Source organism: Streptomyces sp. NPDC048606, from assembly GCF_040650855.1.
In the GTDB taxonomy this organism is placed as follows: Bacteria; Actinomycetota; Actinomycetes; order Streptomycetales; family Streptomycetaceae; genus Streptomyces.
On sequence record NZ_JBEZIB010000014.1, the window covers coordinates 1 to 55,646 of the forward strand.

The 55,646-nt window shown below is 74.6% G+C and carries 49 protein-coding genes (1 of these 49 running past the window's edge); 24 read left to right on the top strand and 25 right to left on the bottom strand.

The window, feature by feature from the left end; genetic code table 11:
• From AB0D01_RS17270 to ptsP, 3 genes are all read left to right on the top strand, one after another.
• Positions 1 to 279, top strand: a 279-nt coding sequence (locus AB0D01_RS17270) for a hypothetical protein (RefSeq protein ID WP_363056020.1), incomplete at its 5' end; no start/stop codon positions are given.
• 290 nt (positions 280 to 569) lie between these two features.
• A complete protein-coding gene (locus AB0D01_RS17275) occupies positions 570 to 1,019 on the top strand; it encodes a PTS glucose transporter subunit IIA (RefSeq protein ID WP_363056021.1) in 450 nt (149 codons plus the stop codon).
• 75 nt (positions 1,020 to 1,094) lie between these two features.
• A complete protein-coding gene (gene ptsP / locus AB0D01_RS17280) occupies positions 1,095 to 2,765 on the top strand; it encodes a phosphoenolpyruvate--protein phosphotransferase (RefSeq protein ID WP_363056022.1) in 1,671 nt (556 codons plus the stop codon).
• An 85-nt stretch (positions 2,766 to 2,850) separates the two neighbouring features.
• On the opposite strand, the gene AB0D01_RS17285 is transcribed toward ptsP, so the two are convergent.
• The gene (locus AB0D01_RS17285) at positions 2,851 to 3,807 is read right to left on the bottom strand and encodes a hypothetical protein (RefSeq protein WP_363056023.1); all 957 of its coding nucleotides are present in this window, start codon (positions 3,805 to 3,807) and stop codon (positions 2,851 to 2,853) included.
• A 67-nt stretch (positions 3,808 to 3,874) separates the two neighbouring features.
• Complete coding sequence (locus tag AB0D01_RS17290; RefSeq protein WP_363056024.1) at positions 3,875 to 5,851, bottom strand: acetoacetate--CoA ligase; 1,977 nt, start codon at positions 5,849 to 5,851, stop codon at positions 3,875 to 3,877.
• Positions 5,852 to 6,062: 211 nt separating this feature from the next.
• On the opposite strand from AB0D01_RS17290, the gene AB0D01_RS17295 reads away from it, so the two are divergent.
• Positions 6,063 to 8,492, top strand: a complete 2,430-nt coding sequence (locus tag AB0D01_RS17295) for a glycoside hydrolase family 31 protein (protein WP_363056025.1) — start codon at positions 6,063 to 6,065, stop codon at positions 8,490 to 8,492.
• Between the two features lie 130 nt (positions 8,493 to 8,622).
• Complete coding sequence (locus tag AB0D01_RS17300) at positions 8,623 to 9,165, top strand: hypothetical protein (protein WP_363056026.1); 543 nt, start codon at positions 8,623 to 8,625, stop codon at positions 9,163 to 9,165.
• Between the two features lie 13 nt (positions 9,166 to 9,178).
• Here the strand turns inward: AB0D01_RS17300 and AB0D01_RS17305 are convergent, their stop codons facing one another.
• Positions 9,179 to 9,688 (bottom strand): NUDIX domain-containing protein, encoded by a 510-nt coding sequence (locus AB0D01_RS17305; RefSeq protein WP_363056027.1) that lies wholly within the window; start codon positions 9,686 to 9,688, stop codon positions 9,179 to 9,181.
• A gap of 23 nt (positions 9,689 to 9,711) precedes the next feature.
• Here AB0D01_RS17305 and AB0D01_RS17310 point away from each other — a divergent pair, with 23 nt between their 5' ends.
• The 3 genes from AB0D01_RS17310 to AB0D01_RS17320 all read left to right on the top strand — a co-directional run bounded on the left by AB0D01_RS17310 (position 9,712) and on the right by AB0D01_RS17320 (position 12,229).
• On the top strand, positions 9,712 to 10,488 hold the full coding sequence (locus AB0D01_RS17310) for a M15 family metallopeptidase (protein ID WP_363056028.1): 777 nt from the start codon (positions 9,712 to 9,714) through the stop codon (positions 10,486 to 10,488).
• A gap of 80 nt (positions 10,489 to 10,568) precedes the next feature.
• Positions 10,569 to 11,042 carry a zinc ribbon domain-containing protein gene (locus AB0D01_RS17315; protein ID WP_363056029.1) on the top strand — a complete coding sequence of 158 codons (474 nt, stop codon included), beginning with the start codon at positions 10,569 to 10,571 and terminating at the stop codon, positions 11,040 to 11,042.
• A complete protein-coding gene (locus tag AB0D01_RS17320; protein ID WP_363056030.1) occupies positions 11,039 to 12,229 on the top strand; it encodes a lipid-transfer protein in 1,191 nt (396 codons plus the stop codon). The genes AB0D01_RS17315 and AB0D01_RS17320 overlap by 4 nt, the downstream gene beginning before the upstream one ends.
• A gap of 332 nt (positions 12,230 to 12,561) precedes the next feature.
• Here AB0D01_RS17320 and AB0D01_RS17325 read toward each other — a convergent pair whose 3' ends face one another.
• The 4 genes from AB0D01_RS17325 to AB0D01_RS17340 are packed head-to-tail and all read right to left on the bottom strand — an operon-like array spanning position 12,562 to position 16,903.
• The gene (locus AB0D01_RS17325) at positions 12,562 to 13,188 is read right to left on the bottom strand and encodes an ATP/GTP-binding protein (RefSeq protein WP_363056031.1); all 627 of its coding nucleotides are present in this window, start codon (positions 13,186 to 13,188) and stop codon (positions 12,562 to 12,564) included.
• The gene (locus AB0D01_RS17330; protein WP_363056032.1) at positions 13,169 to 13,621 is read right to left on the bottom strand and encodes a DUF742 domain-containing protein; all 453 of its coding nucleotides are present in this window, start codon (positions 13,619 to 13,621) and stop codon (positions 13,169 to 13,171) included. Before AB0D01_RS17330 ends, AB0D01_RS17325 begins: the two co-directional genes overlap by 20 nt.
• 10 nt (positions 13,622 to 13,631) lie before the next feature.
• Complete coding sequence (locus AB0D01_RS17335) at positions 13,632 to 14,069, bottom strand: roadblock/LC7 domain-containing protein (RefSeq protein ID WP_363056033.1); 438 nt, start codon at positions 14,067 to 14,069, stop codon at positions 13,632 to 13,634.
• On the bottom strand, positions 14,066 to 16,903 hold the full coding sequence (locus tag AB0D01_RS17340; RefSeq protein WP_363056034.1) for a nitrate- and nitrite sensing domain-containing protein: 2,838 nt from the start codon (positions 16,901 to 16,903) through the stop codon (positions 14,066 to 14,068). The genes AB0D01_RS17335 and AB0D01_RS17340 overlap by 4 nt, the downstream gene beginning before the upstream one ends.
• 366 nt (positions 16,904 to 17,269) lie before the next feature.
• Here AB0D01_RS17340 and AB0D01_RS17345 point away from each other — a divergent pair, with 366 nt between their 5' ends.
• Positions 17,270 to 17,656: a hypothetical protein gene (locus AB0D01_RS17345; RefSeq protein WP_363056035.1), complete on the top strand. Its 387-nt coding sequence runs from the start codon at positions 17,270 to 17,272 to the stop codon at positions 17,654 to 17,656.
• Positions 17,657 to 17,720: 64 nt separating this feature from the next.
• On the opposite strand, the gene AB0D01_RS17350 is transcribed toward AB0D01_RS17345, so the two are convergent.
• The 3 genes from AB0D01_RS17350 to AB0D01_RS17360 all read right to left on the bottom strand — a co-directional run bounded on the left by AB0D01_RS17350 (position 17,721) and on the right by AB0D01_RS17360 (position 25,038).
• Positions 17,721 to 22,361, bottom strand: a complete 4,641-nt coding sequence (locus tag AB0D01_RS17350; RefSeq protein WP_363056036.1) for a hypothetical protein — start codon at positions 22,359 to 22,361, stop codon at positions 17,721 to 17,723.
• A 66-nt stretch (positions 22,362 to 22,427) separates the two neighbouring features.
• Positions 22,428 to 23,327 carry a hypothetical protein gene (locus tag AB0D01_RS17355; protein WP_363056037.1) on the bottom strand — a complete coding sequence of 300 codons (900 nt, stop codon included), beginning with the start codon at positions 23,325 to 23,327 and terminating at the stop codon, positions 22,428 to 22,430.
• A 160-nt stretch (positions 23,328 to 23,487) separates the two neighbouring features.
• Positions 23,488 to 25,038, bottom strand: a complete 1,551-nt coding sequence (locus AB0D01_RS17360) for a hypothetical protein (protein ID WP_363056038.1) — start codon at positions 25,036 to 25,038, stop codon at positions 23,488 to 23,490.
• Between the two features lie 85 nt (positions 25,039 to 25,123).
• Here AB0D01_RS17360 and AB0D01_RS17365 point away from each other — a divergent pair, with 85 nt between their 5' ends.
• The 3 genes from AB0D01_RS17365 (at position 25,124) to AB0D01_RS17375 (ending at position 27,458) form a co-directional block, all read left to right on the top strand.
• The gene (locus tag AB0D01_RS17365; protein WP_363056039.1) at positions 25,124 to 25,912 is read left to right on the top strand and encodes a 5-oxoprolinase subunit PxpA; all 789 of its coding nucleotides are present in this window, start codon (positions 25,124 to 25,126) and stop codon (positions 25,910 to 25,912) included.
• Between the two features lie 65 nt (positions 25,913 to 25,977).
• Entirely contained in the window at positions 25,978 to 26,595 is a 618-nt protein-coding gene (locus tag AB0D01_RS17370) for an allophanate hydrolase subunit 1 (protein ID WP_363056245.1), read from the top strand.
• The gene (locus AB0D01_RS17375; RefSeq protein ID WP_363056040.1) at positions 26,592 to 27,458 is read left to right on the top strand and encodes a biotin-dependent carboxyltransferase family protein; all 867 of its coding nucleotides are present in this window, start codon (positions 26,592 to 26,594) and stop codon (positions 27,456 to 27,458) included. Before AB0D01_RS17370 ends, AB0D01_RS17375 begins: the two co-directional genes overlap by 4 nt.
• Positions 27,459 to 27,550: 92 nt before the next feature.
• Here AB0D01_RS17375 and AB0D01_RS17380 read toward each other — a convergent pair whose 3' ends face one another.
• Both AB0D01_RS17380 and AB0D01_RS17385 read right to left on the bottom strand, forming a co-directional pair.
• On the bottom strand, positions 27,551 to 28,948 hold the full coding sequence (locus AB0D01_RS17380; protein WP_363056041.1) for a HEAT repeat domain-containing protein: 1,398 nt from the start codon (positions 28,946 to 28,948) through the stop codon (positions 27,551 to 27,553).
• 344 nt (positions 28,949 to 29,292) lie between these two features.
• Positions 29,293 to 29,712 (bottom strand): ankyrin repeat domain-containing protein, encoded by a 420-nt coding sequence (locus tag AB0D01_RS17385; protein ID WP_363056042.1) that lies wholly within the window; start codon positions 29,710 to 29,712, stop codon positions 29,293 to 29,295.
• Between the two features lie 346 nt (positions 29,713 to 30,058).
• Here AB0D01_RS17385 and AB0D01_RS17390 point away from each other — a divergent pair, with 346 nt between their 5' ends.
• Both AB0D01_RS17390 and AB0D01_RS17395 read left to right on the top strand, forming a co-directional pair.
• Positions 30,059 to 30,253, top strand: a complete 195-nt coding sequence (locus tag AB0D01_RS17390) for a hypothetical protein (RefSeq protein WP_007262923.1) — start codon at positions 30,059 to 30,061, stop codon at positions 30,251 to 30,253.
• 84 nt (positions 30,254 to 30,337) lie between these two features.
• A complete protein-coding gene (locus AB0D01_RS17395; protein ID WP_363056043.1) occupies positions 30,338 to 31,990 on the top strand; it encodes a hypothetical protein in 1,653 nt (550 codons plus the stop codon).
• 9 nt (positions 31,991 to 31,999) lie between these two features.
• Here the strand turns inward: AB0D01_RS17395 and AB0D01_RS17400 are convergent, their stop codons facing one another.
• Positions 32,000 to 33,502, bottom strand: coding sequence for a PLP-dependent aminotransferase family protein (locus tag AB0D01_RS17400; protein WP_363056044.1), 1,503 nt, complete (start codon positions 33,500 to 33,502; stop codon positions 32,000 to 32,002).
• Between the two features lie 239 nt (positions 33,503 to 33,741).
• Here AB0D01_RS17400 and AB0D01_RS17405 point away from each other — a divergent pair, with 239 nt between their 5' ends.
• From AB0D01_RS17405 to AB0D01_RS17415, 3 genes are all read left to right on the top strand, one after another.
• Positions 33,742 to 34,512, top strand: a complete 771-nt coding sequence (locus AB0D01_RS17405) for a glycerophosphodiester phosphodiesterase (protein ID WP_363056045.1) — start codon at positions 33,742 to 33,744, stop codon at positions 34,510 to 34,512.
• Positions 34,513 to 34,579: 67 nt separating this feature from the next.
• The gene (locus AB0D01_RS17410; RefSeq protein WP_363056046.1) at positions 34,580 to 35,953 is read left to right on the top strand and encodes an MFS transporter; all 1,374 of its coding nucleotides are present in this window, start codon (positions 34,580 to 34,582) and stop codon (positions 35,951 to 35,953) included.
• A gap of 326 nt (positions 35,954 to 36,279) precedes the next feature.
• The gene (locus AB0D01_RS17415) at positions 36,280 to 36,654 is read left to right on the top strand and encodes an RNA polymerase-binding protein RbpA (protein WP_007262928.1); all 375 of its coding nucleotides are present in this window, start codon (positions 36,280 to 36,282) and stop codon (positions 36,652 to 36,654) included.
• Positions 36,655 to 36,760: 106 nt separating this feature from the next.
• Here the strand turns inward: AB0D01_RS17415 and fxsA are convergent, their stop codons facing one another.
• The 4 genes from fxsA to AB0D01_RS17435 form a co-directional block, all read right to left on the bottom strand.
• A complete protein-coding gene (fxsA, locus tag AB0D01_RS17420) occupies positions 36,761 to 37,354 on the bottom strand; it encodes an FxsA family membrane protein (protein WP_363056047.1) in 594 nt (197 codons plus the stop codon).
• A 79-nt stretch (positions 37,355 to 37,433) separates the two neighbouring features.
• Complete coding sequence (locus AB0D01_RS17425; protein WP_363056048.1) at positions 37,434 to 38,201, bottom strand: polyprenol monophosphomannose synthase; 768 nt, start codon at positions 38,199 to 38,201, stop codon at positions 37,434 to 37,436.
• Between the two features lie 343 nt (positions 38,202 to 38,544).
• Positions 38,545 to 40,182 (bottom strand): amidohydrolase, encoded by a 1,638-nt coding sequence (locus tag AB0D01_RS17430; RefSeq protein WP_363056049.1) that lies wholly within the window; start codon positions 40,180 to 40,182, stop codon positions 38,545 to 38,547.
• A gap of 83 nt (positions 40,183 to 40,265) precedes the next feature.
• Positions 40,266 to 40,706: an Lrp/AsnC family transcriptional regulator gene (locus tag AB0D01_RS17435; protein WP_030011705.1), complete on the bottom strand. Its 441-nt coding sequence runs from the start codon at positions 40,704 to 40,706 to the stop codon at positions 40,266 to 40,268.
• Between the two features lie 218 nt (positions 40,707 to 40,924).
• Here AB0D01_RS17435 and AB0D01_RS17440 point away from each other — a divergent pair, with 218 nt between their 5' ends.
• The gene (locus tag AB0D01_RS17440) at positions 40,925 to 41,362 is read left to right on the top strand and encodes a hypothetical protein (RefSeq protein WP_363056050.1); all 438 of its coding nucleotides are present in this window, start codon (positions 40,925 to 40,927) and stop codon (positions 41,360 to 41,362) included.
• 43 nt (positions 41,363 to 41,405) lie between these two features.
• On the opposite strand, the gene AB0D01_RS17445 is transcribed toward AB0D01_RS17440, so the two are convergent.
• Positions 41,406 to 42,503 (bottom strand): phosphotransferase family protein, encoded by a 1,098-nt coding sequence (locus tag AB0D01_RS17445; protein ID WP_363056051.1) that lies wholly within the window; start codon positions 42,501 to 42,503, stop codon positions 41,406 to 41,408.
• A gap of 79 nt (positions 42,504 to 42,582) precedes the next feature.
• Positions 42,583 to 43,716: a hypothetical protein gene (locus tag AB0D01_RS17450; protein ID WP_363056052.1), complete on the bottom strand. Its 1,134-nt coding sequence runs from the start codon at positions 43,714 to 43,716 to the stop codon at positions 42,583 to 42,585.
• Between the two features lie 276 nt (positions 43,717 to 43,992).
• Between AB0D01_RS17450 and AB0D01_RS17455 the strand changes: the two genes are divergently transcribed.
• Positions 43,993 to 44,259, top strand: a complete 267-nt coding sequence (locus AB0D01_RS17455) for a hypothetical protein (protein ID WP_363056053.1) — start codon at positions 43,993 to 43,995, stop codon at positions 44,257 to 44,259.
• Positions 44,260 to 44,320: 61 nt separating this feature from the next.
• Here the strand turns inward: AB0D01_RS17455 and AB0D01_RS17460 are convergent, their stop codons facing one another.
• Together AB0D01_RS17460 and AB0D01_RS17465 are read right to left on the bottom strand one after the other, a co-directional pair.
• On the bottom strand, positions 44,321 to 45,493 hold the full coding sequence (locus tag AB0D01_RS17460) for an acyl-CoA dehydrogenase (RefSeq protein WP_363056054.1): 1,173 nt from the start codon (positions 45,491 to 45,493) through the stop codon (positions 44,321 to 44,323).
• Between the two features lie 147 nt (positions 45,494 to 45,640).
• Positions 45,641 to 46,339: a TetR/AcrR family transcriptional regulator gene (locus tag AB0D01_RS17465; RefSeq protein WP_363056055.1), complete on the bottom strand. Its 699-nt coding sequence runs from the start codon at positions 46,337 to 46,339 to the stop codon at positions 45,641 to 45,643.
• 124 nt (positions 46,340 to 46,463) lie between these two features.
• Between AB0D01_RS17465 and AB0D01_RS17470 the strand changes: the two genes are divergently transcribed.
• Positions 46,464 to 47,117 carry a DUF6230 family protein gene (locus AB0D01_RS17470; protein ID WP_363056056.1) on the top strand — a complete coding sequence of 218 codons (654 nt, stop codon included), beginning with the start codon at positions 46,464 to 46,466 and terminating at the stop codon, positions 47,115 to 47,117.
• Complete coding sequence (locus AB0D01_RS17475; protein WP_363056057.1) at positions 47,108 to 48,118, top strand: DUF6114 domain-containing protein; 1,011 nt, start codon at positions 47,108 to 47,110, stop codon at positions 48,116 to 48,118. The genes AB0D01_RS17470 and AB0D01_RS17475 overlap by 10 nt, the downstream gene beginning before the upstream one ends.
• Positions 48,119 to 48,169: 51 nt before the next feature.
• Here the strand turns inward: AB0D01_RS17475 and AB0D01_RS17480 are convergent, their stop codons facing one another.
• A complete protein-coding gene (locus AB0D01_RS17480; RefSeq protein ID WP_363056058.1) occupies positions 48,170 to 48,322 on the bottom strand; it encodes an SCO1431 family membrane protein in 153 nt (50 codons plus the stop codon).
• 185 nt (positions 48,323 to 48,507) lie between these two features.
• Positions 48,508 to 48,936 (bottom strand): SPW repeat protein, encoded by a 429-nt coding sequence (locus AB0D01_RS17485; RefSeq protein ID WP_363056059.1) that lies wholly within the window; start codon positions 48,934 to 48,936, stop codon positions 48,508 to 48,510.
• A 275-nt stretch (positions 48,937 to 49,211) separates the two neighbouring features.
• Here AB0D01_RS17485 and AB0D01_RS17490 point away from each other — a divergent pair, with 275 nt between their 5' ends.
• On the top strand, positions 49,212 to 49,871 hold the full coding sequence (locus tag AB0D01_RS17490) for a DUF4360 domain-containing protein (RefSeq protein ID WP_363056060.1): 660 nt from the start codon (positions 49,212 to 49,214) through the stop codon (positions 49,869 to 49,871).
• Positions 49,872 to 49,952: 81 nt separating this feature from the next.
• Here AB0D01_RS17490 and AB0D01_RS17495 read toward each other — a convergent pair whose 3' ends face one another.
• A complete protein-coding gene (locus tag AB0D01_RS17495; protein ID WP_363056061.1) occupies positions 49,953 to 51,326 on the bottom strand; it encodes a peptidase C39 family protein in 1,374 nt (457 codons plus the stop codon).
• A 217-nt stretch (positions 51,327 to 51,543) separates the two neighbouring features.
• On the opposite strand from AB0D01_RS17495, the gene AB0D01_RS17500 reads away from it, so the two are divergent.
• Positions 51,544 to 52,179, top strand: a complete 636-nt coding sequence (locus AB0D01_RS17500) for a hypothetical protein (RefSeq protein WP_363056062.1) — start codon at positions 51,544 to 51,546, stop codon at positions 52,177 to 52,179.
• 375 nt (positions 52,180 to 52,554) lie between these two features.
• Positions 52,555 to 54,513, top strand: a complete 1,959-nt coding sequence (locus AB0D01_RS17505) for an AAA family ATPase (RefSeq protein WP_363056063.1) — start codon at positions 52,555 to 52,557, stop codon at positions 54,511 to 54,513.
• A gap of 75 nt (positions 54,514 to 54,588) precedes the next feature.
• On the opposite strand, the gene AB0D01_RS17510 is transcribed toward AB0D01_RS17505, so the two are convergent.
• Positions 54,589 to 55,646: the 3' portion of a hemolysin family protein gene (locus AB0D01_RS17510; protein ID WP_363056064.1), read on the bottom strand. It continues 16 nt past the right edge of the window; only the last 1,058 of its 1,074 coding nucleotides appear in the window; the start codon falls outside the window, past its right edge; the stop codon is at positions 54,589 to 54,591.

Here is a 55,646-nt window from a genome sequence, read left to right on the forward strand (position 1 = left end):
CTGGCGTTGATTTTTGGCACGCTGTTGAGTTCTCAAGGAACGGACGCTTCCTTTGTACTCACCCTCTCGGGCTTTCCTCCGGGCTTTCGTTCTGTTCTTGCGTTTCCGACTCTATCAGACTCTTTCGGGCCCGATTTTCCTCGGCGCTTTCCAGGTTCTGCGCTTTCGCGCTTTCCCTTTCCGGCGGTTCCCACTCTATCAGCGTTCTTTCGTCTCTCCGACCACTCGCCGTTTACCGAAAGGGCATACGGAATGAGCGGCAACCGGAGATCCGGATGATCACTGCTTGAGAAGGAGTCCCGTCCACCGACTGTTCGCGAGTTGTTCACGCGGCACGTCCTGGCGGGAGTCACGACAGTACAGCGCCGGTGGTGCGCAGGCAAATCGATTCACGCGTATGGTCTAGTCCACCGGTCTAGTCCACTAGTCTCCGTGCCAAAGGGCCAGCCCGGATCGGGACCAACATCGGGCGAACCCGAACATCCAGTGACATATCCTTCTGACGAGTACGCCGTTCGCGACACGTAGTGACGGCGACACGATGAAGCCCCACCCCCTGGGAGGCCCCCATGACCAGCGTCTCGTCCCCACTTGCCGGGCGTGCCATCGGACTCGCGGCTGTGCCGGATCCGGTGTTCTCCGGCGCGATGGTGGGACCGGGCACCGCCATTGATCCCGTGCGCGAGCCCTCGGAGGCGGTGGCCCCCGTCGACGGTGTGGTCGTCTCCCTGCACCCCCACGCGTACGTCGTCGTCGACGGCGAGGGCCACGGTGTGCTCACGCACCTCGGGATCGACACCGTCCAGCTCAACGGCGAGGGCTTCGAGCTCCTCGTGAACAAGGGCGACACCGTGACCCGCGGTCAGGCCGTCATCCGCTGGAACCCGCAGGCCGTCGAGGAAGCCGGCAAGTCGCCGATCTGCCCCGTCGTGGCACTGGAGGCCACCGCCGATTCCCTCGGCGACGTGAACGAGGACGGCGACGTCAAGGCCGGGGACGTTCTCTTCAGCTGGCGCTGACACGTCCGCCCCGTACGGGCGGGTCGGACATCCACCGCGGCGGCTGGGCCCGCCGCTCAATCGGAGACGGGTGAAATGGAGACAACGCTGCGAGGCGTCGGCGTGAGCCACGGTGTGGCGATCGGCGAGGTGCGGCACATGGGTACGGCGGTCCTGGAGCCGCCGGCCAAGCAGATCACCGCGGACGAGGCGGAGCGCGAACAGGGGCGCGCCCGTCAGGCCGTCGAGGCGGTGTCGGCCGACCTGATCGCGCGCGGCCAGCTGGCCGGTGGCGAGGCTCAGCACGTGCTGGAGGCCCAGGCGATGATCGCCACGGACCCCGAGCTGATGGCTGACGTGGACCGGCGCATCGCCGTCGGCAGCACCGCCGAGCGCGGTGTCTACGACGCCTTCGCCTCCTACCGCGACCTGCTCGCGGGGGCCGGCGAGTACATGGCGGGCCGTGTGGCGGACCTGGACGACGTGCGCAACCGCATCGTCGCCCGGCTGCTGGGCGTGCCGATGCCGGGTGTTCCGGACAGTGACGAGCCGTACGTGCTGATCGCGCGGGACCTGGCCCCCGCCGACACGGCGCTGCTCGACCCCGCGCTCGTGCTCGGGTTCGTCACGGAAGAGGGCGGTCCGACCAGCCACAGCGCGATCCTCGCGCGGGCGCTGGGCGTGCCGGCCATCGTGGCGCTGCCGGGTGCCGGCGAGATCGCCGAGGGCACGGTCATCGCGGTCGACGGCAGCACCGGCGACCTGTTCGTCGAGCCGACCGCGGAGAAGCGGGCCGAGCTGGAGGCCGCGGCCGCCGAGCGGAAGGCGGCGCTGGCCTCCTCCTCCGGTCCGGGCGCGACCTCCGACGGTCACAAGGTGCCGCTGCTGGCGAACGTCGGCGGTCCCGCCGACGTGCCGGCGGCCGTGGAGGCCGGGGCCGAGGGCGTGGGCCTCTTCCGGACCGAGTTCCTCTTCCTGGACGACAGCAAGAAGGCGCCGTCCGAGGAGAAGCAGATCGAGTCGTACCGCAAGGTGCTGGAGGCGTTCCCCGAGGGGCGCGTCGTGGTGCGCGTGCTGGACGCGGGCGCCGACAAGCCGCTCGACTTCCTGACCCCGGGCGACGAGCCGAACCCAGCTCTTGGCGTCCGTGGTCTGCGCACCCTGCTGGACCACCCGGAGGTGCTGCGCACGCAGCTCACCGCGCTGGCCAAGGCCGCCGAGGGGCTGCCGGTCTACCTCGAGGTCATGGCGCCGATGGTGGCCGACCGGATCGACGCGAAGGCCTTCGCCGACGCCTGTCGTGAGGCGGGGCTGCGGGCGAAGTTCGGCGCGATGGTGGAGATCCCCTCCGCCGCGCTGCGGGCGCGCTCGATCCTGCAGGAGGTGGAGTTCCTCTCGCTGGGGACCAACGACCTCGCGCAGTACGCCTTCGCCGCCGACCGTCAGGTGGGCGCCGTGTCCCGGCTCCAGGACCCGTGGCAGCCGGCGCTGCTCGACCTGATCGCCATGTCGGCCGAGGCCGCCAAGGCGGAGGGCAAGAGCTGCGGTGTCTGTGGCGAGGCCGCTTCGGACCCGCTGCTGGCGTGTGTGCTGACGGGTCTGGGTGTCACCTCCCTGTCGATGGGTGCCGCCTCGATCCCGTACGTGCGGGCGACGCTCGCCAAGTACACGCTGGCGCAGTGTGAGCGGGCGGCTGCCGCCGCCCGTGCCGCCGACACGGCGGAAGAGGCCCGTGTGGCCGCGCAGGCGGTGCTGTCCGGCGAGTAGCCGGGCGGCGTGATCGCCGATCGAGGGGCCTTCGCCGGTGGCGGGGGCCCCTCGGTCGTTTCCCGTGCCCGGTGCCGGGGTGCGCTTACCTCCCGTGGTGGGGGTCAGGGAGGTCCACCTCGTAGCCGGGGGCGTGGGTGACGCCGGGTTCCGGGGGGACGGGTTCGCCGGTGTCGGCGTCCGTGCAGTAGGCGTCGAACACGGCCGCCGCGGTGAGCGGGAGCAGGCGGCCCCTGTCGAGGCGCCAGCCGTGGACGCGGTCCTCGAATCCCTCGGTGGTGCTGCGCAGCACCAGTCCCCCGGGGCCGCCCAGGGCGAGGCCGGCGGCGAGGACGGCGGTGAAGTCGAGGGCCTCGCGGCCGTCGACGTGCGGGGGCGCGGAGGGGGTGCCCGGGGTGTCGGGGACCTGGGCGTGCAGGACCGCGACGAGTTGTTCCTCCGTGGCCGGGACGCTGCACACCAGGTGGTGGTGGCCGGGGCCGGCTCCGGCGAGGAGGCGGCGGAGCAGTTCGGCGGCCCGTTCGAGGCAGGCGCGGCCGATGTCGTGGCCGCAGTCGGCGCAGGGGCCGGCGGTGGCGAGCAGGGTGGTCGCGTACTCCCGGGTGGCCTGGCGGACGGCTTCGTCGACGAGGAGCGTGAGCAGCTCGGCGATGGGTTGGCCGGTGTAGGGCAGGGCGGCGGCGGACGCGGCGAGTTCGGCGGTGAAGCGGGTGCGGGTGCCCGCGCTGTCGGGGTCGAGGCCGTGGTCGGCGCAGTAGTCGGCGTATTCGTCGGGGTCGAAGAGGGCGACGGTGGTGTGGAGGCCCTGGGCCGCGAGGGAGCGGAGCAGGGCGTCCATGTGGTCGAGGTAGTCGGTGTAGTCGTCGTGGTGGTCGAAGTCGAAGCTGCGGTAGTCCCGCATGGCCGCGAAGTCCCCGGCGTCGGCGAGGAGGCCGACGGTGCCGGCGACCTCGCGGCGCAGCTCACGGCGCCGCGAGGCGGTGCGCTTGGTGCGGCGCGGCGAGGCGGGTGGTGTGTCCGGCGTACCGGGCGTGCCCTTCATGGTTCCCCCTGAGTGGTGCGAGCATCGAAACGGCTTGCTCACTCAGAGTAATCACGGGCACTGACAGTCACTTCCGAGTGCGGGCGAGCTCCTCGTAGAAGGCGAGCAGTTCGGGGCGGTCGACGGAGCCGGGGTTGACGGCCCTGTCCATCGGGGTGCCCTGGAGGAGGCGCTTGACGGGGACCTCGATGCGCTTGCCGGTGAGGGTGTGCGGGACGGCCGGGATCTCGATGATCTCGTCGGGCACGTGGCGCGGGGAGAGCTGCTCGCGGATGGTGGCGTTGATCTTCTTGCGGAGCTCGTCGTCGAGGGCGGTCCCGGGGGCGAGGTGGACGAACAGCGGCATCCAGTAGCCGCCGTTCGGCTCCTCCAGGCCGATGACGAGGGATTCCTTGATCTCGGGGAGGCGTTCGACGGCCTCGTAGATGTCGGCGGAGCCCATGCGGACGCCCTGCCGGTTGAGGGTGGAGTCGGAGCGGCCGTGGATGACGACGGAGCCGTGGTCGGTGATCGTGATCCAGTCCCCGTGGCGCCAGGCGCCGGGGAACATCTCGAAGTAGCTCTCGCGGTAGCGGTCGCCGTCCGGGTCGTTCCAGAAGTGGATCGGCATGGAGGGCAGCGGGGCGGCGACGATCAGTTCGCCGACCTCCCCGGTCAGGGGCTTGCCGGCGGGGTCCCAGGCCTGGAGGTCGGTGGCGAGGGAGGGGGCCTGGAGTTCGCCGATGTGCACGGGCAGCGTGGGGACGCCGCCGGCGAAGCAGCTGCACACGTCGGTGCCGCCGCTGACGGAGGCGATCCACAGGTCCGCGGCGACCTCGTCGTGGAGCCAGCGGAAGCCGTCGGGCGGGAGCGGGGAGCCGGTGGTGGCCACGCACTTCACGGCGGAGAGGTCGAAGTCGCGGGCCGGGTGGACCTCGGCCTTCTTGCAGGCCATGACGTACGCGGCGGAGGTGCCGTAGAGGGTGGCGCCGGTGCGCTCGGCGATCCGCCACTGGGCGCCGGTGTCGGGGAAGCCGGGGCTGCCGTCGTAGAGGACGACGGTCGTGCCGGTGAGCAGGCCGGAGACGAGGAAGTTCCACATCATCCAGCCGGTGGAGGTGTACCAGAAGAAGCGGTCCTCCGGGCCCAGGTCGCAGTGCAGGCCGAGCTGCTTGAGGTGCTCCAGGAGGATGCCGCCCTGCGACTGGACGATCGCCTTGGGGACGCCGGTCGTGCCGGAGGAGTAGAGGATCCACAGCGGGTGGTCGAAGGGGACGGGCTCGAAGACCGGCTCGGTGTCGTTCGAGGTCAGCTCGGACCAGGGGCGGGTGCCCTCGGGGGCGGGGGTGCCCAGGAGCGGGATGTGCACGACGGCCTTGAGCGAGGGCAGCTCGGCGCGCAGCTCGGCGACGGTCTCGCGGCGGTCGTGCTCCTTGCCGCCGTAGCGGTAGCCGTCGACGGTGAAGAGGACCACCGGCTCGACCTGCTGGAAGCGGTCGAGGACGCTGCGGGCGCCGAAGTCGGGGGCGCAGGAGGTCCAGACGCCGCCGACGGCCGCGGTGGCGAGGAGGGCGACGACGGCCTCGGGGATGTTGGGGAGGTAGCCGCTGACGCGGTCGCCCGGGCGCACGCCGAGGGCGCGCAGTTCGGCGGCGAGGGAGCCGACCTGACGGCGCAGCTCGGACCAGGTCACGGGGGTGGGCTCGTGGGTCTCGTCGACGGCCAGGAGGGCGGGCTCGTCGGCGCGGGCGCCGTCCTCGCCGGCGCGCAGGGCGTGCTCGGCGTAGTTGAGGGTGGAGCCGGTGAACCAGCGGGCGCCCGGCATGGCGCGGTCGGCGAGGACGCTCTCGTAGGGGGTGGTGAAGCGTACGTCGAACCATTCGGCGAGGGCCTGCCAGAAGACGTCGAGCTCGTCGACGGACCAGCGGTGCAGGGCCGGGTAGCCGCCGTCGGCGGGGGCGTCGAAGCGTTCGGCCGCCCAGGCCTGGAAGGCGGTGATACGGGCCGCGGCGATCCTGTCGGGGCTCGGGGACCAGAGGGGTTCCGGCTGGATGGCTGAGGTCATGGGTCGGCTCCCGGTCGAAATCTGTGGCTCGCGCTTGGTGTGCGTACGGTGCCACCCCGGCGTCGTGTGCGCGTGGCGGCTCACAGGGACGATGCCATGTGATCGACATCCGCACCAGAGCCGTCCCGGGTGGTCGCGATTGATCGTTTTCCGGGTGAACGGCAGTTGAACGCACCGCGCGCGGGCGGGGCCCGGTGGCAGGGTGATCGGCATGGACGGTCGTGAACTGGTGCGTGCGGTGAAAGAGATCGGTACGGCGCGCGGGCGGCGCGCCTGGCGCTCGGCCTGGCGGCATCGGCGGGCGGACGCACGGGGGCTCGCGCCCCGGGGTGCGGAGCGGGCACGGGTGCCGGGCCTGTTGGAGGGGACGCGGGAGCTGCCGGGCGGGGGGCTGCTGCGCTTCGCGCGGTCGGAGCTGCTGGTACGGGTCACCGTGGGCGGCGCCGTGTTCTGGGGCTGGGACGGGGCGCGGCCGGAGCCCTCGTACGCGGTGGTGGGCGGGGGGCCGGAGCCGGATCCGCGGGCGGTGCTGGAGCCGGACACCGGGGGTGGCTGGCGGGTGGTGTCGGAGCGGGTGACGGTGGCGGTGTCGCGGCACGGGGTGGTGGAGGTGCGGACCCCGGGCGGTGCGGTGTTGCGGCGGGAGCTGCCGCCGCGGTGGTGGGATCCGGTCGGGGCGGACGCGGGGGCGGACGCGGGGGCCGGCGCGGACGGGGTCGACGCTCCGCCCTCGGACGGGGACGGGGCGGGGGGCGCGCCGGCGCCCGGGGGGTCGCGGTGGGCGCAGCGGGCGGAGGTGGCCCCGGACGCGCGGTTCTTCGGGCTGGGCGGGCGGGCCTCGGGGCCCCGGCTGCGGGACGGGGAGTACCGGCTGTGGAACACCGACCCGAAGGGCGGGTTCGGGCCGGGCGCCGATCCGCTGTACATCACGATGCCGGTGCAGTTGGTGGTCGCGGACGCGGGGACGCACCTGGCGTTCCACGACAACACCTGGGACGGGCGCGTCCTGGTCCGCGAGGGCGAGGAGGGGGCCGGATCGGGCGCCGACCGGCCGGGGTCGAGCGAGCTGCGGATGGAGGGCGGGCCCGCGCGCTGCTGGGTGTTGACGGGGACGCCGGCGCGGGTGCTCGGGGGCTGGGCGGGGCTGACGGGGGCGCCCGCGGTGCCGCCGGAGTGGGCGCTCGGCTACCAGCACGCGCGGTGGGGGTTCGGGAGCGGGGCGGAGGTGCGCCGGGTGGCGGACGGGTACCGGGACCGGGGGCTCGCGCTGTCGGCCCTGCACCTGGACATCGACCACTACGACGCGCACCGGGTGTTCACCGTGGACCGGGTCGCGTTCCCCGATCTACCCGGGCTGGCCGGCGAGTTGAGGGGGCGGGGGGTGCGGCTGGTGTCGATCGTGGACCCGGCGGTGAAGGCGGGGGACGCGCTGCACGCGGCCGGATCGGCGGTCGGGCGGCGGGGTGCGTTCGTCCGGGGCGCGGGGGGCGAGGAGGTGCGCGGCGAGGTCTGGCCGGGTGAGTGCGCCTATCCGGACTTCACGGACCCGGCGGTGCGGGAGTGGTGGGGCGCCCTGTACGAGGAGCGGTTCGCGCAGGGCTTCGCGGGTTTCTGGCACGACATGAACGAGCCGGTGTCCTTCGTGCCGTGGGGGGACGCGACGCTGCCGAGGTCCGCGCGGCACGTGCTGGAGGGCGCCGGCGGGGACCACCGCGAGGCGCACAACGTGTACGCGCTGGCGATGGCCCGCGCCGGGTGGGAGGGGTTGGTGCGGCTGCGGCCGGACGAGCGGCCGTTCCTGTTCTCCCGCTCCGGGTGGGCGGGCATGCAGCGGTACGGGGGCACGTGGTCGGGGGACGTGGAGTCCAGCTGGGAGGGGCTGCGTTCCTCGTTGGCGCTGGTGCTGGGGCTCGGGCTGTGCGGGGTGCCCTACTCGGGTCCGGACGTCGGGGGGTTCGGGGGGTCGCCCTCGCCGGAGCTGTACCTGCGGTGGCTGCAACTGGGGGCGTACCTGCCGTTGTTCCGCACGCACGCGGCGATCTGGGCGGGGCGGCGCGAGCCGTGGGAGTTCGGGCCGGAGGTGGAGCGGCTCGCGGCCGGGGTGTTGGCGGAGCGGGAGCGGCTGCGGCCGTACTTCGTGACGCTGGCGCACCTGGCGCGGCGCACGGGGGCTCCGTACGTCCGTCCGCTGTGGTGGGGGGCGCCGGAGGACCGGGTGTTGCGGGACTGCGAGGACGCGTTCCTGTTGGGGGACGCGTTGCTGGTGGCCCCGGTGTTGGAGCCGGGGTCGGACCGGCGGGCGGTGCGGTTGCCCCGGGGGCGTTGGTACGACACGGCCACGGGGGCGGCGTACGAGGGTCCCGGGCAGGTGTTGCTCGACGCGCCGCCCGGACGGACGCCGGTGCTGGCGCGGGCCGGGGCGGTGCTCCCGGTGCGGCGGGGGGACGGGTCGGTCGGCCTGGAGGCCTGGGCCCCGGCGCGCGGGCGGACCGGTGGCGGGGTGGTGGTGCGGGATCCGGGGCCGGGGTTCGCGGCGGGCACGGTGGAGCGGTACGCCGTGCGGTGGGCGGGAGCGGCGGTGGTGGTCGAGGACGAGGCCGGGGCGGTGGTGGAGGGGGTCGACGTACGGGGGCTCGCGTAGCGCCGGCGGCGCGGGTGGCGGGCCGGGCGCGTCCGGGGCGTATAGGGGGGCGGTAGGCGGGTGGGGCACCCTGCCGGCGGCGCCGAGGGGGCGCCGTGGACCGTGGGGATCGGAGTCAGTGGTGGTCTTGTTGAGCGCGGCGCGGCCGTACGCGATGATCCGGCGGCCGGGGGCGCGCCGTCGGGACCCGGCGCCGGGCGCCGAGGTCGTCGGGACCTGGCAGCTGCTCACGGTGTGGGCGCTGCTGCTGGTGACCGGGGGCACGGCCGGCGGGTCGTTCGCCGCGCTCGGGGTCGGCGCGCTCGTCTGGGCGGCCGCCGGGTTCCTGCACGGGTGGCTGCTGGTCAAGCCGCTGGCGTTACTGGGGCGCCTGACGGCGCGGTGGTGCGCGTGGCCGGAGCCGGTGGCGCTCGGGGTGCTGACGGTGGCGGTGTCGGCGGCGCCGGCGTGGCTGGTCCACTGGTGGCTGCGGACCCTGGCGGGTGCGCCGCCGGGCTTCGGCCGGGTGTGGGCGCTGGCGACGGCGGGGGCGGTGCTGCCGCTGGCGGCGGGCGCGCTGCTGCGCGGGCGCGGGGTCGCCGCCCGGGTGTTGTGGGCCCGGGGCGCGGTCGTCGCGTGCACGACGGTCGGGGTGGTCGCCCTGGCCGCCGTGGTGCGCGATCTGCCGCTGTGAGGGGCGGGCGGGTCTACGCGTAGCGGCCGGCGAACCAGGACGCGGCGGCGCGGGTGTGGAGGGGGAAGGCCAGTTCGGCCGGGGCGCGCAGGACGTGCCAGCCGGTGGTCTCGTCGGTCGCGGTGGACGGGGGCAGGTCGGCGGTCGGGCGCGGGGGCAGGAGGCCGAAGACGAGGAGGTGGCCCGCCGGGGAGCTGAGCACGTCGGCGAGGGAGACCTCCTCGACGGGGGCCTCGATGCCGGTCTCCTCGCGCAGTTCGCGGACGACGGCCTCGCGCCAGTCCTCGCCGAAGTCGACGAACCCGCCGGGGAGGGCCACGCCGCCGAGGGCGGGTTCGATGGTGCGGGTGATGACGACCAGTCCGGTGCCGTCGGCGTCCTCCACGGGGAGCAGGGCGACGGCCACCGGGAGCGGGTTGCGGTAGGAGACGGCTCCGCAGGCGGCGCAGGCGCGCGGCCAGTCGGTGGAGTCGAACCGGTTTCCGCAGGTGGGGCAGTGCGCGTTTCCCGTGTCGTGAGGCATGCGGTGATGCTATGCCAAGGGGCATGAGGATGGTGGTGGTGGCGGTGCTCGTCGCTCTGGTGGTGCCTTCGTCCGGGCCCGCCGCGCCGGCGACCGGTTCGGCCGCGACCGGTTCGGCCGCGAGCGGTTCGGCCGCGACTCGTTCGTCCGCGACCGGTTCGGCCGGGCCGGGGCGGGACGCGGGGTTCGTGGCGCTCCGGGACGTGGATCCGGGGATCGCCGAGGACGTCCGGTACGCGGGGACGCGGAACTTCACGGGTGGGGTCGTGGACGGGTACGCGGAGCCGGTGTGCCTGTTGACCCGTCCGGCGGCGCGGGCGTTGCGGCGGGCGCAGCGGGATCTGCTGCGCCGGGGCTACGGGTTGAAGGTGTACGACTGTTACCGGCCGCAGCGGGCGGTGGACCGGTTCGTGCGGTGGGCGGCCGAGCCGGACGATCCGGCGGCCAAGGCGGAGTTCTATCCGGACGTCGACAAGGGCCGCCTGATTCCCGAGGGTTACATCGCGGAGAGGTCCGGGCATTCGCGCGGCGCCACCGTGGACGTCACGCTGGTTTGGCCGGTCGGCGGGCGGGAGGTGGACATGGGAACCCCCTTCGACTTCTTCGGTCCGCCGTCGCACACGGACAGCGGAGCGGTGTCCGAGGCGGCCCGCGCGAACCGCCGGCTGTTGCGGGGGGTGCTGGGCGGGGCGGGCTTCGTGAACCTGCGCGAGGAGTGGTGGCACTTCACGCTGCGGTCCGAACCCTTCCCCGACACGTACTTCGACTTCCCCGTCTCCGTCGCCTCCGTGCGGCCGTGATCGCGCGGAAGTCGCCCGTCGAGAACCCGTGCCAGGGAAGCCCGCCCGTGACAGACTTCTGACGATCCGTCAGAAGTCTGATGAGGGAGGGGCACGTGGAGCGCACACGCACACCCGTCGTGAGCGGGTGGTTCACCGAGGAGGCACCGGACGGCGGCGGCTTCCGCCTGCTCGGCACCCGGTGTTCGGCCTGTACGGCGGTGTTCTTCCCGCCCGAGGGGGCGTACTGCCGCAATCCGCGCTGCCCCGGCGGCGGCGAGCTCGCGAAGGTGCCGCTGTCCGCGCGCGGCCGGGTCTGGTCCGTGACGGACGGCCGCTATCGGCCGCCCGCCCCGTACGTGTCCGATCCGGCGGCGCCCTGGGAGCCGTACACCCTGGTGGCGGTGGAGCTGGAGGCCGAGGGGATGGTGGTGCTGGGGCAGGCGGAGCCGGGGCTGACGCCGGCGGACCTGGCCGTCGGCACCGAGGTCGAGGTGGTGCCCGGGGTTCTCCACGAGGACGCCTCCACCCTCTGGACGACCTGGCGGTTCCGGCCGGCGGGAGGGGCGCGGTGAGCGGGGACGTCGCCGTCCTGGGGGCGGGCATGCACCCGTGGGGCAAGTGGGGCCGCAGTTTCGTCGAGTACGGGCGGGCCGCCGCGCGGGCCGCGCTCGCCGACGCCGGCCTGGAGTGGACCGACGTACGGTCCGTGGTGGGCGCCGACACGGTGCGCGGCGGCTACCCCGGCTACGTCGCCGGGGCCACCTTCGCGCAGGCGCTCGGCTGGCAGGGAGCACGGGTGACCAGCGTGTACGCGGCCTGCGCCTCGGGGGCCCAGGCCATCGGGACCGCCCGCGCCCAGATCCTCGCCGGGCTGGCGGACGTGGTGCTCGTGGTCGGCGCCGACGCCGCGCCGAAGGGCTTCTTCGCCCCGGCCGGGGGTGAGCGGCCCGACGATCCGGACTGGCTGCGCTTCAGGGTGCTGGGCGCCACGAACCCGACGTACTTCGGGCTGTACGCGCGGCGCCGCATGGCCCTGCACGGGGACGGCCTGGAGGACTTCGCGCTGGTCAAGGTGAAGAACGCGGCGGCCGGGGCGCTCAACCCGAACGCCCGCTACCGCAAGGAGGTCACCGCCGAGGAGGTCGCGGCCTCGGCGGTGGTCGCCGATCCGCTGCGGCTGCTGGACATCTGCGCCACCTCCGACGGGGGCGCGGCGCTGGTGCTGAGCAGCATGGGGTTCGCGCGGGCGCACGGGGTGGCGGACCCGGTGCGGATCCGGGCGGTGTCGACGGTGACGCCCACGTATCCCCGTACGGTGTTGGACCTGCCGGACATCGCGACGGACTGCTCGGTGGCCTCGCGGGGCGCGGCCGGTTCGTTCCGGGCCTCGATCGCGGCCGCGGCGTACGAGGAGGCCGGGGTGGGGCCGGGGGACCTGTCGCTGGCCGAGGTCTACGACCTGTCCACCGCGCTGGAGTTGCAGTGGTACGAGGACATCGGCCTGTGCGGGGAGGGCGAGGGCGCGAAGCTCGTACGGGAGGGGGCGACCGCGCTCGGCGGGCGGATCCCGGTGAACCCGAGCGGGGGGCTGGCCTCGTTCGGGGAGGCGGTGCCGGCGCAGGCCATCGCCCAGGTGTGCGAGCTGACGTGGCAGCTGCGGGGTACGGCCGGGGCGCGGCAGGTGCGGGGGGCGCGGGTCGGCATCACCGCGAACCAGGGTCTGTTCGGGCACGGTTCGGCGGTCGTCGCCGTGCGGTGACGGACGTGACGGCGGCAGACGTGGCGGTGACGGGCGTGACGGCGGCGGACCCGGTGGCGGCGGACGGCTGTCGGCGGCCACCGGACGCCGGACGGACGACCCCGGGACGGCGGCCGGGGCGGGGCCGCGGGGGCCGTGAACAGGGGCTGTTGTCACCGCTCTTGACGACCCCCGGCGGCGGGTTCACACTCTCCCCACAGTCCCGCGCCGTGACCGGGACCCCGTGTCCCCCCATGTGAGCCGCGGCCCGTACCCCAGTCGGCGGGGGTACGGGCCGCCTCCATGCCGCGGGCCGTCACGGGAGGGGTGTCGACCCCCTGTTCCGGAGGGCGTCAGGCCCTGGCGGCGAGGCTCGCGCGGCGGGCGCGGGCCAGCGACATCGCGTGTTCCACCACCCCGACGAGCACGTCCTTGACGGACTCCCGGTCGCGGGCGTCGCAGAGCAGCACCGGCACCTCGGCGTCGAGGTCGAGCGCCTCGCGGACGGTCACCACCGGATGGCGGGCCGCCCCGTCGAAGCAGTTGACGGCGACGACGAAGGGAATGCCGCGCCGTTCGAAGTAGTCGATCGCGGCGAAGCAGTCGGCGAGCCGTCGGGTGTCGGCGAGCACGACGGCCCCCAGCGACCCCTGGGCCAGTTCGTCCCACAGGAACCAGAAGCGGTCCTGGCCGGGCGTACCGAAGAGGTAGAGCACCAGGTCCTCGCGCAGCGTGATGCGGCCGAAGTCCATGGCGACGGTGGTGGTGCTCTTGCCCTCCACTCCCCCGGTGTCGTCGATGCCGACGCCCGGTTCGGAGAGCCGTTCCTCCGTGCGCAGCGGGCGTATCTCGCTCACCGCGCTGACCAGGGTGGTCTTGCCCACCCCGAAGCCGCCCGCGACCAGGATCTTCAGGGTCAGCGGCTCGACCGGCGACACGGCATGCATCGCGCCGGTGCGGCTAGAGCGCCCGAAGGCCATCGATCACCTCACGCAGTATGGATTCGTCGGGCAGTTCGGCCGGCGGTACCGGCCGGGTCACGTGGACCAGCTCGTCGGCGACGAGGTCGCCGATGAGGACCCGGACGACGCCTATGGCGAGGTCCAGGTCGGCGGAGAGTTCCGCCACCGACTGGGGGCGTTCCCGGCACAGCCCGAGGATGTGGGCGTGTTCCGGGGACAGGGTCATGTCCCAGACCGGATCGTCGGCCGCCGGCTCGGCGACCACCAGGGCGATCAGGTCGAGGCGGTGTTGGCCGGCGTGGCTGGTCCGGCCCCGGGTCATCGCGTAGGGACGCACGACGGGACCCGCCTCGTCGTCGAACCAGCTCGGGTGGCCGGCCTCGGGTGTCGCGTCGGGGACACCCGGGGTGCCGGGGTCGCCGAGGGGGTGGTCCTGGCCTGGGTCGCTCATGCCGTCCGACTCACCCTCCGGCGGGCAGCCCGGTGCGCGGGGCGGTCGCCAGGTGGTCGCCGACGCGCTTGACCATCAGCGTCATCTCGTAGGCGACCTGGCCGACGTCGGAGTCGGCGTCGGAGAGCACGGCCAGGCAGCTGCCGTCGCCGGCGGCCATGACGAAGAGGAAGGCCTCGTCCAGTTCGACGACGGTCTGGCGGACGCGGCCGGAGTCGAAGTGCCGGCCGACGCCCTTGGCGAGGCTGTGGAAGCCGGAGGCCACGGCGGCCAGGTGCTCGCTGTCCTCCCGGGTGAGGTCCTTGGAGCTGCCGGTCGGCAGGCCGTCGCCGGAGAGGACGACCGCCTTGCGGATGCTGCCGACCTTGTCGACGAGTTCGTCGAGGAGCCAGTTGAGCGGGCCGGAGCCCCGGCCCCGGGTGTCGTTTCCGGTCTGCGGTGCGGTCATCGACCGTCCCCTTCGTTCTCGTGCGCGCGGCCGTCGGCGGCGGAGGTGCCTGCCCCGGTCTCGGACTGCTGCTGTGCGTGCTGCTGGTTGCGGCCCGCCGTCCAGCCTCGCTGGAGGGCGGACATACGCGTACGTACGTCCTCCGCGTCGCGGTCGGCGACCGACTCGGCGGGGGCTTCGGCCGCTGCCGCGGCCGGGCCGTTCTTGAGCTGGGGCGCGAGGTTCGCCTGTCGGACCCGGCGGGGCAGCCCGCCGGGGGCCGGCGCGGCGGGCGCCTCCCCGGAGGACGGTGCCTGGGATCGCGTCGGGACCTTCGCGGGGGTGGTGCGGGGTTCCACCCGGCGGCCGTGCTCGGCGACCAGGGTGGGGGTGGGGCGGCGGCGGGGCAGCGGCACGGTCCCGCCGCCGCGGGCGCCCTCGGGGCGCGCACCGGCCGCGCGGGGGCGTTCGGCCCGGACCGGGCCGGTGGGGGCCTGCGGGTCGCGGTCGGGGCGGGGGCGGCCCGTTCCGTTGTCGCGGTCGCGGTCGGCGCCGCGCTCGCCCTTCCAGGCGCCGCGTTCGGCGTGCGGGTCGGCGTGGGGGGCGTCGCCGGCGCGCAGGCCGAGCAGGGCGCTGCGCGGGATGCCGCCGGGCGGGGTCTCGTCGTCGAGGCTGGCCATCGGGGGGCGTCCGCCGACGCCGGTGAGGCCCGCGATGCCTCCCGTGCCGTGTCCGGCCGTACCGGTGTCGTCGAGGGTGTCCAGCCCCTCCAGACCGAGGAGGCCGACGGGGCCCTCCAGCTCGACGGGGCCGTTCAGCACGCCGGTGGGCAGGGAGCGGGCGGACGGTCCGCCCGGGGCGGTGGCCGGCCGTCGCTCGGGCTTCTTGCCCGCGGGGGCCCCCTTGAGGTGCTTGGCGCTCTTGATGGTGTCCAGGCGCAGGCCGGTGCCGTTGGTGTCGGGGGCCTCGGTCAGCAGGTCCGCGGGCAGGAAGACCACCGCGGTGGTGCCGCCGTAGGGGCTGGGCTGGAGGACGACCTTGATGCCGTGGCGGCGCGCGAGGCGGCTGACGACGAACAGGCCGAGGCGGTCGGTGTCGGAGAGCTCGAAGTCGGGGGTCTCGGCGAGGCGCAGGTTCGCGTCGAGGAGCGCCTCGGGGTTCATGCCGAGGCCGCGGTCGTGGATCTCCAGGGTGAAGCCGTTGGCGACGCGTTCGCCGTGGACCTGGACGGCGGTGTGCGGCGGGGAGAAGACGGTGGCGTTCTCCAGGAGTTCGGCGACGAGGTGGGTGACGTCGGCGACGGCCGGTCCCTCGATGCCGATGCGCGCCAGGCGTCGGACCTCGATGCGCTCGTAGTCCTCGACCTCGGCGACGGCGGCCCGTACGACGTCCATCAGCTGGACGGGCTTGCGCCACTGGCGGGAGGGGGCGGCGCCGGAGAGGATCACCAGGCCCTCGGCGTGCCGGCGCATGCGGGTGGTCATGTGGTCGAGGCGGAACAGGTCGGCGAGTTCCTCGGTGTCCTCGGTGCGCCGTTCCATGGTGTCGAGCAGGGTCAGCTGGCGGTGCAGCAGGACCTGGTTGCGGCGGGCGAGGTTGACGAACACCTCGGAGACGCCGCGGCGCAGCTCGGCCTGCTTGACGGCGGCCTCGACGGCGGCGCGCTGGAGGCTGTTGAGGGCCTGGCCGACCTGTCCGACCTCGTCCTTCTCGAACTCCAGGTGGGGCGCCTCGGTCTCCACGTCGACCGTCTCGCCGGCGGCGAGGCGGCGCATGACGCTGGGCAGGCGGACGCCGGAGGCCTCGTGGGCGTCCTTGCGGAGCCGGGAGAGGTCGCGGATCAGGTCGCGGCCGATGCGGACGGACAGCAGGAGGGAGACGGCGAGGGCGAGGAAGCCGAGGATGCCGGCGACGGCCGCCTGGACCATGACGCCGGTGGCGATGGGCGTGACGCGCTTTTGGTAGCGGTCTCCGGCTGCGGTGCCCATCGTGGCGAGGTCGCCGAGCACCTTGTTGGCGGCCTCGTCCCACTGGGCGGCGGTGACGGCGCGGTTCGTCTTGCCGGTCCCGCCGGTGATGAACCGTTCCTCCGCGTCGCGCAGCGCCTTGGTCTCGGGGCCGCTCCAGAACCGCTCGAAGAGGGTCCGCTCGTCGGCCGGGAGGATCGCGAGGTTGAAGTCGTAGAGCAGGCGGCGGTTGGCGGCGAGGTCGGAGACGGTGCGGAGGTTCGTGGAGCTGACGTTGCCGGCGGCGAGGGCCGAGGCGATGACGGCGTCGCCGCGCGAGAGGGTCTCGCGGGCGCGGGTGATGCCGACGAGGGCGCGGCCCTGCTTGTCCATCTCGACGTTCTCCAGCGCGTGGAGGTTCATCAGGAACTCGTAGCAGGGGTCGACGAGCCTGCTGTAGAGCTCCAGCGCCTGTCCCGGGTCGACGGCGTTCTGGTCGACGGAGCGGCGCAGCGCGGTGATGCCGTGGAAGGCGTCGAGGATCGAGCGCAGGCGTTGCGCGGCCTGGGGGTTGAGTTCCTCGACGACCTCGGGGTCCGTTGCGTTGGCGGTGATGTCGCGGACCACGCGGTCGGTGGCGCCCCGGCTCTTGGCGAGCTCGGTGGAGGCGGCGATCGCGCGGGGGTCGCCGAGCAGGACGAGGGTCTGGCGGCGTTCCTTCTGGATGACGCGGACGACGTCCTCGATGGGGTAGCCGACCTTGCCGATGACGTAGGCGACGTCGAGGAGTTGCACGGCCTCACGTCCGGTGAGCGCCGTGGAGAAGCCCCACAGGGCGGTCAGGGAGACGAGCGGCACCAGGAGCAACGCCACGATCTTCCGGCGGATGGACTTCCCGCGAAAGCGCATGGCCTCCCCAGCCTCCCCCAGCTCAACCCCGTTGTCAGGGTTGGTGTTCCGTCATTTAAACGGCGTGAGCCTACTACTGACACGGAGTCCCTTCGAAGGCGTGTCCGGACGTTTTCGGCCTGGCCCCTGGACGAAGATCACCAGTTGTCCGATACTTCCGGTCAAGTCCGGCCCGATATGTGGCAGATGACACTCGGTGGGGCCTCGGTCACCCGACGGTCATGGATGGCTGGAATTCTTCGTTCCGGGGGGTTCGAGGACGATGCGGATGTCCGGGATCCGGGAATCTCCGGACGCCTCCGGTCGTCTGACAGGACGCAGGGGCACGCGGGCATGGCGGTCCGCGGGGCGGGAAGTGAGCGCACCATGAGGATGTACGCGGAGGACGGCGCGGCGGACGAGGCGCCGGGGCGGGGCCTGTGGGTGGAGGAGCCGGCGCGGCGCCGACGGATGCCCGATCCGGTGCGGACGGCGTCGGTGCGGGCGGTGTTGGTCGTGGCGGTGACGCTGACGGAGGCCACCATCACGTTCTTCCTCGCGCTGACCGGGTCCTGGCTGGCCTTCCCGATGATGCTCGGGGGCATAGCGGGCACGGTGCTGGCGACCTGGGGGGTGCTCGACGTCCTGATCACCCGGCAGATGTGGAACCAGCGCCACGGGGTCCTGTCGGAGCCGAGCAGCGCCGCCTCCCCGGGGCGGGGAGGCAAGGCGGCGCGGCGCGACTCCCGCGCCCCGGCGCCGCACCCCCGGTAGCCGACGGGGGTGCGGGTCCGGGGGCGCCGGTGCGGGACGGGGCGGGCGGCCGGGAGCGCCCGGGTCAGGAGCGGCGGAACATGCGGGTCGCCGTGATCTCCCCGTGGATCGGCTCCGATTCCGGGGACTGCTGCGGCAGGCCCGGGCGCAGGTGCTCCTCCACGCTGATGTACTTCAGGCCCGCCCTCAGGTCCGCGTCGTTGCGCAGCCGGATGACCAGCGGGAACTCCGCCAGGGCGGTGGTGTCGAAGAGGCCCGTCGTGTAGAGGAGCTGGACGCCGAGCGCGTCCGAGACGGCCCGCTGGAGCTCCAGCAGGTACGTGGCGTTCGCGCGGCCGATCGGGTTGTCCAGGAAGAGCGTGCCCGCGTGCCGGTGCTTGTCCCGGCCCCGGTCGTTGCTGCGCAGCGCCGCCATCGTGCAGTAGAGGGCGATGGCGGCGGTGAGCAGCTGGCCGCCGGAGAACACGTCGCCCATCTGGCCGACGGGGACGCGTTCGGCGCGCAGCACGGCGTCGGGCTTGAGGATCTCCACCGAGATCCCCTTGGGTTCGAGGGCGGCCTGCACCCCGCGCAGCAGCAGGGACATGCCGTCGCGTCGGCCCTCGCCGAAGGAGGCGGTGCTGTTCTTCTTGACGGCCGAGCGCGTGGCCTCGTCGATGACCTCGCCGAGCCGTTCGGTCAAGGTGGCCTGGTCGGGTTCCTCGAAGCGGATCCGCAGGAACTCCTGACCCGACCACTCCCCCAGTCCTTCGGGCAGCTGGGAGAGGCGCTGGGCGGACCGCAGGGTGGCCAGCGCCGATTCGACGAGGCCGCGCAGCCGGTCGACGATGCTGTCGCGGTTGCGCTCCAGCTGGGCCAGCTCGTCGGTGAGGACCCGCAGCCGGGGCGCGAAGGCCGCCGCCCAGGCCGCCGCGTGCTCGGGCAGGGCCGAGGCGGGCAGTTCGCGGATCTGCTGGCGCGCGGGCGTGCGCACCTGCTCGTAGCGGTTGGCGTTGGCGTGGCGGACGAGGACGTCGCTCGCCTCGCGGACGGCGGCCTCGGCGGCCGACAGGTCGCCGGCGCAGGAGCGCAGGGAGCGGCGGGCCTCGGCGGCGGACTGCCGGGCCTCCTCCAGGGTGCCCGGGTGGGCCGCGGGCTCCTGCTCGTCGTCGGGGTGGGTGTGGTCGCGCAGCAGGTCCCGCAGGAGGGCCGCGGTCTCGTCGAAGCCGCCCGCGCCGTCCTCGGCGGCGCGGTGGGCCCGCAGCAGGTCCGCGTGGGCGGCCCGGGCCGATTCCACGGCGGCGGAGTGCGCGGCGAGCTGGGCGGTGGCGGTGCGCAGCAGGCCCTGGGCCTGTTCCACGTCCGTCGGGACGAGCTCCTCGGGCAGCTCGGTGTGGGCCCCGCCGTCGGTGGGGGCGAGGCGTTCGGCCTCGCCGCGCAGCCGGCCGAGCTGCTCGCTGGCGGTGGAGGCCCGCGACTCCAGCATCTGGACGAGGGCCTCGGCGCGGGCGGCCGCGGCCTGCCGGGAGGGGCCGTCGGCGCCGTCGGTGCCTTCGAGGAGCTGGGCGGCGCGGGTGCGGACCTTGTTGGTGAGGCGGTCGAGTTCGGCGAGGGCGGCGCTCTCGTCGCTCTCGGCGCGGGCCTGTTCGGCGCGCAGGTCGGCGCCGACGCCGACCTTCTCGTAGAGGCGGGAGGCGGCGCGGTAGGCCTCGCGGAGGTCGGGCAGCGGGGCCCTGGGGGCGGTGTCGTCCTCCGGGAGGGCCTCGGGGGCGCCGGCGATCTCGGCGCGTTCGGCGCGCAGGGCGCGGGCCGTGCGGTGGGCGTCGTCGGCGGCGCGCTGGGCGGCGCGCCGGTCCTCGTCGGCGGCGCGGGCCCGGTCGAGGCAGACCTCGGCGCGGGCCTCGGACTCGGCGGCCTCCTCGACGAGCTCCCGGACGCGGGCCTGCCAACCGGCGCGCTCGCGCAGGCGGTGGGCGAGCCCGGCGAGGGCGTCGGCGGCGCGGCGGGCGCGCTGGGCGGTGTCCTGGCGCTCGTCGCGTACGCGGCCGGCGTCGGCGGCGGCCTCGTCGGCCTCGGCGCGGACGGTACGGGCCTCGGCGAGTTCGGCGTCGGTCTCGGCGGCGAAGGCGCGGGCGGCCTCGGCGTGCCGGGCGAGCTCGGCGAGTCGGCCGGGCGGGCAGCCGGTGCGCCAGGAGGCGAGGCGTGCGGACAGTTCGCGGTCGCCGGACAGGCGGGCGGCCAGCTCGCGGATCTCGGTGTCGCGGGCGCTCGCGCGGGCGCGCAGGGCGCGGCGTTCCTCGTCGGCGGCGCCCTCGTCGTGCATGGCCGGGTTCGGCGAGACGATGAAGACGTCGGAGGCGGCGGGATCGCCGTGGGCGGGCGGGGCCGGCGCCAGCAGGGCGGCGGCGGTGCCCACCGCGACGGTGGAGCGGGGCAGCAGGGCGGCCGCGGAGAGGACCTCGCGGGCCCGGGCGTGGGTGTCGGGGTCGGTGATGACGACGCCGTCGACGAGTTCGGGGCGGGCGGCGAGGACGGCGGCGTGGTCGGCGGGATCCACGGACTGGGCGAGGTAGCGCCAGCCGGGCAGGGCCGGGATGCCGTGTTCGCCGAGGTGTTCGACGGTGGCGAGGACGTCGGGGCCGGGCGGCAGGAGGCCGCCGTCGCCGAGGGCACCGAGGATGCGGGCGTCGTCGGCGGCGGCGGTGCGCAGGTCGAACAACTGGCGTTCGGCGGCGGCGACGTTGTCGGTGAGCAGGGTGCGCAGCTCGTCGGCGCCCCGGTCGAGGTCCTCGGCGCTCAGCCCGTCGGGGGCGCTCGCGGCGGGCTCCTCGGCGCGCGGGCCGGGTACGGCGGCGTCGGCCGCGCCGGGCGCCGGGGGCACCGCCGGCAGGCCCAGCAGTTCGGCCAGGCGCGGGGAGGCGGCGAGGGAGGCGGCGGTACGGTACTCCGCCGCGTGGGCGGCCTCCGCGGCGTCGGCGGCGTCGGCGGCCCGTGCGGCGGTGAGTTCGGCGCGGGATTCCGCGGAGGCGGCCTCGCGGGCCGCCTCGGTCGCGGTGCGGGCGACCTCGCGGGAGGCGTCCCAGGCGGCCACGGCGGTCTTCTCGGCGTCACTGGCGGCGAGGGCGGCGCGGGCCGGGTCGGCGTCGGGGGCGGTGTCGTCGAGCCATCCGGCGCGGACGGCCTCGGCGGTCTCCTGCTCGACCTCGACGAGGCGGGCGCGCAGGTGCTCGGCCTCGCTGCGGGCGCGCTGGGCGGCGGTCGCGGCGGCGGTGGCGTCGCGGTGGGCGCTCTCGCCGACGGACTGGAGCTCGGCGGAACGCTCCTCCTCCTCGTGCGCGGCCCGCTCGCCCAGTTCGGCGGCGGTGTGCAGGGCCCGTACGAGGGCGCCGGCGGCCGTGGCGCGCGCGGCGAGCGCGGGCGCGGCGTCCCGTTCGGCCTCCAGGATCGCGGCGGCGACGCGGGCGGAGCGGTCGGCGGCGGCGCGGTGGCGCAGTACGGTCTCGGCGGCCTGCCAGGCGGCGTGCAGGGTGCGCGCTTCGAGGAGTTCGCGGCGCTGGGCGGCGGCTGCCTTGTCCGCGACGGTCAGGGCCAGCGAAGCGTGCCGGTAGGCCAGTTCGGCGGAGACGGCGGCGCTGCGGGTGCGCTGCGATTCGGCGGCGGTGACCTCGTGGGCGGCGCCGGTGACCCGCTGGGCGAGGTCGGCGGCGCGGCCGCGTTCCTCGGCGGCGCGTGCGGACAGCCGGCGGGCGAGGGTGCGGGTGCGGCGTTCGGCGCCGGCGTGGACGTCGCGCAGCCGGGAGCGGGTCTCGGCGGCCTCGACGATGCGGGTGAGGAGGTCCACGGAGCCCGCGGTGAAGTCGCGTTCGGCCATCAGCTCGGCGCGCCGGCCGAGCTTGTTGCCGAAGCCGTGGACGAGGTCGGCGAGCCCGTCGGTGTCGCGGGTGTCGGTGACGGCGCGCAGCAGCAGGTCGGTGAAGTCGGAGTCCTTCTTCACCGCGAACAGGCCGGCGGCCTCGCCCTCGTCGGCGTTCATCTCCCGCTGGTAGCGGAAGAGCTCGGGGTCGAGGCCGAGTTCGGTGAGGTGTTCGTTCCAGCGGTCGTGGATCTCCTCGAAGTACACCTCCAGGTGCGGGTAGGCCTTGCCGGCGTCGGTGAGGGCGTCGCGGAAGCCCTTCATGGTGCGGCGGCGGCCCTGGGCGCCGGAGGCGCCCTCGACGGGCGGGCGTACGGAGGTGGCCTCGGCGACCGGCAGGCTGTCCAGGCTCAGACCGGGGCCGGGGCGGAAGGAGTACCAGGCCTCGGCGAACTTGCGGGGGTCGTTGGAGACCTGTCGGCCGCGCCATTCGCTGACCTTGCCGACGACGACGCACTCGCCGGTCTGGGTGTGCTGCCACTCCAGGGCGACGTGGCCGCAGTCGTCGGCGAGCAGGAACTTGCGCAGGACGCCGGAGCTGGCGCCGCCGAGGGTGTTGCGGTGGCCGGGGAGCATCACCGAGAAGATCAGCTTGAGGAGGACGGACTTGCCGCCGCCGTTCTCCAGGAAGAGCACGCCCGCGGGCGCGGGGCGCCGGGGCGGGCCGGTGGGCTCGTCCTCGAAGAACTCCGCCTGGGTGGGCGCCGGGTGGGGCACCGGCTCACCGACTCCGCGCAGGTCGAGCACGGTGTCGGCGTAGCGTGCGCCGGCGGGCCCGATGGAGTAGAGGCGGATCCGGGACAGCTCGTACATGGCGGCGGACTCTCGTTGCTTCTCGGTGTTCGCGGTGTGTCGGGGGTGGTGCGGAAGGGCGCCGGCTCAGGCGTGGAACGGCAGGCCGGCGTCGGCGGCGAGCTCCAGGTCGTCGCCCTCGGGCGGCGGCAGGAGGGTGGCGGAGCCGTCGCTGACGGGGACCACGCCGAGTTCCAGGAGTTCGGCCATGGCCGCGCTGCCCGCCATGTCGCGGACCTGGAGCTGGTAGCGGGGGGTGGTGCGGTAGGTGCCGCCCGACTCGTCGCCGGTGCGCTGGAGGAACCCGGACTCGGTGAGGAAGGCGGCGGCCTTGCCGACGATGCCCGTGGTGGAGCCGGCGAGGCGGCGGGCGTCCTTGGTGGCGCCGGTGGCGCTGCGGCGGGCGTAGACGCGCCAGGCGGCCTCCAGGCCGGGGGCGTCGGAGGCCGGGTCGGTGTTCTCGCCGAGTTCCTCGGCGCGCTCCTCCAGGCGGCGGCAGGTCTGCCGGACGAAGGAGTCGACGCCGTTGACGGTGACGCGGCCGATGTAGCCGTCGTCGGCGAGGTCCTCGGGGCGGGGGAAGGCGAGGGCGGCGACGGCGAGGTGGGCGAGGCCGTGGAGGAAGCGGTCGCCGCCGTCGGCGGCGGTGCGGCGGGCGTAGTCGCCCATGCGGACGGCGAAGACGGAGTCCTCGCCGGCGGCGACGGCCATCCCGGCGCGCGGGGAGACCTCCAGCACGACGAGGCCGAGGCCGGTGGCCACGGCGTCGGCGAGCCGGCCGAAGGCGGGTTCCTCGCGGTAGCGGCGCAGCAGTTCGGCGTACTCGGCGTCGCGGGCGGGCAGCAGCTTGGGCTGGAGCCCGAAGGAGACCAGGCGGGCCGCGTCGGCGGCGTCGGCGGGGGTGACGGCCGCGGCGGGGGCGGGCGCCACGGGGCCCGACGGCGCGTCGGGCTCGCTCCACGCGGGGTGCTCGGCGTGGTCGCTCACGGGTACGTCTCCTCGGCGGTGCGGTGCGGTACGGGTGCGGGGGGTGCGGCGGGCGGGCCGGACGGTACGTCGGCCCCGGGGGCGGCGGCTCGCGACGCGGCGGCGCCGGGAGTCCGCTCCGCCCCGGCGGCGGGCCCGGGGGCCGGGCCGGACGGCGGGGTCACGTGGCCTCCGAGCGGGCCGCCGCCATGCCGGCGGCGTCCAGGAGGGCCGTGCCGACGATCAGGTCGGCGCCGCCGAACTCCGGGTCCTGGAGCGGGGTCCCGTCGTCGACCGCGAACAGCAGCCGCTCCTCGCCCTGCCGGTACGCCGTCCCCACCGCCGGGCTCGCCGCGTGCACGGCCAGGAGCGCCACCAGGTAGGGCAGGTCAGGGTCGGAGCGGCGGGCCTGCGCGAGGAGGCCGGACAGCCGGCGCGGGGCGTCGTGCGGGAGGTCCAGGAGGGTCGTCGCGGCGGCGAGCTGCTCCTCGCTGAAGCGGCTGTCGTCCGGGGTGGCGATCAGGTCGGGCTCGGGCATCTCCACGCCCAGGTGCTCCCGCTCCAGCGGCGGGGTCAGCAGGATCTCCACCAGGTCCGCGACCCGTACCGAGACGGGGGAGCGCAGGCCGGTGCCCGCCGCGAAGAAGGCGTCGGTGACGCGGACCGCCGCTTCGAGGGGCAGCGGAAGCAGGGGCGCGACCAGTTGCCCGTACAGGTCGATCCCGGAGCGGGGGGCGGGCGCCGCGAAGGCCTGCCGGTCCTGCTCGGCGCGGAAGAGCGGGCCCGCGTCCAGCAGCCGGGACTGGAGCTGGGTGTGCCGGCGGATGCAGTCCTTGACGATGTCGACGAGTTCGGCGGCCCGCCGCTTGTTGTCGGGGTCCTCGGCCTCGTCGCGGGCCTTGCGGATGTTGGTGAGGATCGCGTTCTCGTGCCGGTAGCGGTCGGCCACGTGGTCGAGGGCTTCCGCGATCATGTCCGGGACGGCCTGGAGCCAGTCCACGGCGCGGACGTTGCGCCGCGTGGCGTCGAGGGTGCGGCGCAGGGTCTCCGCGTACTGCACGGTGCGGTAGCGCGCCTGCTCGGCGGCGAGCTGCGCGTCGGCCAGCCGGCCGCGGCTGATCAGGACCTCCAGCTTGACCTCGGCGGCGATCTGGGCGCTGGTGACGTCCGTGTCGAGGGCGCCGACGAGCACGTTGACCGCCTCGTCGGTGGTGCGCAGGTAGACGGCGCCGCCGTACCCCGGGACCTCCTCGATCAGCTTGAAGTCGTAGTCGCGGCGCACGTACACGCCGTCGGGGCCGAAGGTGCCGTAGATCGCGCGGAATCCCCGGTCCACGCTGCCGACGTTGATCAGGTTCTCCAGCACCCAGCGGGCGACCCGCTCGTGCTCGGCCGTCGGGCGGGAGGGCGCCTGCGCGGCGACGCGCGGCAGCAGCCTGGCCACTATCTGCTCGTGGTCCGCGCCGGTGTCGAAGTCCATGTTCAGCGTGACGAGGTCGATCGCGGACAGCGCGACCTCCGCCATGGCGTAGACCCCGTACTCGCCGGCCAGATTGGCCTTGCGTACGTCGAGGTCGTGCAGCGGGGCGGTGCAGGCGAGGGCGCGCAGCCGCCGGGCCAGGCCCTCGTCGGCGGCCGGGCCCGGCGCCGGGGAGGGGAGGGTCTTCGCCGGGGCTGGGAGAGTCACGACGGAAAGAGTAGGCGGTGGATCGGACAACAACCCAAACGGCATGGTTCGGCCGGATCGTCCCCGGGCGGTCGGGGCGCGCGGGGCCCGTGCGGGGCGACGTTCGCGCGCCCTGCTCTACGCTCGCCGCATGGCTTCCATGATCACACCTTCCGCGGTCGCGATCGACCTCAACGCCGATCTGGGCGAGGGCTTCGGCCGGTGGACGCTGACGGACGACGAGGCCCTGCTGTCGGTCGTCACCAGCGCCAACGTGGCCTGCGGCTTCCACGCGGGCGATCCGTCGATCATGCGTCGGGTCTGCGAGCTGGCCGCCGGGCGGGGGGTGCGGATCGGGGCGCAGGTCTCCTACCGCGACCTGGCGGGCTTCGGGCGCCGCGCGATGGACGTGCCGGCCGGTGAGCTGGCGGACGAGGTGGCCTACCAGATCGGGGCCCTGGAGGTGTTCGCGCGGGCGGCCGGCTCGCGGGTGTCCTACGTGAAACCGCACGGAGCGCTCTACAACCGCACGGTGCACGACGCCGCCCAGGCGGGCGCGGTGGTGGCCGGGATCCGGCTCGCCGCCGGGGAGCGCGGGCTGCCGGTGCTCGGCCTGCCCGGGTCGCTGCTGCTGGAGGCCGTCGCCGGGGCCGGGTGGGAGCCGGTCGCGGAGGCCTTCGCGGACCGGGCCTACACGCCCGCCGGCACGCTCGTCCCGCGCGGGGAGCCGGGGGCCGTGGTGCACGACCCGGACGAGGTGGTCGCGCGGGCGCTGTCCATGGCCGCCGGGCGGACGGTGACGGCGGCCGACGGGAGCCGGATCCCCGTCGCGGCCCGCTCGCTGTGCCTGCACGGGGACACCCCGGGGGCGGCTGTGCTGGCCCGCCGGGTCCGGGAGGCGCTCGGCGGGGCCGGGGTGCGGGTGGAGGCCTTCGCGTGAGCGCGGTCGGGGACGCGGGCGGGGGTGACGGCCCGCGGGAACGGGGCGAGGGGACGGGGATGCGGATGCGGGTGTTGCCGGTGGGCACCGAGGGGCTGCTGATCGAGGTGGATTCGGCGGCGGAGGTGGCCGCCCTCCACGCCGAGCTGCTGCGCCGGCGCGACGCGGGCGAACTGGGCGGCGTACGGGAACTCGTCCCGGCCGCCCGGACCGTGCTGCTGGACGGCGTACGGGAGCCGGAGGCGCTGGCGGCCCGGATCCCGCGCTGGCGGGTGCCGGCGCTGGCGGAGACCGAGGGGCCGCTCGTCACCGTCCCCGTGCGCTACGACGGGCCCGACCTGGAGGGCGTCGCCCGCGCGTGGGGGGTCGCCGCGCCGGAGGTGGCGGACCTGATCGGCGACATCGTCTTCCGGGTGGCGTTCTGCGGGTTCGCCCCCGGCTTCGGCTACCTGACGGGACTCCCCGCACACCTGCGCCTGCCCCGCCGCGCCACGCCCCGTACGGCCGTGCCGGCGGGCTCGCTGGCCCTGGCCGGGGAGTACGCCGGGGTCTACCCCCGCTCCTCCCCCGGCGGCTGGCAGCTCGTCGGCACCACCGACGCCGTGCTCTGGGACCCGGCGCGGGAACCGGCCGCCCTGTTCGCGCCCGGGGTACGGGTGCGGTTCACGCGGGTGGGCCCGTGAGCGGGCTGCTGGTGGTGCGCCCCGGGGCGCTGACCACCCTCCAGGACCCCGGCCGCCCCGGGTACGCGCACCTGGGCGTCCCCCGCTCCGGCGCCCTCGACACGGCCGCGCACGCGCTGGCCAACCGGCTCCTGGGCAATCCCGTCGGCGCCGCCACGCTGGAGACCACCCTGGACGGGGTGCGGCTGCGCGCGCCGGCCCCGGTGACGGTGGCGGTGACGGGCGCTCCGTGTCCCGTACGGATCGACGGGCGCCCGGTGGCCTGGGGTGCGCCGGTGCGGCTGGCGGCGGGGGCGGAGCTGGACGTGGGCCGGGCCGAGTCGGGGGTGCGGGCGTACGTGGCGGTGCGGGGCGGGTTCGCCGTGCCGCCGGTGCTGGGCAGCCGCGCGACGGACCTGCTCTCCGGGCTGGGGCCGCCGCCGCTCCGGGCGGGCACGGTGCTGCCGGTGGGCCCGCCCGGCCCGGACCCGGTCGCCGGGGCGGACACCCCGCGGCTGCCGGGGCCCCCGACGGAGCTGGTGCTCCCGCTGCGCCCGGGGCCGCGGGCCGACTGGTTCACGGGGGCTTCGCTCGCGCGGCTGCTGTCGGCGCGCTACCGGGTGGCGGCGGCGTCCAACCGCATCGGCCTGCGCACGGAGGCGGGACCGCCGCTGGAGCGGGCCCGGGGCGGCGAGCTGCCGAGCGAGGGCATGGTCCTGGGCGCGGTGCAGGTCCCCCCGGACGGGATGCCGGTGGTGTTCCTGGCGGACCACCCCGTGACGGGCGGCTACCCGGTGGTCGGCGTGGTCCCCCCGGGCCCGGCCCTGGACGCCGCCGCCCAGGCCCGCCCGGGCACCCCGATCCGCTTCGTGCGCCGGCGCTAGGGTCCGGTCGGGGGCGGCTGGGTGGGTTCGGTGGTCCCGTCCCGCGCGGGGCGGGACCACCGGGGTGGAGGGCCGTGGCCCCGACGGGGGTGCTACACCGCCGACTCCGGGGTGATCCTGCTGCGGACCGCCGACTGGACGTCCTCCTCCTCCGCCGGGTCCGCCGCGAGGCGGCGCAGGCGCGGGGCGACGCGGGCGTCGGCCGTCTCGGCGTGGCGGGCGGCCACCTCCCGGGTGGTCTCCTCGCAGTCCCACAGGCATTCGACGGCGAAGCCGGCCGCGAAGGACGGGTCCGTGGCGGCCAGGGCGCGGGCGACGCGGCCGCGCAGGTGCGAGGAGGACGTCTCGCGGTAGACGTGGCGCAGCACGGGTGCGGCGCAGCCGATGGAGAGCCGGCCCGCGCCGTCGACGAGGGCGAAGAGGCGCAGGCTGTCGGGGCCCGCGCCGCGCACGGTGGAGCGGAGGGCTCCCAGGACGAGCGCGGCGTCCTCGGCGTCGCCGCGTGCCGCCAGGAGGGCCGCGGCGGCCGCTCCGAGGGCGTCGGGCCGGTGGACCCACAGGCGGGCCCGTTCGACGGCGGCGGGGCCGCACATGCGCTCGTAGGCGGCGACGGCGGGCTCGTCCCCGGCGGCCTCGATGAGGTCGAGGACGGCCGGGTTGTCGGGCTCGGCGACGACCAGGTGGTGCAGGGCGGTGGCGCGGGCGGCCTCGCCGGCGGCGCCCGCGGCGGCCGCGAGGACGGCGGGGCGGTCCTCGGGGGCGGCGACGGCGGCGAGGCAGCGCGCGGCGGGCACGTGCAGCGGGGTGCCGCGGCGCAGGCCGTCGGCGGCCCAGTCGAAGACGGCCTGGACGCCCCAGCCGGGGCGGGGGCCGCTCGGGGTGAGCTGTCGCTGCCAGCGGTCGAAGGAGCCCTGCTGTCGGGCGGCGCGCAGGCGCTCGCCGTAGCGGGGCGACTGCTCCCACAGGGACCACGGCCGGGGCTCGTAGGCGTCGCGGATCGCGGCGGCCAGCCGCGCCTCGCCCTCCGCCGTGGCGGGGAAGCGGGCGAGGACGGGTGCGGCGAGGGAGCGCAGTCCCTCGTCGTCGTCGCGCAGGGCGAGCTCGTCGAGGGCCCAGGCCCAGTTGGCGCCGGAGGCGGCGTAGCGGCGCAGCAGCATGAGCGCGTCGTCACGGCCGTACGAGGCCAGGTGTCCCAGGACGGACAGGGCGAGACCCGTGCGGTGGTCCTCCTCGTCGACGAGGTCGTCGGCGCTGAAGAGGTGGCTCTCGATCTGGCCGAGGGGGCCGTCGAGGTCCAGGTAGAGACGGGCGTAGTACAGGGAGCGGTTCTCGACCTGCCAGTCCTGACGCGGGTCGCGGAGCACGCACTGGTCCAGGGCCTCCAGGGCCTGCGGCCGGGGGGCCGCGAGGGCGTGCAGCGTGCCGTCGCCGCGACCCCGCTGGAGGAGCCCGAGCAGGGTGCCGCTTGGCGCTATGACTGGTTCGAACATGGGAATGGCCTCATATCAAGCTGGGGACGCAACCGGGAATCGGAATTCACAGGGCCGCGTAACAGCATGTGAGGACGTTCGCCGTCGTGTTCCGCTCGATGTAGACCATTGCCTTCTCACTCTCGTCGGTGCTTCGCGGCCAGGGCGGCCGGTGTGGCGGGTGCGGGTGGGTGGACACCTGGTGTGTCCAGCCCGCTCCTGCCCGTCCGTCATGTTCACGAATCGAATCCGACGCCATGATGACCCAGGCGGTTTGTGCGCCGCGACCACATTTAAGGCCGCCGTGACCAAGCCGTGAGCTCACGGGCCGGTCTTGGCCCGGTGTGGCCCGGGTCTGAAGCGGATTACTCGGCTCCGAAGAGTTCCAGCAGGTCGGCCTTGGCGAACATGCGGGCGGTGTCGACGGCGGAGGGGGTGCCGGCCGTCGGGTCGGCGCCGCCGGCGAGCAGGGCGCGGATGACCCCCTCCTGCCCCTTGAAGACGGCGCCGGCGAGCGGGGTCTGGCCCCGGTCGTTGGCGCGGTCGGCCTCGGCGCCGCGGGCGAGCAGGGCCGTGACGGTGGCCGCGTGGCCGTGGTAGGCGGCGAGCATGACGAGGGTGTCGCCGCGGTCGTTGGTGAGGTTCGCGGGGACGCCGGCGTCGAGGTAGGCGGTCAGCGTCTCGGTCTCGCCCTGTCGGGCGAGGTCGAAGATCTTGGTCGCCAGTTCGATGACGTCCTCGTCGGGGGCGTCGGGCGCTCCGGTGGCGTCCTGGTGCTCGGTCATCGGGCGTACCGCCTTTCACTCGCTGCGTGCCGGCAAGAGTTTCCCCAGGCCACGAGGGCGCGGGGGCGTACGGCGTCACGTCCGTACGGGTGAATCGCCAGGGTAGCGCCCGGTCGGCGGCGTGACGGGAGTGACCCGGAGCAAGGATGCCGGGCGCGGCCGGCGCGCCGGTCGGGCCCACACCCGGGGCGTCGGGCGCGCCAGTGGAACTGGGCCGGTCAAGTGAAAAACTTCGGGATTCACCCGTATGCACCTTTTATCGCATTGATACTTCCTGTGAGCCTGGAAGTACTGATGGTGACCGTCCCCACCCACCAGGAGCCACTACTCACCAGGAGAACGTCCCATGGTCCTGTCCATCTCAGGTGTCGTCCTGCTCGGCATCATCTGCTTCCTGTTCTTCAAGAAGGACGGGATGAAGCTGACGCACGCCTTCGTGTGCGCGTTGTTCGGTTTCTTCCTCGCCGGTTCCGCCATCGCCCCGAGCATCACCGCGAGTACGGCGAGCCTCGCGAGCCTCCTCGGCGGGATCAAGCTCTAGCGGCCCGGCCGCCCGTCCGGGCACCCGAGCCCGTCCGGGCATCCGACCCCACCGTCCGCACCACCACAACTCCAGGAGACGACCGTGGCCCGGCGCCCCCTCCCCCGCATCCTCAGCAGCGGCACCGCGTCGCTCACCCGGGGCCGCGACCTCGCTCGCACGGCCGCCGACAACGCCACGGACGTCCTCCATCCCCTGCTGGTCATCGGACGCGGACTGCGCGTCCTGGCCGGCACGGGGCGGCGCAGATGGGCGCAGACGCCCAAGGACAAGCGCGGCCCCGCGCTCTTCCTCGGCGCCGCCTGCGCCCTGGCCGTCGGGCTCGTGCCCTACGGACCCCTGATCGCCCTGATCACCCTGATGGCGGCGGCGGCCTGGCACGGCCGCGACCGCACCCCGGTGAAGACCGGGCCCGGCGACGCCGAGACCGAGCGGCTCGGGTCCCTCTACGAGGCGCTCGTGCCGTACTTCTCCATCCCCGAGGACCCGAACCCGCTCTTCGCGCACGGCGGGGACTGGGAACAGGCCTTCGGCGACTACGCCTTCGACGAGGCGGGCCGCGTCACCCGGCTGCGCATCCGCTACCCGGCGTACTTCACCGACGGCGAGGCGGGCTCGCGGGCCCGCATCGAGGCCCTGCTGCACGCCAAGTCGGGGCGCGGTCGCGAGTACCTCTTCGAGTGGGACGAGGAGGGCAACCAGCTCGACCTGCGCGTCCTCGCGGCGCTGCCCACCGGGGTCGGCGCGCAGCCGTTCGTGACCTCGCCGGGCGAGAGCGTCCTCGGGTTCACCGACGCCACGGGCGTGCGGCGGACCCTGCCGGTCGTGGAGGGGGACGAGCGGCGCGACATGCCGCCGGTGATCTGGCGCACCGGGCCCCGTTCCACCGAACCGCACCTGCTGGCCGTGGGGCAGCCCGGCGGCGGCACCTCCACCCTGCTGCGCTCCCTCGCCCTCCAGGCGCTGGGGCAGGGCGGCGACGTGTTGATCGTCGAGGGCGGGGCGAGCGGCGAGTACGCCTGCCTGGCCGGCCGCGCCGGGGTGCTCGCCGTCGAGTGCGGGACCGTCGGCGCGCAGGCGACGCTGGAGTGGGCGGCGCGCGAGACCGAACGGCGGCTGATCGCCACCCACCGGGCGCGCGAGGCCGGCCGGCCCGCCCCGGAGGACACCAGGCGCCCGCTGTGGCTGCTGCTGGACCGGGCCGGGGTCCTCGCGCACCTGGCGGCGTCGGAGGGCCGGCCCGACCCGCTGGAGCGGCTCCAGGTGCCGTTGCGGCACGGCCGGGCGGCGTCGGTCACGGTGGTGGTGGCCGAGCAGTTCGACCACCTGGAGCTGCTGCACGACGCCGTCTGGCAGCACACGCGCGCCCGCGTCGTGCTCGGGCAGGCCTCCGCCGGGCAGATCACCGACGTGCTGGGGCTGCCCCCGCACACCACCCCGCCCGTGCAGCCGGCGCCGGGGCGCGGCTACGCCCGGCTCGGCACCGGCCCCGTGCACCGGCTCCAGGTGCCGGCGACCCCGGACCCGTACGACGACGGCGCCCACCCGGACCACCGCCAGGCGGTGCTGGACCTGCTGCCCGAACGGCAGGCCCCGACCCCGGGGGACGACGCGGACCGCGCGGTCCCGGACCGCCCCTACCAGGTGCTCCGGGCCCGGCACGTGGCCGCGCCCGCCGGCCGGGTCCCCGAGCCGGACACCGCGCAGACGCCGGAGGTCGCGGCGGAGGCCCCGTAGGCCGTCGCTCTACGCCACGAAGGTGCGGGGCGGCTCCGCCCCGCCGCCGCCCGCGCCGGTGGACACCAGCCGGGCCGCCGCCGCCAGTCGGGCCGCGGCCTCCTCGGCCACGGGCCCGCCGACGGTGAACGGCAGCCGCACGTACCCCTCGAAGGCGCCGTCCACCCCGAAGCGGGGACCCGAGGGGACGCGGACGCCGACCCGCTCCCCCACCTCGGCGAGCCGGGACCCGGACAGCCCGCCCGCCCGGGCCCACAGGGTGAGCCCGCCGAGCGGGACCTCGAACCCCCAGTCCGGCAGCTCCCGGCGCACCGCCGCGACCAGGGCGTCGCGGTTCTCCCGGGCCTGCTCGCGGCGGATCCCGACGGCCTCCTGCCAGCCCCCGCTCCGCATCAGCCAGTTCACCGCGAGCTGTTCGAGGACGGGGGTGCCGAGGTCGGCGTAGGCGCGGGCGGCGACGAGGCTGCGGATGACGTCGGGGGCGGCGCGGACCCAGCCGATCCGCATCCCGGCCCAAAAGGCCTTGCTGGCGGACCCGACGGTGATCACGGTGGAACCGGCCGGGTCGAAGGAGCAGACGGGGCGGGGCATGACGAGGTCGGGATCGAGCTGGAGCTCGGCCATGGTCTCGTCGGCGATCAGCACGGTGCCCGCGGAGCGGGCGGCCTCGACCATGGCGCGGCGCTGGTCCTCGGAGGCGAGGGCGCCGGTGGGGTTGTGGAAGTCGGCGACGACGTAGGCCAGGCGCGGCGCGGCGTCGCGCAGGACCTGGCGCCACACGTCCATGTCCCAGCCCTCCAGGCCCTCCCCCATGGCCACGGGGACGAGGCGGACCCCGGCGGCGCGCATCAGCTGGAGGATGTTGGCGTAGGAGGGGGATTCGACGGCGATGCGCTCGCCCCGGCCGGCGAAGAGGCTGCAGATGGCGTCTATGGCGCCCATGGCACCGGTGGTGACCATGATCTGTTCGGGCATGGTCGGGATGCCGCGCTCGGTGTAGCGGTCGGCGAGCATGCGGCGCAGGGCGGGCAGGCCGGCCGGGTAGTCGCCGTGGGTGTGCGCGTAGGGCGGCAGTTCCTCCAGCGCGCCCTGGACGGCCTTGGTGAGCCAGGGTTCGGGGGCCGGGAGGGCGGCGCAGCCGAGGTCGATCATCGAGCCGAGGGATTCCGGCGGCAGGGGTTCCAGCCCGCGGGCCGGGAGCGGATTGCCGGCCGGTACGGAGGTCCAGCTGCCGGCGCCCCGGCGCGATTCGAGGAAGCCCTCGCCGCGCAGGGCCTCGTAGGCGGCGGCGACGGTGGTGCGGCTGAGGGAGAGCGCCACGGCGAGTTCGCGTTCGGCGGGCAGGCGGGCGGCGACGGGGACGCGGCCTTCGAGGACGAGCAGGCGGATGCCGTCGGCGAGGGTGCGGTAGGCGGGGGGCTTGCGGGCGCCGGGCGCTCCGGGCCGTTCCTGCTGTGAGGTGATCAGGCGGGCGAGCTGTGCGGCACCGACCGCCGAGGTCCACTGAGCCATGACGTCCGGTCCACCTTCGTCGGATTGGCCTCGGCAGCGGGCTCCGGGGCCGGTATTGGATTGGTTCCGCGGGCCCAGGGTGTCACGGTGGGGTCCACGGGGCCAGGGCGGGGGTGTCGGGGCGCCGGAAGGGGGCGCGGCGCGACCGGCGGGGTCGCGGGCGCCCCCGGGCGCGCGCGTTCACCCGGCGGTCATGTGGGCGCTCACATCCCAGCCGGTCCAGGGGGCATACTGCCGCCGTGACACACGTACGCCTTCGCCACCCGTATCTGGACCACCCGGCCCCGATCCCCTTCGCCCACCGGGGCGGGGCCGCGGACGGGCTGGAGAACACCTCCGCCGCCTTCCGTCGGGCGGCCGACGCCGGTTACCGCTACTTCGAGACCGACGTGCACGCGACGGCCGACGGGAAGCTGGTCGCCTTCCACGACGCGACCCTGGACCGGGTGACGGACGGGGCGGGCCGGATCCGCGAGCTGCCCTGGAGTCGGGTGCGCGAGGCGCGGGTGGGCGGGACGGAGCCGCTGCCGCTCTTCGAGGAGCTGCTGGAGGAGTTCCCCGAGGCCCGCTGGAACGTCGACGTCAAGGACGAGTCGGCCCTGTACCCGCTGGTGAACCTGATCGCGCGGGCCGGGGTCTGGGACCGGGTCTGCGTGGGCTCCTTCTCGGAGGGCCGGGTGGCGCGGGCGCAGCGGATCGCCGGACCGCGCCTGGCGACCTCGTACGGGGTGCGCGGGGTGGTCGGGCTGCGGCTGCGTTCGTACGCGATCCCGGCGGCGCTGCGCGTGGGCGCGGTGGCGGCGCAGGTGCCGGAGACGCAGGCGGGGATCCGGGTGGTCGACCGGCGCTTCGTACGCACCGCGCACGAGCGGGGACTCCAGGTGCACGTCTGGACCGTGAACGAACCGGAACGCATGGAATCGCTGCTCGACCTGGGGGTCGATGGCATCATGACCGACCGGATCGACATCCTGCGCTCGGTCCTGGACCGGCGCGGCGCCTGGGCCTGACGGCCCGCGGGCGGCCGTGCCCGGTGCCGGGGCCGGGGCGGGTACGGGGACCAGCGAGGGGGCGCTCGTGAGTGAGCGGACGGAAACAGAGGCGGAATCCGGGGCGGGGGACGGCGCGGCCGCCGCCGCGCGCCGGCGCGAACAGCACGGCTGGTACTTCTACGACTTCGCGTGCTCGGTCTATTCGACGAGCGTGCTGACGGTGTTCCTCGGCCCGTACCTGACGGCGATCGCCAAGGCCGCCGCCGACGCCGAGGGCTACGTCCACCCGCTGGGCATCCCGGTGCGGGCCGGGTCCTTCTTCGCCTACTCGGTGTCGGTCTCGGTGATCGTGGCCGTGCTGATCATGCCGCTGGCCGGGGCTGCGGCCGACCGGACGGGGCGCAAGAAGCCGCTGCTGGCCGTCGCGGCCTACACCGGCGCGGCGGCGACGGCCGGCATGTTCTTCCTGGACGGCGACCGCTACCTGCTGGGCGGGCTGCTGCTGATCGTGGCGAACGCCTCGCTCGCGGTCTCGATGGTGCTCTACAACGCCTACCTGCCGCAGATCTCCACGCCCGACGAGCGGGACACGGTCTCCTCGCGGGGGTGGGCCTTCGGCTACACCTCCGGCGCCCTGGTGCTGGTGCTGAACCTGGTGCTCTTCCAGGGTCACGAGTCGTTCGGCCTCTCGGAGGGGACGGCGGTGCGGATCTGCCTGGCCTCGGCCGGACTGTGGTGGGGCGCGTTCACCCTCGTCCCGCTGCGCCGTCTGCGCGACCGGGCCGTGGTGCGGGGGGAGGCGGGCGGGGCCCCGGCCGTCAGCGGCTGGCGGCAGCTGATCGCGACGCTGAAGGACATGCGGCGCTATCCGCTCACCCTGTCGTTCCTGCTGGCGTACCTGATCTACAACGACGGCGTCCAGACCGTGATCTCGCAGGCCTCGATCTACGGCTCCGAGGAGCTGGAGCTGGAGCAGTCCACCCTGATCGTGGCGGTGCTGCTGGTCCAGGTCCTGGCGGTCGTGGGGGCCCTGACGATGGGCCGTCTGGCCCGCTCGTACGGGGCGAAGCGCACGATCCTCGGATCCCTCGCCGCGTGGACGCTGACGCTGGGCGCGGGCTACTTCCTGCCGGCCCGGACCCCGATGTGGTTCTTCGCGCTGGCGGCGATGATCGGGCTCGTCCTGGGCGGCAGCCAGGCGCTGTCGCGGTCCCTGTTCTCGCACCTGGTGCCGGCGGGCAAGGAGGCCGAGTACTTCTCCGCGTACGAGATGAGCGACCGGGGGTTGAGCTGGGTGGGTCCGCTGGTGTTCGGCCTGACGTACCAGCTGACGGGCAGCTACCGGGACGCGATCATCTCGCTGGTGGTCTTCTTCGCACTGGGTTTCGTGCTCCTCGCCCGGGTGCCGGTGCGGCGCGCGGTGGAGGCGGCGGGCAATCCTGTTCCCGAGCGCGTCTGAACGGCGCGCCCGAGGCAGGTCCGGCCGGCCCGTCCGAACCGGACCCGCGAACGAATTCCGAACGAATTTCGACGTTGAAGCGAAGGGCCGGTAGTGTACGCCTTTGGCCTGCCAGGCGGACCGTTACTGCGCGGTGAAGATGCATGGACGTTGGGTGACATCTGCTGCCAGATGTGACAAAACGGGCACTGGTGGGTACAACAAGGGGCGGCACGACGGGCGACGCATGACCCGGAGCGGGAATCTATACCGCCGACCGGACGTTGACCGGATGACGACGACAGCGACACCTGTCCTGTGGGCGACAAGCCCGGGAGGCACGATTCATGAGTGAGCGAGCTCTCCGCGGTACGCGGCTCGTGGTTACCAGCTACGAGACGGACCGCGGCATCGATCTGGCCCCGCGCCAGGCGGTGGAGTACGCATGCCAGAACGGACATCGATTTGAGATGCCGTTCTCGGTTGAGGCAGAGATTCCGCCGGAGTGGGAGTGCAAGGCGTGCGGCGCCATGGCACTCCTGGTGGACGGGGACGGGCCCGAAGAGAAGAAGGGCAAGCCCGCGCGAACGCACTGGGACATGCTCATGGAGCGGCGTACCCGCGAGGAGCTGGAGGAGGTGCTGGCCGAGAGGCTGGCCGTCCTGCGTTCCGGCGCCATGAACATCGCCGTGCATCCGCGCGACAGCCGCAAGTCCGCCTAGCGAGCGGACGCGAGAAAAGCCGAGGGGCCCCGCCACAGCGATGTGGCGGGGCCCCTCGGCATTTCTCGGCTTCTTCGCGGTGCCACGGGGCGTACGCGGGTTCGTCCTACGGGGTCAGCGGCGGGCGGTGGCCGATGTCCGGGTCCGAGGGGCCGGCGGGACGGTCCTCCCTGATCACCTCGCCCGGGACCACCTTCCCGTCGGGGAAGTGGATCCGCGCCTGCGTGTAGGCGTCACCGAGGCCACCGGGGGCGGAGGCCTTCATCCGGCGCTCCAGGACGCGCTCGGCACGGCGGCCCACGAAGGCCCGCACCGGCGGGAGCAGCAACAGGAGACCGGCCGCGTCGGAGATCAGCCCGGGCATGATCAGCAGCAGGCCGGCCAGCATCGTCGTCGCGTTGCCCGAGCCCTTGGGGGTCTGCGGGGTGGGCGCCTGTCCGGCCATGGCCTGTGCCTGGGCCTGCTGGAAGCTCTCGGTCAGGTTCTTGAACGCCCGGCGGCCCGCCCGCTTGATCACCACGACGCCGAGCACCAGCCCGGCGGCGAGCAGCGCCGCGACGGTGACCCCGCCCGCGGCGTCCGCGACGAGGCCGAGCAGCCAGATCTCCAGGATCAGCCAGGCGGCGACCGCCAGGGGGATGAAGGTACGGGCGGGCGAGCGCCGCCGGGGGGCCGTCGAAGGGGGAACGCCGGTCTGCATACCACCCAGTGTGCCCGGTTCGGCGTAAGAGCGACCTCAGCCGCAGGTACCGACCGTCCCCTAGGGGGTGACCCGGGGGTCAGGCCGGACGCTTGCCGGTGATCTTGGCCGTGCGCTCGCGCAGACCCCATTGGGTGACCCGCCACAGGGCCTCGACCACGATGTCCTTGCTCATCTTGCTGTCGCCGAGCTCGCGCTCGACGAAGGTGATGGGCACCTCGACGACGCGGAAGCCCTTGCGGACCGCCCGGCGGGCCAGGTCGACCTGGAAGCAGTAGCCGGCCGAGGCGACCTCGTCCAGGCCCAGCCCTTCGAGGGTCTCGCGGCGGAAGGCGCGGTAGCCGCCGGTCACGTCGCGGATCGGGACGTCCAGCATCAGCCGGGAGTAGGTGGAGCCGCCGCGCGAGAGGAACTCCCGGCTCTTGGGCCAGTTGACGACCCGGCCGCCCGGCACCCAGCGGGAGCCCAGGACGAGGTCGGCGCCGCCGAGCGCGGTCAGCAGCCGGGGCAGCTCCTCGGGCTGGTGGGAGCCGTCGGCGTCCATCTCGACCAGGACGCCGTAGCCGTGCTCCAGACCCCAGGCGAAGCCCGCGAGGTAGGCGGCGCCGAGCCCCTCCTTGCCCTTGCGGTGCAGGACGTGGACGTGGTCGTCACCGGCGGCGAGTTCGTCCGCGAGCTTGCCGGTGCCGTCGGGGCTGTTGTCGTCGGCGACCAGGACGTGCGCCTCGGGCACGGCCGCCCGCACCCGGCCGACGATCAGGCCGATGTTCTCCGCCTCGTTGTACGTCGGAATGATCACCAGGGTGGTTCCGAGCGGTCCGCTGGTCCGCTGTCCGCCGTCGCTCACTGGGTGGTCCCCTCGCAGGTCTCTCGCCGGGCCCGCCTCGTACGTCCCGTCACAGCGGGACGATTTTAGAACAGCGATCGGGGCCGACGGTCCTTCGGGCCGGGCCGGCCCCCGCCGGCTGCGGGCGACCGGCTCCGTTGTCTACTGGACCGCGGGCCCCGATCCGGGGCCACCCTCCCCCGGGCTCACCCGGAGCACGGGGTCTGCCATCCGGCGAAACCTTCCCTCGCCCCCGAGGCGCGGGTGCGGTGAGCGGATGGATCCGTCCGGTACGGACGTCCGTGGTGGACCGGGCCGAACCTATCCGGGTCGGGTCGCCCGTACCGAACGGACGGCCGGCGCGTCACCCCTGTGGCCGTACGAAAACCTCCCGGCCGGCGACGACGGTCGCCAGGCACACCGGGAGCTCCCCGCCGGGGGTCAGGTCGGGCAGTCCCGGGGTCCCGGAGCGGGGGTCGGTGGACCAGCGGGCCACCCGGTCGTCGGGGGCCTGGACGACCAGCTCCTCGGTCCGCCAGACCGCGTAGTCGGCGGGGGCGCCCGGGACGAGCACGCCCGCGTCGTCGCGGCCCAGCGCCCGCCAGCCCCCGCGCGTGTGGGCGGTGAAGGCGGCCCGTACGGAGATCCGGTGCTCGGGCGTGCGGTGGAAGGCGGCCGCCCGCACGGTGCCCCACGGGTCGAGGGGGGTGACGGGCGCGTCGGAGCCGAAGGCCAGCGGGACGCCGCCCTTCAGCAGGGCGGCGTACGGGTTCAGGGTGCGGGCGCGCTCCGCGCCCAGCCGGTCCGCGTACATGCCGTCCGGCCCGCCCCAGGCGGCGTCGAAGGCGGGCTGCACCGAGGCCGTCAGGCCCAGCTCCGCGAAGGCGGCGATGGTCGCCGGGGTCATCATCTCCGCGTGCTCGACGCGGTGGCGGGCGGCCCGGACCCGGGCCGGACCCACCCGGTCGGCCGCGGCGCGCACCCCCTCCACGACGGCGGTGATCGCCGCGTCGCCGATGGCGTGGAACCCGGCCTGGAGGCCCGCCTCGGTGCAGGCGGCGACGTGCTCGGCGACCGCGCCGGCGTCCAGGTAGGCGGTGCCGGTGTGGTCGGCGTCGGCGTACGGGCCGTGCAGGCAGGCGGTGTGGGAGCCGAGGGCACCGTCCACGAACAGGTCGCCGGCGGCGCCGACCGCGCCGAGTTCCCGGGCCAGGGCCAGGTCCCGGTCGGCCCAGTAGCCGAAGACGCGGGGGCCGGGCCGGCCGGCGGCGAGCTCCAGCAGGCCGGCGAAGTCCTCGGCGGAGGAGATGTCCGGTCCGCCGCACTCGTGGACCGAGCCGATCCCGAGGGAGGCCGCCCGGTCCAGGGCGGCCGCCTGGGCCTCGGCGCGCTGGGCGGGGGTGACCGCGCCGAGCGCGGCCCGGCGTACGGCGTGGTGGTCGTCGCGGGTCAGCGGCGCGTCTTCGGCGGGGCGCACCCCCGGGACGAGGTCGAGCAGGGCGGTGGTCACGACGGCCGAGTGGACGTCGATCCGGCTGAGGTAGAGGGGGCGGCCTCCGGCGGCCCGGTCGAGCTCCTCGCGGCGGGGGGCGCGCCGCTCGGGCCAGCGCGCCGCGTCCCAGCCGTGCCCGAGGAGCACCCGGTCGCCGGGGCGGGCCTCGGCGTGGGCGCGTACGCGTTCCAGCGCCTCGGACAGGGAGCGGGCCCCGGTGAGGTCCAGGCCGGTGAGGGCGAGGCCGGTGGAGGTGGTGTGGACGTGGGCGTCGGTGAAGGCGGGCGTGACGAGCGCCCCTTCGAGGTCGACGACCTCGTCCACGCCCTGCGCGAAGGCGTCGGCGGCGCCCTCGGAACCCACCCAGGCGACGTGTCCGCGCTCGACGACCATCGCGGTGGCGAAGGGGTCGGCGGGGCTGTGCACCTCACCGCCGCGCAGGAGGACGGTACGGGTGGCGGGGGCGGGGGCTCCGGCGGCGTCGGCGGAGGCGGCGGTGCGGTCGGTCATGGGGACCAGTCTCGCCCCTGCGCCGGCGGCGGTTGTCCCGGGGTGCGGCCCGGGCCGTCCGTGCCGGCCGCGCCGGGTGCCGCTCAGACGCGGGGCGGGCGGGCCTCGTAGGGGGTCGAGAGGACCACGGTGGTGCGGGTGGAGACGTGGGCCAGGGCGCGCAGCCGGCCGAGGAGGTCCTCCAGCTCCAGGGGGGTGGCGACGCGGACCTTCAGGATGTAGTTCTCGTCGCCGGCGACGCTGTGGCAGGCCTCGATCTCGGGTACGCCGGCCAGCCGGTCGGCGATGTCGTCCGGGGCGCTGGGGTCGAAGGGTTTGACCGAGATGAAGGCGGTCAGGGGCAACCCGACGGCCTCGGGGTCGACCACGGCCGCGTAGCCGCGGATCACCCCGCGTTGCTCCAGTCGCCGTACTCTCTGGTGAACCGCCGACGTGGACAGTCCTGTGGCCTTGCCCAGGTCGGTGTAGCTCATCCGGCCGTCCCGCACCAGCAGATCCACGATCTGGCGGTCCAGCTCCTCCATTGCGCTCATAGCCGCTCAACCTATTGCCCAAGGCCGCTCCAGGCACAGCGGTGTCCACGCAGAAACGGCACCTGCGGCGGGCATGTGACGAAGGCCACAGAGGTGTACGGGCGTATACCCCGCTCTTGTGGTTACTCGTGCCGCGCGACGGGAAGTGCTTGCTGTGGCCGTGGCCGAAGAACCTTGCCCGCCCGGCCCACCCAAGGGGGAGTACATCCATGCTGAACACCAAGCGCGCCGGTCGCACCGAACCGGAGCCCCTGGAACCTCTCGACGAGTACGCGGACGACGGGGAGTACCTCGATCAGGCCGACGGCTTCGAGGTACACCACGCGATCTGCCCCGACTGCGGGCAGTCGATCGCCCTCGTCGCGGACGAGGAGCACCTGCCGCAGCACGCGCTCTGCCTGACCCCGTGGAACCCGTTCGGGCTCACGGTCTGCGCGGGCACGGGCCGGCCGGTTTCCGACGGTCTGCCGTCGGTGGGCGTGCTCGCGCCGGAGTCGCGGGAGCACGCCGTCGTGCACCTCACCCTGCCGCAGGGCCTGGACTGGCGGACGCAGCCCTTCTCGCACGTGGGCGGTCCGGGCTCGCGGCCCGTGCTGCCGGCGGCGGCCCCCGAGCCGCGGATGAGCCGGCACGCGCAGGCCGCCTGATCGGCCGCGGGCGGGCACCCGTCGGCGCGACCGACCGGCGGGCCTACCAGTAGGTGCCCTGCACCATGCCGTCCAGGGCGGCGTGGTGCAGGATCAGGACGTCCGGGTCGGCCGGCACCTCGACCTCCCCGAAGTACGCCTGCCGGTAGGCGATGCGCAGCATCACGATGCCGTGCCGCAGGGCGGCGTAGAGCGTGTGGAACTCCATGTCGCGCGGGGTGTGCCCGGTGAGTTCGGCGTAGCGGCGCTCGATGTCCTCGCGGCGCAGGAAGTCGGGCAGGCCCACCTGGCCGAAGCCGACGGTCAGGTCCTGGAAGAAGCGGTGGAGGTAGACCGTCCAGCCGAGGTCGACCTCCCGCGGTGCGCAGGCGGCCATCTCCCAGTCGAGGACCGCGACCGGGTCGAAGCCGTCGGGGCGGTAGACGACGTTGCCGATGCGGGCGTCGCCCCAGTTCAGGACGGGCTCGCCCTCGTCGGCCGGCCAGAGTTCCTCCAGGCGGTCGAAGGCCCGCTCCAGGAGCGGTGAGCGGGCGAGTCCGTCGACGACCCAGGCGTAGTAGGCGCGCTGGGCCTCGACGTGCCGGCGCAGCGGGCTGCCGGGGCCGTCGGGCAGGAGGAAGCCGGCCTCCCGTGCGGGGAACTGGTCGTGGAGCCGGGCCAGGAGGGAGACGCTGGCCTCCTGGAGGTGCGCGCGTTCCGCGTCGCTCGCGGCGTGCAGCCAGTTGCCCTCGTAGGTGTAGGGCATGACGTCGGGCGGTACGCGGCCCTCGGCGCGGGCCATCACGAAGAAGGGCGCCCCGAGCGGCGCCGGGTCCTCCTCCAGCCACAGCACGCGCGGGACGGGCAGGTCGGTGTGTGCGGCGACCAGGCTCATCACGCGGTGCTGGCGGGCCATGTCGTAGCGGGGGAAGACGGTGTAAGCGGCCGGGTCGGCGGCGAGGCGCAGGGCGCAGCCGCGGACGGGGGCGTCGGGGTGCTCGATGTCGAAGAGCAGCGTCTCGCTGGACATGCCGTTGGAGGCGGGCACGGCGGTGCCCACGACCTTCGCGCCGGGCAGTTCGGTGTCGAGCCAGGCGGCGAGGCGGCGGCCGAGCTCTTCGGGTTCGCGGGTGGAGGTGCGGGGACGTGGTGCCGTGGCCATGGTGGAGCCCCTTTCCTGTGGACCTGCGCGGTGGACCTGGGGTGGTGCGACGGCGTACGCGGCGGCGGGACCTGGGGGCCTAGGGGGCGACGGAGCCGTAGTCGGTGAATCCGCTGGGGTCGTGGCGGCCGAAGCTGCCGTGTTCGAAGATGCCGTGGCCGACGCGGCCGTCGAGGGTGAAGCGGGCGGCGTGGTCGGTGACGCCGAAGGCCGCCGCGGGGTGGGCGGCGGGGTCGGACAGGTCGTAGGAGCGGCGGTCGATCCAGCCGCGGCCCTGCCAGGTGCCGTGTTGCCAGTCGCCGGCGGGCGGATAGCCGGCGCCGATGGCGAGGGGGGAGGAGGCGAGGATCTCCACACCGAGTTCGAGGGGCTTGCGGGAGGGATCGGTGAGGTGGACGACGGCGCTCAGCGGGTGGCGGGTGCCGGGGCGGTAGCGGATCTCGGTGTGCGGCCAGCCGAGTTGGACGTCGTGGCGGCCCGTGCCCTCGGGGAAGACCTGGACGGCCTCGTTCAGGGTGCGGTGGCCGTCGGCGTCCTCCTGGGCGATGACCATCAGGAAGCGGTCCTCGAAGCGGACGGGTATCCAGAGCCAGTGGAAGCCCTCGGGGCGGTGTTCCTCGGCGGCCCGGCCGCCCTCCTCGCCCGGGAGCGGGCGCACGCCCCAGCTGCGGTCCCGGGTGCCGGTCCACTCCCCCGGGGTGAGGGTGAACGTCTGGCCCCGGGCCCGGATCGCGCCGCTGACGTGGCCCGCCTGGACGAAGCGGCGGCCTTCCAGCATGAGGCGGTCGCCGCGGCGCTGGACGTGGTGGGGCTCCCAGACGGCGGGGAAGTCGGCGGTCCAGGTGATCTCGTACGCGAGTCCGTCGGGGTCGGCGGGGTCGGGCTCGCAGTGGAGGGTGATCCGCTTGAGGGGTTCGTCGACGGTGATGCGCAGCGGGCCGACGGACAGGTTCATCCGGTCGTCGGTGAGGGCGTCGGAGGCGCGGACGGCGAGGAGTTCGTCGCCGAGGCGCAGGGTGGCGTAGGCGTCGATCACCCCGGTGTTGGGGTAGACGCCGAGGCCGAGGACGAGGAGGGCGCGGCCGGTGTGGTCGAAGACGTGGAAGATGCACCGGTCGTAGGCGTTGCGGTCCCCCGTGACCAGGTGCTTCATCGACAACGGGGCCTGGTGGACGGGGTATTCGTCGAGGGGTACGGGGCGGTCCGCGGGCATGGCAAACCTCCGGGTTGCGGGGTGGGCTGCGGCTCGGCGGATATGACGGTACGTCAGATCGGCGGCGCGGTGCCAGAGTCGTGGCACACCTTGACAACCGGGCAGGGCGTGCCCGACACCCCGGCGCGGGGCCGGGGGTCGGGGCGGGCGGGGCCGCGGGCCGGGCGGCGGGGAGGGCGCCGGACGGGCCGGTGGGCCGATCGGCGGGGAAGGGTCGAACGGATGGGCGCGCGGGAGGAGCGGTTACCCGCGGGCCGGCTCCCGCGTTGGCCGTGCATGACCACGCTCGACACGTCCACGTTGAGGATGGGGCGCCGACGCCGCCCCGCACCGGCCGCGTACGAAGCACACGGGTACGGGGCTCCGAGGTCCGAAGAATCGGTTCCGCGACGGCTGCCCGATCCGCCGATCTACGGGGCCCTCCTGGACCGCTGGGCCGCCGACGGGCGGACCCTGCCGGGGCGGCGCGACCCCGAGTGGGTCCGGGTCGCCTCCTCCCCGATCTGGCCGACCGGCCCCCTCTTCGGCTCCACCGGCCCCTGAGCCGCGCGGCCTCGGGGCGACTCGGCGCGCCTCGGGGCGTCCCAGCGCGCCTCGGGGCGTCTCAGCGCGTCTCGGGGCCGGCCAGGTGGCGGGCGATGACCATGCGCTGGATCTGGTTGGTGCCCTCCACGATCTGGAGCACCTTGGCCTCGCGCATCAGCCGCTCCACGGGGAAGTCCGCCGTGTAGCCGTAGCCGCCGAGGATCTGCACGGCGTCCGTGGTGACGGCCATCGCCGCGTCGGTGCAGAACAGCTTGGCCATCGCGGCCTGCCGGGAGAACGGCTTGCCCGCGTCGCGCAGGCGCGCCGCGGCGAGGTACAGGGCGCGACCGGCCTCGATCTTGGTGGCCATGTCGGCGAGCATGAACCGCAGGCCCTGGAAGTCCGCGATCGGGTGCCCGAACTGCTTGCGGCCGAGGGCGTACTCGACGGACTCGTCCAGGGCGGCCTGGGCGACGCCGATGGCGCAGGCCGCGATGCCGAGGCGGCCCGCGTCGAGGGCGGCGAGGGCGATGGTGAAGCCCTGCCCCTCCTCGCCGATGCGCCGGGCGTCGGGGACGCGTACGCCGTCGAAGTGCAGCTGGGCGGTGGGCGAGCCCTTCATGCCCATCTTCTTCTCGGGGACGGCCGCGGTCAGGCCGGGGGCGTCGCCGGGGACGAGGAAGGCGGTGATGCCCTTGGCGCCGGGGGCGCCGGTGCGGGCGAGGACCGTGTAGAAGTCGGCGACGCCGCCGTGGGTGATCCAGGCCTTGGTCCCGGTGATCACCCAGTCGTCGCCGTCGCGCACCGCCTTGGTGGTGAGCGAGGCGGCGTCCGAGCCGGCGGCCGGTTCGGACAGGCAGTAGGCGCCGAGGAGCCCGCCGCCGAGCATGTCGGGCAGGTGGGCGGAGCGCTGCTCCTTGGTGCCGTACCCGGCCAGCCCGTGGCAGGCCAGGGAGTGGACGCTGACGCCGAGGCCGACGGTCAGGCGGGCGGCCGCGAGCTCCTCCAGGACCTGGAGGTAGACCTCGTAGGGCTGGTCGCCGCCGCCGAACTCGCCGCCGTAGGGGAGGCCGAGCAGGCCGGCCTCGGAGAGCAGGGTGAAGACCTCGCGGGGGAAGCGGCCGGTCTCCTCCTCCTCGGCGGCCCGGGGGCGGATCTCCCGCTGGGCGATCTCGCGTACGAGCGCGAGGAGGTCCCGGGACTCCTCGGTGGGCAGCTGACGTTCCACCGGCTGCGGGGCGCGGTCTGTCATGGCGGCGCTCTCCTCCCTCGTCGGGCACGGCGGCGACGCGTGAGGTGTGGTACGCGCCGCCGGGTCTCGGTGCTCTCACAGCCGATGCTGCCCTCCCGGATCACGGAAGGGCTCGAACAGCGGCTGCGGCGGGTCGAGTATGCCCGATCAGGCGCTTTCCGTCACCGGTAGTCGAACCTGATGATCGTCCGGGACGATCGCGGACTCCTCGAGTGTGGGCGGAGCGGGGCATTCCGCTACGAACTCCTCGATCACGCCCAGAGTGGCCCGCAGCTGCCGCACCAGAAGGGCCCCCACCTCGGCCCGGCCGGGACGGTCCGCCGCCTCCGCGGAACCGATCCAGTCGAGGGTGACGCCCTCCACCGCGCAGAGCCAGCCGACCAGGGCGAGCCGGGCCAGCGCGGGGATCGCGCGGCGTCCGTAGGCCCCCTCGGCGATCGCGCCGACCAACTCCTCGCGCACCGCGTCGCGGATCGCGAGGACCTCGGCGTCGGATCCGACGCCGCCGGTGACGATGGTGCGGTAGGCGGCCTGGTGGTGCTCGGCGTAGTGGAGGTAGCCGTCGATCGTGCGGCGCACCCGCTCGACGTTCGGCAGGTCCGGCTCCCCGCCGGCGCGGGCGACGAGTTCGGCGACCGAGTCCTCGACGATGGCGAGGTAATAGCCGCGCTTGCTCTTGAAGTAGTAGTAGATGAGCCCCTTGGCCACCCCGGCGTGGGACGCGATGTCATCCACGGAGAGGGCGTCGTACGAGGTGTCGGCGAACAACTTCCGGCCGATGGCTATGAGTTCGGCCCTGCGCACCTGCGAACGCCCGGTCGTTCCACGCTGTTGACTATTATTCAAATCCGGCCCTAGCCTCGAACTGCCACAGGATGCCCGCAGTATCGCAGACCTGTGTGCCGAGCTCGCTTCGCGCTACTCCTCCGCGCATTCCCCGCGCACCGGACGACGTACGGGAGGCACCACCATGGGCCAGGGCACCGGCAGGGACACCGGCGAGGGCCGGGGCACGAAGGACGGAAGGGCGGCCCCCGAGGGGCGGGTCCGCTGGAGGAGGGCGGCCGTCGCGGCGGTGCCCGCGGTCGCGGCGGTCGGCGTACTGGCCGTGGTCATGGCGCAGGGCGCACTCGCCGCGTCCTTCGCCGTCTCGGGGACGAACTTCCAGGTCTCCTCCTCGAAACTGACCAGCAAGGGGCTCGCCTCCTACGTGCACACCGACCGTTCCGTCGACGGCAAGGGGCATCCCGTCGCCCTCCTCGGCATCGGCGAGGCCACGCTCAGCGACATCTGCCAGGCGGCGGAGGTGGACACCCCGCTGGGCAAGGTGGTGTTCAAGCTGACGGCGGGCGGGCCGGCCGGCGCGGTGACCGCGAGCAACCTCGTCATCGACGGCGAGGACCTCGACGGCGACGCGACCTTCGGCACCGCGCAGATCGGACGGGACGCCTCCACCCTCGACCAGGTCGACGGGATCAGGGGCGAACCGGGGAAGTTCGGCCTCCAGGCCGGGAACATCGAGGTCGTCGGCGTGAAATCGCACGCCTGGTCCGCGACCGGCGGGAACTTCCGCCTCAAGGGCATGCGGCTCAGCGTCGGCCTGGACGGGCGCACGTGCTTCTAGGACCGCCCGCGGGGCGGCCCCGGGGCGTACGCCGGGAACGACTGCGGAGGTGGCGGCGCACCCGGCCCTTCTGGGGCGGGCTGCTGCTCGTGCTGGGCGGGGCCGAGTTGCTTCTGGTCCCGCTCTCCCCGCTGACTGTGCTGGTCAGCCTCGGCCTGGGCGGGATCGCGGCCATCGGGATCGGCGCCGCGCTGATCGTGGCGGGGGTGTTCCTCTGGTTCCTGCCGCAGGCGCGGGCGTACGTGTCGGTGCACGCGATGCTGCTGGCGGTGCTGTCGTTCGTGGCGACCAACCTGGGCGGGTTCCTGGTGGGCGCGCTGCTCGGGATCGCGGGCGGCGCCCTGGCCTTCGGCTGGACCCCGCTGTCGGACGCGGAGGGAGCGGCGGACGCGGAGGGCGCGGACACCGCCGGGGAGGGGGCGGCGCAGACGGAGGCCGGTGAGGAGAGGGCGCGGGGCGAGCCGGCCGGTCGCGCGCCGCGCGCCCTGGCCGTCGCACTGCCGGTGGTGCTGCTGGCGGCGCTGGTCGGCGGCGCGCCGCCGGCCCGGGCCGACCCGGGTCCCTCGGCTGCGGCGTCCGCGTTCGCGCCGGGGTTCCCGGCCGCGCGCACTCCCCCGACGGTCACCACCTCGCTGTTCGCCCCGCAGGGCTTCACGCTCGCCGGAATCGGCCAGGTCCCGACCGTCGACGGGCCGCGCAGGGTGTTGGTCCTGAGGATGGCGGCGGCGTCCCTGCGGGACTACCGGCTGCGCACGCGTGACGGTGGACGGGAGTACGGGCTGAGCGCCCGCTCCCTCGACCTGCGCGGCGACGTGACCCTGTACCTGACCCGGTTCAGCGGGTGCATCGAGGGACTGTTGTGCGTCACCTTCAGCCCGGACGGCCTGCCGGCTCCGCCGGTGATCCCGCCGTTCGTCTTCATGACGCGGGTCAGCGCCGAGCAGGCGCTCGTCACCTCGGACGTGATCGTCACGGACGGGCTGCGGCTGGAGGCCTCGTGAGCCCGTCCGCGGTCGTCCGCGTACGGCGGCGACCTGCGGGGACGGGGCGGGTCAGATCCAGCCGAGCCGCGTGACGAGCATCGCGAGGACGACCACGAGGGTCCAGCCGAGGACGTGCTCCAACCAGGAGGAACCCTCCTTGGGACCCCCGGTGCCGACGAGGCTGCGGGCGCGGGCGGTGAGGGCTGCGGTGTGTGCGGTCATGCCGTCCAATGTGCCGGCGTTCGCGGCTTTCGTGTAGAGACGACCGTCACGGGTGGCGAGCGTCACGTCCCCGACGCCCGGACGCGCCGGGGCCCCTGCGCCTCCCGTGTCGGGGAGGCGTCGGGGCCCGTGGTGCCGGGCGCCCCCGCGCCCGGCGGTACGTCGTCGCCCGACCGGCGGACCGGTCAGGTGGTGCGGCGCTCGCGTCCGGCCATGGCCGCCATGGCCAGGCCGAGGCACAGGGCGACCGCGCCGGTGATGACGTTGCTGACGACACTGCGCGTGGTGTCCATCTCGCCGGCGATGACCCAGGGGGCGACGATGGTCCAGGCGCCGATCGCGACCGCCGTCCAGGCCATCGCGTGGGTGCGCTCGTACGCCGACCCCAGGCCGCCCATGCACAGGCAGAAGGCCAGGCCGGCGATGAGGTTGTTGACGGCCAGCGGACCCAGCACGCTGAAGCCCGCGATCCACGGCGAGACGGCCAGGTACAGGCCGGTGATCAGGCCCAACGCCTCCACCGTCTGCGCGGCGGGGGTGCTGGTCACGCGCTCGAACCGGGTGCGCATCTCCGCGAGGTCCGGGTGGTGTTCGATGCTCGGATGGGTGGTCATGGTGGGCTGCCTCCTGTGAGAAGCCTTACATGCCCTTTATGCCCATATTTCATCCTTCAATCCGTCCGGGGTCACGGCATTTTCCCGATCTTCCCGGGCCCGGTCGGACCGTCCGATGGTGCGACGGTCCGTCCGTACGACGGTCTGCGGAATCGGCCGGCCGGGCGCAGTGTCCCGACCCCGGCGACCGGCACAGCCGCGCCTGCGGAACGGCCCGCGGGGGGTGTGGAACGGTGTCGAGCCGATCAGGCAGTGCACCGATCGGAAGGACCCCCATGTTCAGAACGGTCTTCGTCGCCGGAGCCGGCGCGGTACTCGCCGCGGCCACCCTCAGCCCGTCCGCCGGCGCCGCGCCCGGCTCCCCGTCGGCCGCGCCGCCGGAGAAGATCACCATCGACGTGGCCCAGGTCAACGGCTCGGGCTGCCGCCCGGGCAGCGCCTCGGTCGCCGTCTCCGAGGACAACACCGCCTTCACGGTGACCTACAGCGAGTACCTGGCGAAGGTCGGCAAGGACACCGCGGGGACGGACTTCCGCAAGAACTGTCAGCTCGGCCTGCGCATGAACGTCCCGCAGGGCTACACGTTCGCCGTCACCCAGGCCGACTACCGGGGCTTCGCCAGCCTGGAGAACGGCGCGAGCGCGGAGCACAAGGCCTCGTACTACTTCCAGGGCATGACGCAGACCTCGGCCCGCAGCCACACCCTGTACGGCCCGTACCAGAACAACTGGCTGGTCTCCGACAGCGTGCCGGTCGAGGCCCTCGTCTACCACCCGTGCGGGGCGAAGCGGAACCTCAACATCAACACGGAGCTGCGCGTCAACGGCGGTTCGTCGGACACCGCCAACACCACGAGCTTCGTGACGGTGGACTCCACCGACGGCAGCATCAGCACCCTGTACCACTTCTCGTGGAAGACCTGCGCGAAGCGCTGAGCGGCCGCGCCCGACCGGACACGGGGGTCGTACGGGGAGCACCCCGTACGACCCCCGCCGTCCGTCACGGCACGCGGGCCGTCACAGGACGCCGACCGCCCTCAGGGCGGCCGTCCGGGCCGCGTCCGGGCGGACGGGGACGTAGAGGTAGCAGACGCCGCCGCTGCCCGAGGCGGTCTTCCCGGCGGAGTTCAGGCGCTTGGTGCGCAGCCAGACGTTCTCCCACTGGCGGCGCGGGTAGACGCGGCGGACCTTCGCGTTGTCGGCGGAGTTCGGGTCGTTGACGACCACGTCGCCGGCGGCGGTGAAGCCGATGACGGTCATCAGGTGGCCCGCCGTGCCGTAGCCGGCTCCGGGCAGCTCCTCCTTGAGGAAGGACTGGGAGGTGATGACGGGGATTCCGGCGCGGACCAGGGTCTCCAGGTCGGCCAGCGAGGTCAGCCGGGTGACGACGCCCGCGAGACCGGGGTAGGTGGCGGCGTAGGCGGCGTTGAAGGGCCAGTTGCCGCAGCCCTTGTAGGCGGCGTCGTAGGTGGAGCGGGCGGCGTGGCAGACCTGCGGGTCGCGGTAGCGGCGGTCCACCCAGGCGAGGGCGGCGGGGTCGGGCCTGGCGCCCCAGTACTCGACGACCATCTGCGAGGAGGTGGGGCTGCACCAGGCCTCTCCCCCGTTGTCGTACTGGGGGTAGCGGCCGGCGTGGACCTCCTGCGAGTAGCGCGGGACCTTCAGCTCGTGGGCGCGGCCGGAGGGCGTGGACGCCGTGACGGTGCGCCGGTCGGGGACGTGCGAGGCCATGGCTCCGGCGAGCCACACCGTGGGGCCGGCGGTGGCGCCCGGCCGGCGGTGGAGGGTCAGGCGCAGTTGCCAGTCCCGCAGGCGCAGGCCCCCGGCTGCGGCCCGGGCGTCCAGGGAGAGGCTGTCGGTCCAGACGGCGCTGCGGCCGTCGCCCTGACCGTCGACCGAGGTGCGGCGGATGTCGGCGTCGCCGGAGGCCCAGCGGGCCATCACGTACCAGGGGGTGCGGGTGCCGTCGGTGTACGTGCCGCGCAGCTCGACCTGGATCCAGGTGCCGGTGGGGGTGCGGGCGTTCCAGGAGGCGATGATCTCCGTGGCCGGGACGGTCGAGCGGTGCACCGGGGAGGTCCAGGCGGCGTACTCCCAGGTGGCGGAGCGGCCGGTGTGGGGGTCGGCGTAGACCGTGCGGCCCGCGGGGGTCGCGATCTCCAGTCCGGGGCGGGCGCCTCCGATGGCGGTGGTGCCCCGGTGGGTGCCGGCCGTCCAGTGGTCGTACGCGTACCAGAACCGGTTGTCGACGGTGGGCGCGCCGGCTTCGGGCGCGGGCGCCGGGACGCGGCCGGGGGCGGCGGAGGCCCGGCCGCCGATGGGGACGGCGGAGGCCCCGGCGACCGCGAGGGCGATGGCCAGGAGGGCGCGGCGGGGTGTGGGTGCGGTCATCGGCGTGGCCCCCAGGGGTCGGTTCGGTCGTGCGGGGTGGAGCGGCGGAGCGGGGTGGAGCGGTTCGTGTGACTTCCTTCCGGTTCGGAGCGTTCGCACCGTTCACGCGGTTCGTGCGGTGGAGCGGTTCGCCCACCTTTCCAGTTCCCCGCCCCGGGACGGCAAAGCGGAGGGGTCGTGTCGGGGGCTACCGCACGGGCGGACGTACGCTGACCGGGTGGAGCACCCGCAGTCACTTCAGTCCCTCGCGCGCGAGCTCGCCGCGCTGCCCCCCTCGCTCGGCCCCGTCCGGTTGATCGGGATCGACGGGCACGCCGGGTCGGGGAAGAGCACCTTCGCGGACCGGCTCGCCGGGGCGCTCGGCGGGGCTCCGGTGCTGCACCTGGACGACGTGGCCACCCACGAGGAGTTGTTCGGGTGGTGGGGGCGGCTGCGCGAGCAGGTGGTGGCGCCACTGGCCGCCGGGCGGAGCGCGCGCTGGGCCCCGTACGACTGGGTGGAGCGCCGGTTCGGCCCGGAGCGGGTCCTGGAGCCCGCGCCCGTGCTGCTCGTCGAGGGGGTCGGCGCCGGGCGGCGGGAGCTGCGGCCGTACCTGGCGCGGCTGCTGTGGATGGAGACGGCCCGTACGACGTCCTGGGGGCGCGGGCGAAACCGGGACGGTCGCGAACTTTCCGACTTCTGGGACGGATGGGAGCGCGCGGAGCTCGCGCACTTCGCGGACGACCCTTCGCGCCCCTTCGCGGACGCCTTGGTACACCAGAGCGGTACGGGATACGAGTGGACTTCCGGGGCCGCTGCGACCCCGGAAACCCGCCCTTCCGTCACCGAGGGTGACGGGTTGCCCCAGGCCTGAGCGGGGCGGTCCGGGCGGGCGCCGCCGCCCGCGCGGAGGCGCTTGACCGCGCCCCGGGAACCGCCGTACGTTCTGAACGCGGGGCCCGTACGGGCCATCGCGGACGCGAAGCCCCCGATTGTTCCCCCGTGATCGGGGGCTTCGCTCTGCCCTCACGCCCCGCGCGGCGGGCCCGGAACGGGCCGCGCCGACCCCCGTCCCTCACCCTGCGTTACGCTGCGCGGCGGGGCCCGCGCCCGAACCGCGTCCGTCGCACCCTGGGTAAGGTGCGTCCCCGCAGGTACGATGCAGCCCTGATTTCATCAGCGGTCGGGACAACTCACGTGCGCCGCGCGGAGGTTGCCGCGCACCTCGGGCAGGCTTGTGGGGGATGTGATGGACTTCGGCATGCCGGGCAGCGCCCACGCCCCGGCCGAACTCGCCTGGCTGCGCGGGGTCGACGCCTGCACGATGGGCGCCTACCCGCAGGCGGAGGAGGAGTTCCGCGCGGCCGTCAGACTGGATCCGGCCATGGCCGACGCCTGGCTGGGCCTGCACGCGCTGCGCGTGGACACCACCAACGCGTTATTGCGCATGTACGCCCACCGGGACCGCTTCGGGGAGCAACGCGCCCGCCACCGGCGGACCCTGAACTCCTGGTACTGGCTGGGTTGGTGGGTGCAGCCGGTGCTGGAGAGCCGGCGCGACCTGCTGCTGGCCCACGCCTCGCACTGGCTCGACGGCCGGCACGTCCCCGAACTGGACCAGGCGCTCGCCGCGCTGCCGCCCGTGGACGCCGATCCGCAGGTCCGCTTCCTGCACGCCTGCCGGGCCTACCTGGTCAAGGACTGGGAGCAGCTCGTACGCCACACCGAACCCCTCGTCGACGATCCCGTGCTCGGCATCGAGGCCGGGCTCTTCGGCGGGATGGCGCGGGTGCGCCTGGAGATGTTCGGGCAGGCGGAGCCGATGCTGTCGGCGGCGCTGATGCGCTGTCGCAGCGAGCAGCCCCAACGCAAGGAGCTGCGGTACTGGCTGGCCCGGGCGCGCGAGGGCACCGGGCGCAGCGCCGCCGCGCTGCCGCTGTACCGGGCGGTGCACCGGGTGGACCCGGCGTTCATGGACACGGCGGCCCGGCTCACGGCCATCGAGGACAGCGACGACGGCGACGGGATGGCCGACCTGGCCGGTCACGCCGGACACGGCGGGCACCTCGCCGAGGGCTTCGCCGGGCACGGCCTGTCCCCGGTGGGCGGGGACTTCACCGCGGTGGCCGCCCTGGACGGCGGCGGGCCGATCCCGGACCTGGCGCCGGACGCGCAGGCGGAGGCCGATCCCCCGACCCCCGGCGAGCCGCCGGACCCCCGCTTCGGGCCGCCGACGGGCACGGGCCGGCTGGAGGGCGTACGGCACAAGGTGTCCGTGCCCCCGCAGGGCGCCCCGACCGGGCTGCCCCCCGGGCCCTCCGATCCGCTGGCGCTGGCCGAGGCGCTGGCGGAGCTGGAGCGGATGGTGGGGCTGGAGCCGGTGAAGCGGCAGGTGAAGGCCCTGTCCGCGCAGCTGCACATGGCCCGGCTGCGCGCGGCGCAGGGGCTCCCGGTGCAGCCGCCGAAGCGGCACTTCGTCTTCTCGGGGCCCTCGGGCACCGGGAAGACCACGGTGGCGCGGATCCTGGGGCGGGTGTTCTACGCGTTGGGGCTGCTGGGCGGGGACCATCTGGTGGAGGCGCAACGGGCCGACCTGGTGGGCGAGTTCCTCGGGCAGACCGCGGTGAAGGCGAACGAGCTGATCGACTCCGCGATCGGCGGGGTGCTGTTCGTGGACGAGGCGTACAGCCTGTCCAACTCCGGCTACAGCAAGGGCGACGCGTACGGCGACGAGGCCCTCCAGGTGCTGCTCAAGCGCGCCGAGGACAACCGGGACCACCTGGTGGTGATCCTGGCGGGGTATCCGGCGGGCATGGACCGGCTGCTGGCGGCCAATCCGGGGCTGTCCTCCCGTTTCACGACGCGGGTGGACTTCCCGAGCTACCGGCCGGCGGAACTGACCGCGATCGGCGAGGTGCTGGCCGACGCGAACGGCGACCACTGGGACGAGGAGGCCCTGGAGGAGCTGCGCAGCATCAGCGGGCACGTCGTCGAGCAGGGCTGGATCGACGAGCTGGGCAACGGCCGCTTCCTGCGGACCCTGTACGAGAAGAGCTGCGCCTACCGGGACCTGCGGCTGTCGGGCTTCGCCGGCGAGCCCTCCCGGGAGGACCTGGCGACGCTGCGGCTGGCCGACCTGATGCAGGCGTACGGAGAGGTGCTGTCCGGGCGGGGCCCGCAGGAACGCCCGGAGCCGCCGGCCCTGTGAACGGGGGCGGCGGCTCCGGTGTCGCTCCGACGCGGTTCCACCGGCCTCTGTGGCAAGCCGGCGGCGGCGCGGGGGTCAGCGCGTGAGGACCTCCTCGGGGCTCCTCGCGGGCCGTTTGGCCGGTACCCGGTGGGCGGGGTCGCGGACCTCGCCGACCAGCATCTCCAGGACGTCCTCCAGGGCGACCAGCCCCAGCACCCGCCCGGCCGGGTCGGCGACCTGGGCCAGGTGGGTGGCGTCGCGCCGCATGACGCTCAGCGCGTCGTCCAGCGGGAGCGTGGAGCACAGGGTGGTCATGCGGCGCCAGACCCGCTGCGGGACGGCCCGTTCGCGGTCGTCCAGGTCGAGGACGTCCTTGACGTGGAGGTAGCCCATGAAGGCGCCGCCGTCGGAGCGGACGGGGAAGCGCGAGTAGCCGGTGCGCACCGTCAGCTGCTCGATCTGGCGGGGGGTGACGGCGGGGCCGACGGTGACCAGTCGCCCCGGGGACAGCAGGACGTCGGTGACGGGGCGGCTGCCCAGTTCGAGGGCGTCCTCCAGGCGTTCCTGCTCCACCGGTTCGAGGAGTCCGGCCTGCCGGGAGTCCTCGACGAGCCGGCCGAGCTGGGCGCTGGTGTAGACGGCCTCGACCTCGTCCTTGGGCTCCACCTTGAACAGGCGCAGCACCAGGGCGGCGCAGGCGCCGAGCGCGGTCGTCACCGGCCCGCACACGCGGGCGAAGGCGACCAGGCCGGGGCTGAACCACAGGGCGGTCCGCTCGGGGGCGGCCATGGCGAGGTTCTTCGGGACCATCTCGCCGATGACCAGGTGCAGGAAGATCACCGCGGCGAGCGCGAGCGCGTAGCCGAGGGGGTGGATCAGGCCCTGCGGGACGTGGACGGCGTGGAAGACGGGCTCCAACAGCCGGGCCACGGTGGGCTCGGCGACCGCGCCCAGGGTGAGCGAGCAGACGGTGATGCCGAACTGGGCGGCGGCCATCATGCGGGGCAGGTTCTCCAGGCCGTACAGCACCTGGCGGGCCCGCTTGGACTCGGCGGCCAGCGGCTCGATCTGGCTGCGGCGTACGGAGACGAGGGCGAACTCGGCGCCGACGAAGAATCCGTTGGCCAGGACCAGGAGCAGGGCGAAGAGCA

Coding starts and splice junctions, on each gene's coding strand:
- AB0D01_RS17360 (WP_363056038.1), bottom strand. CDS start 25,038: ATGCCGTTTGGGTTGTTGTCCGATCCACCGCCTACTCTTTCCGTCGTG.
- AB0D01_RS17325 (WP_363056031.1), bottom strand. CDS start 13,188: ATGGCCTTCGGGCGCTCTAGCCGCACCGGCGCGATGCATGCCGTGTCG.
- AB0D01_RS17470 (WP_363056056.1), top strand. CDS start 46,464: ATGGGCCAGGGCACCGGCAGGGACACCGGCGAGGGCCGGGGCACGAAG.
- AB0D01_RS17305 (WP_363056027.1), bottom strand. CDS start 9,688: ATGCCTCACGACACGGGAAACGCGCACTGCCCCACCTGCGGAAACCGG.
- AB0D01_RS17490 (WP_363056060.1), top strand. CDS start 49,212: ATGTTCAGAACGGTCTTCGTCGCCGGAGCCGGCGCGGTACTCGCCGCG.
- AB0D01_RS17440 (WP_363056050.1), top strand. CDS start 40,925: ATGCTGAACACCAAGCGCGCCGGTCGCACCGAACCGGAGCCCCTGGAA.
- AB0D01_RS17365 (WP_363056039.1), top strand. CDS start 25,124: ATGGCTTCCATGATCACACCTTCCGCGGTCGCGATCGACCTCAACGCC.
- AB0D01_RS17330 (WP_363056032.1), bottom strand. CDS start 13,621: ATGAGCGACCCAGGCCAGGACCACCCCCTCGGCGACCCCGGCACCCCG.
- ptsP (WP_363056022.1), top strand. CDS start 1,095: ATGGAGACAACGCTGCGAGGCGTCGGCGTGAGCCACGGTGTGGCGATC.
- AB0D01_RS17450 (WP_363056052.1), bottom strand. CDS start 43,716: ATGCCCGCGGACCGCCCCGTACCCCTCGACGAATACCCCGTCCACCAG.
- AB0D01_RS17505 (WP_363056063.1), top strand. CDS start 52,555: ATGGACTTCGGCATGCCGGGCAGCGCCCACGCCCCGGCCGAACTCGCC.
- AB0D01_RS17380 (WP_363056041.1), bottom strand. CDS start 28,948: ATGTTCGAACCAGTCATAGCGCCAAGCGGCACCCTGCTCGGGCTCCTC.
- AB0D01_RS17400 (WP_363056044.1), bottom strand. CDS start 33,502: ATGGCTCAGTGGACCTCGGCGGTCGGTGCCGCACAGCTCGCCCGCCTG.
- AB0D01_RS17485 (WP_363056059.1), bottom strand. CDS start 48,936: ATGACCACCCATCCGAGCATCGAACACCACCCGGACCTCGCGGAGATG.
- AB0D01_RS17310 (WP_363056028.1), top strand. CDS start 9,712: ATGAGGATGGTGGTGGTGGCGGTGCTCGTCGCTCTGGTGGTGCCTTCG.
- AB0D01_RS17295 (WP_363056025.1), top strand. CDS start 6,063: ATGGACGGTCGTGAACTGGTGCGTGCGGTGAAAGAGATCGGTACGGCG.
- AB0D01_RS17340 (WP_363056034.1), bottom strand. CDS start 16,903: ATGCGCTTTCGCGGGAAGTCCATCCGCCGGAAGATCGTGGCGTTGCTC.
- AB0D01_RS17390 (WP_007262923.1), top strand. CDS start 30,059: ATGGTCCTGTCCATCTCAGGTGTCGTCCTGCTCGGCATCATCTGCTTC.
- AB0D01_RS17415 (WP_007262928.1), top strand. CDS start 36,280: ATGAGTGAGCGAGCTCTCCGCGGTACGCGGCTCGTGGTTACCAGCTAC.
- AB0D01_RS17285 (WP_363056023.1), bottom strand. CDS start 3,807: ATGAAGGGCACGCCCGGTACGCCGGACACACCACCCGCCTCGCCGCGC.
- AB0D01_RS17275 (WP_363056021.1), top strand. CDS start 570: ATGACCAGCGTCTCGTCCCCACTTGCCGGGCGTGCCATCGGACTCGCG.
- AB0D01_RS17335 (WP_363056033.1), bottom strand. CDS start 14,069: ATGACCGCACCGCAGACCGGAAACGACACCCGGGGCCGGGGCTCCGGC.
- AB0D01_RS17455 (WP_363056053.1), top strand. CDS start 43,993: ATGACCACGCTCGACACGTCCACGTTGAGGATGGGGCGCCGACGCCGC.
- fxsA (WP_363056047.1), bottom strand. CDS start 37,354: ATGCAGACCGGCGTTCCCCCTTCGACGGCCCCCCGGCGGCGCTCGCCC.
- AB0D01_RS17315 (WP_363056029.1), top strand. CDS start 10,569: ATGAGGGAGGGGCACGTGGAGCGCACACGCACACCCGTCGTGAGCGGG.
- AB0D01_RS17445 (WP_363056051.1), bottom strand. CDS start 42,503: ATGGCCACGGCACCACGTCCCCGCACCTCCACCCGCGAACCCGAAGAG.
- AB0D01_RS17385 (WP_363056042.1), bottom strand. CDS start 29,712: ATGACCGAGCACCAGGACGCCACCGGAGCGCCCGACGCCCCCGACGAG.
- AB0D01_RS17430 (WP_363056049.1), bottom strand. CDS start 40,182: ATGACCGACCGCACCGCCGCCTCCGCCGACGCCGCCGGAGCCCCCGCC.
- AB0D01_RS17290 (WP_363056024.1), bottom strand. CDS start 5,851: ATGACCTCAGCCATCCAGCCGGAACCCCTCTGGTCCCCGAGCCCCGAC.
- AB0D01_RS17350 (WP_363056036.1), bottom strand. CDS start 22,361: ATGTACGAGCTGTCCCGGATCCGCCTCTACTCCATCGGGCCCGCCGGC.
- AB0D01_RS17370 (WP_363056245.1), top strand. CDS start 25,978: ATGCGGGTGTTGCCGGTGGGCACCGAGGGGCTGCTGATCGAGGTGGAT.
- AB0D01_RS17460 (WP_363056054.1), bottom strand. CDS start 45,493: ATGACAGACCGCGCCCCGCAGCCGGTGGAACGTCAGCTGCCCACCGAG.
- AB0D01_RS17345 (WP_363056035.1), top strand. CDS start 17,270: ATGAGGATGTACGCGGAGGACGGCGCGGCGGACGAGGCGCCGGGGCGG.
- AB0D01_RS17495 (WP_363056061.1), bottom strand. CDS start 51,326: ATGACCGCACCCACACCCCGCCGCGCCCTCCTGGCCATCGCCCTCGCG.
- AB0D01_RS17480 (WP_363056058.1), bottom strand. CDS start 48,322: ATGACCGCACACACCGCAGCCCTCACCGCCCGCGCCCGCAGCCTCGTC.
- AB0D01_RS17435 (WP_030011705.1), bottom strand. CDS start 40,706: ATGGAGGAGCTGGACCGCCAGATCGTGGATCTGCTGGTGCGGGACGGC.